This window comes from Marseilla massiliensis, from assembly GCF_016899855.1.
Lineage (GTDB): Bacteria > Bacteroidota > Bacteroidia > Bacteroidales > Bacteroidaceae > Prevotella.
The window spans coordinates 1-49,609 of the sequence record NZ_JACJJG010000016.1; the positions used below are offsets into that span (position 1 = coordinate 1).

43 protein-coding genes and 1 tRNA gene are annotated in these 49,609 nt (G+C 47.8%); 9 read left to right on the plus strand and 35 right to left on the minus strand.

Going from position 1 to position 49,609, the window contains the following annotated elements:
• Window positions 1-382 precede the first annotated feature (382 nt).
• The 5 genes from H6A34_RS04935 to holA all read right to left on the minus strand — a co-directional run bounded on the left by H6A34_RS04935 (window position 383) and on the right by holA (window position 5,950).
• The gene (locus H6A34_RS04935) at window positions 383-1,690 is read right to left on the minus strand and encodes an MFS transporter (protein WP_205103859.1); all 1,308 of its coding nucleotides are present in this window, start codon (window positions 1,688-1,690) and stop codon (window positions 383-385) included.
• Window positions 1,691-1,715: 25 nt separating this feature from the next.
• The gene (locus H6A34_RS04940) at window positions 1,716-2,573 is read right to left on the minus strand and encodes a zinc ribbon domain-containing protein (protein ID WP_205103861.1); all 858 of its coding nucleotides are present in this window, start codon (window positions 2,571-2,573) and stop codon (window positions 1,716-1,718) included.
• A 122-nt stretch (window positions 2,574-2,695) separates the two neighbouring features.
• Window positions 2,696-3,481 (minus strand): Nif3-like dinuclear metal center hexameric protein, encoded by a 786-nt coding sequence (locus H6A34_RS04945; RefSeq protein WP_205103863.1) that lies wholly within the window; start codon window positions 3,479-3,481, stop codon window positions 2,696-2,698.
• Between the two features lie 195 nt (window positions 3,482-3,676).
• Complete coding sequence (locus H6A34_RS04950; protein WP_205103909.1) at window positions 3,677-4,141, minus strand: helix-turn-helix domain-containing protein; 465 nt, start codon at window positions 4,139-4,141, stop codon at window positions 3,677-3,679.
• A 780-nt stretch (window positions 4,142-4,921) separates the two neighbouring features.
• A complete protein-coding gene (gene holA, locus H6A34_RS04955) occupies window positions 4,922-5,950 on the minus strand; it encodes a DNA polymerase III subunit delta (RefSeq protein WP_021949176.1) in 1,029 nt (342 codons plus the stop codon).
• Window positions 5,951-6,067: 117 nt separating this feature from the next.
• On the opposite strand from holA, the gene H6A34_RS04960 reads away from it, so the two are divergent.
• Window positions 6,068-6,517, plus strand: a complete 450-nt coding sequence (locus tag H6A34_RS04960) for a type I restriction enzyme HsdR N-terminal domain-containing protein (RefSeq protein ID WP_021949175.1) — start codon at window positions 6,068-6,070, stop codon at window positions 6,515-6,517.
• A gap of 204 nt (window positions 6,518-6,721) precedes the next feature.
• On the opposite strand, the gene H6A34_RS04965 is transcribed toward H6A34_RS04960, so the two are convergent.
• From H6A34_RS04965 to H6A34_RS04990, 6 genes are all read right to left on the minus strand, one after another.
• Window positions 6,722-7,438, minus strand: a complete 717-nt coding sequence (locus H6A34_RS04965) for an AlkZ-related protein (RefSeq protein ID WP_021949174.1) — start codon at window positions 7,436-7,438, stop codon at window positions 6,722-6,724.
• Window positions 7,439-7,788: 350 nt separating this feature from the next.
• A complete protein-coding gene (locus H6A34_RS04970) occupies window positions 7,789-8,604 on the minus strand; it encodes a DnaJ domain-containing protein (protein ID WP_021949173.1) in 816 nt (271 codons plus the stop codon).
• Window positions 8,605-8,847: 243 nt separating this feature from the next.
• Window positions 8,848-9,816 (minus strand): hypothetical protein, encoded by a 969-nt coding sequence (locus H6A34_RS04975; protein ID WP_205103865.1) that lies wholly within the window; start codon window positions 9,814-9,816, stop codon window positions 8,848-8,850.
• A gap of 50 nt (window positions 9,817-9,866) precedes the next feature.
• Complete coding sequence (locus tag H6A34_RS04980) at window positions 9,867-10,412, minus strand: GNAT family N-acetyltransferase (protein ID WP_420870812.1); 546 nt, start codon at window positions 10,410-10,412, stop codon at window positions 9,867-9,869.
• A 187-nt stretch (window positions 10,413-10,599) separates the two neighbouring features.
• Window positions 10,600-12,924: an outer membrane beta-barrel family protein gene (locus H6A34_RS04985; protein ID WP_205103867.1), complete on the minus strand. Its 2,325-nt coding sequence runs from the start codon at window positions 12,922-12,924 to the stop codon at window positions 10,600-10,602.
• 364 nt (window positions 12,925-13,288) lie between these two features.
• Window positions 13,289-14,152, minus strand: coding sequence for a DNA/RNA non-specific endonuclease (locus tag H6A34_RS04990; protein ID WP_205103868.1), 864 nt, complete (start codon window positions 14,150-14,152; stop codon window positions 13,289-13,291).
• Between the two features lie 602 nt (window positions 14,153-14,754).
• On the opposite strand from H6A34_RS04990, the gene H6A34_RS04995 reads away from it, so the two are divergent.
• Together H6A34_RS04995 and H6A34_RS05000 are read left to right on the plus strand one after the other, a co-directional pair.
• A complete protein-coding gene (locus H6A34_RS04995) occupies window positions 14,755-15,780 on the plus strand; it encodes an agmatine deiminase family protein (RefSeq protein ID WP_205103869.1) in 1,026 nt (341 codons plus the stop codon).
• A 204-nt stretch (window positions 15,781-15,984) separates the two neighbouring features.
• Window positions 15,985-16,866, plus strand: coding sequence for a carbon-nitrogen hydrolase (locus H6A34_RS05000; RefSeq protein WP_021949165.1), 882 nt, complete (start codon window positions 15,985-15,987; stop codon window positions 16,864-16,866).
• A gap of 39 nt (window positions 16,867-16,905) precedes the next feature.
• Here the strand turns inward: H6A34_RS05000 and H6A34_RS05005 are convergent, their stop codons facing one another.
• Complete coding sequence (locus tag H6A34_RS05005) at window positions 16,906-18,297, minus strand: aldo/keto reductase (RefSeq protein WP_205103870.1); 1,392 nt, start codon at window positions 18,295-18,297, stop codon at window positions 16,906-16,908.
• Between the two features lie 250 nt (window positions 18,298-18,547).
• Here H6A34_RS05005 and H6A34_RS05010 point away from each other — a divergent pair, with 250 nt between their 5' ends.
• From H6A34_RS05010 to H6A34_RS05015, 3 genes are read left to right on the plus strand one after another with little or no spacing between them, the layout of a single operon-like run.
• Window positions 18,548-18,922, plus strand: coding sequence for a hypothetical protein (locus tag H6A34_RS05010; RefSeq protein ID WP_239480768.1), 375 nt, complete (start codon window positions 18,548-18,550; stop codon window positions 18,920-18,922).
• Entirely contained in the window at window positions 18,832-19,041 is a 210-nt protein-coding gene (locus tag H6A34_RS14925) for a helix-turn-helix domain-containing protein (RefSeq protein WP_338088628.1), read from the plus strand. The genes H6A34_RS05010 and H6A34_RS14925 overlap by 91 nt, the downstream gene beginning before the upstream one ends.
• 23 nt (window positions 19,042-19,064) lie before the next feature.
• Window positions 19,065-19,835, plus strand: coding sequence for a ZIP family metal transporter (locus H6A34_RS05015; RefSeq protein WP_205103871.1), 771 nt, complete (start codon window positions 19,065-19,067; stop codon window positions 19,833-19,835).
• A gap of 708 nt (window positions 19,836-20,543) precedes the next feature.
• Here H6A34_RS05015 and H6A34_RS05020 read toward each other — a convergent pair.
• The 10 genes from H6A34_RS05020 to H6A34_RS05065 all read right to left on the minus strand — a co-directional run bounded on the left by H6A34_RS05020 (window position 20,544) and on the right by H6A34_RS05065 (window position 32,788).
• Entirely contained in the window at window positions 20,544-21,455 is a 912-nt protein-coding gene (locus H6A34_RS05020; RefSeq protein ID WP_205103873.1) for a cation diffusion facilitator family transporter, read from the minus strand.
• Window positions 21,456-21,524: 69 nt separating this feature from the next.
• On the minus strand, window positions 21,525-22,817 hold the full coding sequence (locus H6A34_RS05025) for an MFS transporter (protein WP_021949159.1): 1,293 nt from the start codon (window positions 22,815-22,817) through the stop codon (window positions 21,525-21,527).
• Window positions 22,818-22,820: 3 nt separating this feature from the next.
• Entirely contained in the window at window positions 22,821-26,654 is a 3,834-nt protein-coding gene (locus tag H6A34_RS05030; RefSeq protein ID WP_205103875.1) for a DUF4922 domain-containing protein, read from the minus strand.
• Window positions 26,655-26,671: 17 nt separating this feature from the next.
• A complete protein-coding gene (locus tag H6A34_RS05035) occupies window positions 26,672-27,094 on the minus strand; it encodes a GtrA family protein (protein ID WP_021949157.1) in 423 nt (140 codons plus the stop codon).
• 95 nt (window positions 27,095-27,189) lie between these two features.
• Entirely contained in the window at window positions 27,190-27,882 is a 693-nt protein-coding gene (locus tag H6A34_RS05040) for a CDP-alcohol phosphatidyltransferase family protein (protein WP_021949156.1), read from the minus strand.
• 239 nt (window positions 27,883-28,121) lie between these two features.
• Window positions 28,122-28,574 carry a DUF4252 domain-containing protein gene (locus H6A34_RS05045; RefSeq protein ID WP_205103877.1) on the minus strand — a complete coding sequence of 151 codons (453 nt, stop codon included), beginning with the start codon at window positions 28,572-28,574 and terminating at the stop codon, window positions 28,122-28,124.
• A complete protein-coding gene (locus H6A34_RS05050; protein WP_205103879.1) occupies window positions 28,571-29,101 on the minus strand; it encodes a hypothetical protein in 531 nt (176 codons plus the stop codon). Before H6A34_RS05050 ends, H6A34_RS05045 begins: the two co-directional genes overlap by 4 nt.
• Window positions 29,088-29,612, minus strand: a complete 525-nt coding sequence (locus H6A34_RS05055; protein ID WP_021949153.1) for an RNA polymerase sigma factor — start codon at window positions 29,610-29,612, stop codon at window positions 29,088-29,090. The genes H6A34_RS05050 and H6A34_RS05055 overlap by 14 nt, the downstream gene beginning before the upstream one ends.
• Window positions 29,613-29,648: 36 nt before the next feature.
• A complete protein-coding gene (locus H6A34_RS05060; protein WP_205103881.1) occupies window positions 29,649-30,125 on the minus strand; it encodes a DUF4252 domain-containing protein in 477 nt (158 codons plus the stop codon).
• Window positions 30,126-30,496: 371 nt separating this feature from the next.
• Window positions 30,497-32,788, minus strand: a complete 2,292-nt coding sequence (locus tag H6A34_RS05065; protein WP_205103883.1) for an NADP-dependent malic enzyme — start codon at window positions 32,786-32,788, stop codon at window positions 30,497-30,499.
• A gap of 164 nt (window positions 32,789-32,952) precedes the next feature.
• Here H6A34_RS05065 and H6A34_RS05070 point away from each other — a divergent pair, with 164 nt between their 5' ends.
• Window positions 32,953-33,564: a TetR/AcrR family transcriptional regulator gene (locus H6A34_RS05070; protein WP_262896351.1), complete on the plus strand. Its 612-nt coding sequence runs from the start codon at window positions 32,953-32,955 to the stop codon at window positions 33,562-33,564.
• Window positions 33,565-33,958: 394 nt separating this feature from the next.
• Here H6A34_RS05070 and H6A34_RS05075 read toward each other — a convergent pair whose 3' ends face one another.
• Window positions 33,959-36,157, minus strand: coding sequence for a RelA/SpoT family protein (locus H6A34_RS05075; protein WP_205103887.1), 2,199 nt, complete (start codon window positions 36,155-36,157; stop codon window positions 33,959-33,961).
• 325 nt (window positions 36,158-36,482) lie between these two features.
• On the opposite strand from H6A34_RS05075, the gene H6A34_RS05080 reads away from it, so the two are divergent.
• Complete coding sequence (locus tag H6A34_RS05080; RefSeq protein ID WP_205103889.1) at window positions 36,483-38,000, plus strand: DUF4301 family protein; 1,518 nt, start codon at window positions 36,483-36,485, stop codon at window positions 37,998-38,000.
• A 189-nt stretch (window positions 38,001-38,189) separates the two neighbouring features.
• Here H6A34_RS05080 and H6A34_RS05085 read toward each other — a convergent pair.
• From H6A34_RS05085 to H6A34_RS05110, 6 genes are all read right to left on the minus strand, one after another.
• Window positions 38,190-38,265, minus strand: a tRNA-His gene (locus H6A34_RS05085).
• 92 nt (window positions 38,266-38,357) lie between these two features.
• Complete coding sequence (gene secG / locus H6A34_RS05090; protein ID WP_021949147.1) at window positions 38,358-38,792, minus strand: preprotein translocase subunit SecG; 435 nt, start codon at window positions 38,790-38,792, stop codon at window positions 38,358-38,360.
• A gap of 5 nt (window positions 38,793-38,797) precedes the next feature.
• The gene (locus H6A34_RS05095; RefSeq protein ID WP_021949146.1) at window positions 38,798-39,553 is read right to left on the minus strand and encodes a hypothetical protein; all 756 of its coding nucleotides are present in this window, start codon (window positions 39,551-39,553) and stop codon (window positions 38,798-38,800) included.
• Between the two features lie 17 nt (window positions 39,554-39,570).
• The gene (locus tag H6A34_RS05100) at window positions 39,571-40,083 is read right to left on the minus strand and encodes an LptE family protein (RefSeq protein ID WP_205103913.1); all 513 of its coding nucleotides are present in this window, start codon (window positions 40,081-40,083) and stop codon (window positions 39,571-39,573) included.
• Between the two features lie 34 nt (window positions 40,084-40,117).
• The gene (locus H6A34_RS05105; RefSeq protein WP_205103891.1) at window positions 40,118-41,344 is read right to left on the minus strand and encodes a sigma-54 interaction domain-containing protein; all 1,227 of its coding nucleotides are present in this window, start codon (window positions 41,342-41,344) and stop codon (window positions 40,118-40,120) included.
• A 453-nt stretch (window positions 41,345-41,797) separates the two neighbouring features.
• Window positions 41,798-42,340: a hypothetical protein gene (locus H6A34_RS05110; RefSeq protein ID WP_205103893.1), complete on the minus strand. Its 543-nt coding sequence runs from the start codon at window positions 42,338-42,340 to the stop codon at window positions 41,798-41,800.
• Window positions 42,341-42,407: 67 nt separating this feature from the next.
• Between H6A34_RS05110 and H6A34_RS05115 the strand changes: the two genes are divergently transcribed.
• Window positions 42,408-42,587, plus strand: a complete 180-nt coding sequence (locus H6A34_RS05115; protein ID WP_205103895.1) for a hypothetical protein — start codon at window positions 42,408-42,410, stop codon at window positions 42,585-42,587.
• A gap of 498 nt (window positions 42,588-43,085) precedes the next feature.
• Here H6A34_RS05115 and H6A34_RS05120 read toward each other — a convergent pair whose 3' ends face one another.
• The 6 genes from H6A34_RS05120 to H6A34_RS05145 form a co-directional block, all read right to left on the minus strand.
• Complete coding sequence (locus H6A34_RS05120; protein WP_205103897.1) at window positions 43,086-44,096, minus strand: lysylphosphatidylglycerol synthase transmembrane domain-containing protein; 1,011 nt, start codon at window positions 44,094-44,096, stop codon at window positions 43,086-43,088.
• A gap of 98 nt (window positions 44,097-44,194) precedes the next feature.
• Complete coding sequence (gene pdxA / locus H6A34_RS05125) at window positions 44,195-45,304, minus strand: 4-hydroxythreonine-4-phosphate dehydrogenase PdxA (protein ID WP_205103899.1); 1,110 nt, start codon at window positions 45,302-45,304, stop codon at window positions 44,195-44,197.
• A 97-nt stretch (window positions 45,305-45,401) separates the two neighbouring features.
• Entirely contained in the window at window positions 45,402-46,412 is a 1,011-nt protein-coding gene (locus H6A34_RS05130; protein ID WP_205103901.1) for a DUF4837 family protein, read from the minus strand.
• On the minus strand, window positions 46,364-47,404 hold the full coding sequence (rlmN, locus tag H6A34_RS05135) for a dual-specificity RNA methyltransferase RlmN (protein WP_205103903.1): 1,041 nt from the start codon (window positions 47,402-47,404) through the stop codon (window positions 46,364-46,366). Before rlmN ends, H6A34_RS05130 begins: the two co-directional genes overlap by 49 nt.
• Window positions 47,405-47,577: 173 nt before the next feature.
• Complete coding sequence (locus H6A34_RS05140; RefSeq protein WP_205103905.1) at window positions 47,578-48,948, minus strand: FimB/Mfa2 family fimbrial subunit; 1,371 nt, start codon at window positions 48,946-48,948, stop codon at window positions 47,578-47,580.
• Between the two features lie 442 nt (window positions 48,949-49,390).
• Window positions 49,391-49,609, minus strand: a 219-nt coding sequence (locus H6A34_RS05145; RefSeq protein WP_205103907.1) for a transposase, incomplete at its 5' end; no start/stop codon positions are given.

Genomic DNA, 49,609 nt, shown 5'->3' on the forward strand with positions numbered 1-49,609 from the left:
CTTTGTTGGACTCTTTCGCATTGTTTTACACATTTTTTATTGTTCATAAATGTGTCAACTTTTGCCAGGACAAGACATACTATTAATAAATTACATCATGAAGTGAAAGATGAAAGATGTTTTTCGGAAATTATAGCGCATTAAGATCATGGCCTATACAACATTACCCGTTCATCAGCAGTCAGGCCGGATTATGGGATGTAGTAATACATACCTGATGAAGCCATTATACCATAATAAACAGAATACATGACAGAAACACAAGAGAGACATAAAAAACAATACTCCCCCGCACCCGATAAAGGCGGCGCAAGGGAGTATTACCATTACAATGAACGCAAGGCATATAACGGCCATGCGCTTTTTACGTAGCCACGATTGATCAGTCTACCGGGATATCCTTGTTTACGTTCTTGCATCCGTAAACGGCGTAGAACAGGAGATATGCCAAGGCTATAAGCGGAACAATGTATGAAATCATATATCCAGCCTTGTCGGCAATGTAGTTCTGCACGAGCGGAAGCACGCCACCGCCTACAACCATCATCATGAAAATACCTGATGCAGCGGCCGTGTACTTACCGAGTCCTTCGGTTGCGAGATTGAATATGCTCGCCCACATTACCGATGTGCAAAGTCCGCAGAGCACAAGCAGGAGAGCGCTTATAGGCACTGTAACCATGGCGAAGGACGAACCGGTGAATACGGGCATTGAAGTAGTAGTGCCCTTCGACGAGAACATTGCCGCAAGAATGAGGATTATCGCAACTGTTGAAACGGTCATCATCATTACACGGCTTGACACCTTGTCGGCAATGAAACCTGCCACAAAACGCCCGACAAGCATGAGCAGCCAATAAGTTCCGGCAACGAACCCGCCTATGGCAGCCGCATCGCCCAGCACTCCGGCGCCCTTATCGGACATGTCGGAAATATAGAAATTAAGGGTTCCGGGTATTCCTATCTCAATACCCACGTAAACAAATATACCGATAACGCCAAGAGTACAATGGCGGAAAGCCCAAGGACTATGCTCGAACACGGTATCCTGCGTTGTCTTTCCCATTTCGGGATCGGCGATAGGAGTGAACGACAGTATCAAGAAAGCGCACGCGAACACCACCATGGCTATATAAAGCACAAGATTGACGTCACTAATGGCCGTGTCCTTGGTAACCGTTCCTACAAGTGCACCCACAAGCATAGGGGTAAGCGTACCTGCAAGCGAATTGCACGTTCCGCCGATAAGGTTAAGCTGGTTGCCTCGATTGCCGCCGCCTCCTAACAGGTTAAGCATGGGGTTAACAACAGTATTGAGCATACATACGGAAAAACCGCTGATAAAAGCTCCGAGCAAATAAACCCAGAAGCCCGCTAAACCCGTCGGGAAGCCTGACAGATACTGAATAAATACGCCGATAAATCCAACGGCGATGGCGGCAAGAGCCGTTTTCTTGTAGCCGATCTTCACGAGCAACTTGCCTGCCGGTATTCCCATAAACAAGTAAGCAAGGAAGTTCATCATGTTACCCATCATGCCGAGCATGTTGCTTCCCATTAACTCAGGCTGGTTTTTCCAAATTACGCCAATCGGTGCCGCCAGGTTGGTAACGAACGCTATCATGGCGTAAAGGAACATCATCGCAATGATGGCGACAATGTTCCCATTCTGTTGTTTTGTTTGTTTCATGGTTTATTTTTAGTTTAAAAGTTTATTAAGACAATTTCTCCTCGGGTATGAAGTCATCATCCTCGTCTTTCCTTACCGTGCGTTTGCGTATTGCACGCTTACGCTTGGGCTTGTCCTCGGCCTGCTTGTCAGCCTTTACTCCCGCAAGTTCAGGGTCAATCAATATACGGCCGCAATATTCGCAAACGATGATTTTCTTGTGCATACGGATGTCAAGCTGACGCTGTGGCGGTATCTTGTTAAAACAACCTCCGCAAGCGTCACGCTGTACGTACACGATTCCAAGTCCGTTGCGTGCGTTCTTGCGTATGCGCTTGAAGCTGGTGAGCAGACGTGGCTCTATCTTTACCTCCAGTTCCTTTGCCTTTTCCTTCAGGCGCTCTTCCTCGGCGCGTGTCTCGTCCATAATCTCGTCAAGCTCATTTTTCTTTTCGTCAAGGGCTTGACGGCGGTCGGCTATCTGCTCCTCCGTAGCTTTCAGGTCGCGGTTTTTCTCCTCAACCTTGGTGTTAGCTTCACGAATCTTCTTGTTGCAAAGCTCTATTTCAAGCGTCTGGAACTCAATTTCCTTGCTCAGCGTGTCATACTCGCGGTTGTTCTTGACGTCATTTAGCTGAGTCTTATAACGCTCAACGCTGGCCTGCGCCTCGTTGATTTCAGCCTTTTTCTGCTTTACAGCGTCCTCAAACTCCTTGATGTCGTTCTTGATTTTCTCAACACGCGTAGTAAGTCCGGCAATCTCATCCTCAAGGTCTTGCACTTCAAGGGGCAACTCTCCACGGAGAGCACGCTCCTCGTCAATGGCCGACAATGTGGTTTGCAACTGGTAGAGAGTCTTCAATTTCTCCTCTACAGACAAATCTGTTGGGTCTTTCTTTGCCATAATAATTACTTTTTTAATCGGCAATACACGTTTATCAAGCCTGGATAGATACTCTATTTTATCCTCAATCAACGCCTTTTGCCTGCTTATATTTGATTATTTGTTATTTTTTGGAAGTATATTTACAGATAAATAATTGGATTGGTATTCGTCTTTGTGAGATAAGTTTTCACTCCGGGACACGCTTCTTCAATAATGGTCTTGAATATCTCGTTAGTGAACTGTTCGCTCTGGTAATGGCCGATGACGGCTATCTGTATCTCCTGTTCATGTCCGAAATACTCATGATAATGCATTTCGCCTGTGACGAAGGCGTCTGCATGCTCAGCAATGGCGTCCTCCAAAAGGAACGAGCCGGCGCCTCCACAAATGGCAACCCGCTTTATCGGGCGGCGCAACAGCTGGTTACACTCAACACACTCAACGTCAAAAACACGCTTAAGCATAAGAATGAAATCGTCAGCGGCAAGTTCTTCAGGCAATTCACCTATCACTCCGCTGCCGCACTCGATACCGTCAACCGTTTTACCGGCAAAGAAACGGCAGCCCTCAAGCTCCATTTTCTCGGCTATCTTGAAGTTAACACCGCCACGGGCATTGTCTATGTTAGTATGCATCGACACTACCGTGACATCATTTTTCAACGCCTTGGCCACCGCACGCTGCACATCATTTGAATAAGTAATGTGCTTCAGCGCACGGAATATTAACGGATGATGGCTTACAATGAGGTTACAGCCCAAAGCTACGGCCTCGTCAACCACTTTCTCCGTCACGTCAAGACACAACAAAGCCCCTGATACTTCCGCCTCCGTCAGTCCTACCTGCAAGCCGGCATTATCAAAGCTCTCTTGCAGGGGCAGAGGCGCGAAACGTTCAAGGGCTGCTACCACTTCTCTTATTTTCACGCTTTTCAGCCTTTATGTTTTATCTTTGCAAAGATAATAAATTTTTATTGGCGGTTCAAGTTCTACCACATATATTTACATTCTTTAACCTGACAAGTATCGTTTTACCTAATACAGACATCATCATGCAACCTTATAATAATATATTATGCCGCACATTCAAACAACAGAAATACATTGGAATAACGGCCAAAGTTACTTTTTTGGCACAAAAGTCTCGTATGTAAGGTCATCAAAATATACTCTTATTTCAGTAATTTGACGTTGTGGCCGCTCTACATACCTAACTTCCGGACGTATGGACGTTCCAGATTGACGGTACTGCACATTTCTTGTATCCTCGGGAGAGGATGAACCGAACAGATCGCCAACATGAGGTTCTCCCGTAGAATGAGCAGAACTTCCATGTTCGCCATTATCCGCACTAACGTCTTCCTCTGGTTGCTTATCATTAACGAACATTGAACCACGCCCGAACATCAACCAGTCTGTATTCAGATTTGGCATTTTACTCTTAATGGCTTCTACCGTATTAAGAGTCGGTTTGGTACGGTTGTTGAATATGCTGCTAAGCGATGCCGCATTGATTCCTACAAAGTTGGCAAACGTCTGTTGGCTCATGTGTTGGGCTTCCATAATCTGCCTTATTCTGTCTTTCATTTCTGTCATAATCTTATGCTTAAGCTGTATTTTGCCGTTTTTTCTAAGACTTTACAAAGGTAAATCATTTTTTTGACATACACAACAAACCTATAGAATATTTGAGAATTTAAATTTTAAATTTATATATTTACATTTGTATATTTAAATTTACGTATTCTGTAAATTTGTATTTACACAAACAAATTTAAATTTACGTCTTTAAATAAGACTTAAAGCGATTATACCGACGATTAAAGCTAATTAATTCACCGTAAATAAGTTATTTATACTAATAATAACTGAAAATGAACGTTTATGCAAAAGAAAATTGAAAAAATGGCAAATAACACTGAATTTTTATGCATAAAATGAACGTAATCCATTGAAAATGCTATAGTTACGCCGTAATTATGTGTAGTGAATAAATATGCATAAAGGTTTATTGTTTTAAATATTTTGATATACAAAGCTATATTTAAGCACAAAATAAAAACATATATAAATACTAAATTTAGATTTTAAAATAACAAATCAGTATATAGAATGTAAATATTTAAACTTCTAAAGTATATAATTTTAAATGTTAACGCATGCTAACACTAAATTTTAAGACCGTTTTCAGACCAAAATTTCGGATTTTTTTAATATTCCGAAGGCAGGGAAAGAACGCTTGAAAATACGCAAATCTGAGAGCGTCAAAAATCGCAAAAGTCCCTGATTCTTAACGGATTTACCCCTATTTTTTATGTTCCAGAAAAATAAGGAAATAGAAAAAATGAAGCCGAAAAAACGCGTTTTTCAGTGCAAAATGAAGAAAATAAGCTCTCGTAAAAGCTCCCCTATCGGCGTATTCGGGTTGTCCAACCCCTTACTTTTAGCGTCTGTTTCCCTTATTTTCGAAATTATCTGCATCACTTTTACGCCACTATACTTTTTCATGCCTGCCACATAATCCTTGGCGGCCCACCCTCCTTTTAGGTCAAGCCAGCCAGCCACACTGTCTTCCGTGCGTGGTTGTGGTGCATAATACGCGATTAGCAGATTCTGGAAATAAGTGAACAACATCGGTACAAGCATGTATGCGTTGCCGGATTTCGGATTGCTGTTAAAATAATTCAGTATTCTGTTTGCCTTCAACACGTCACGGTTCACGATGGCACTACGCAGTTCATAAGCGTTAAAGTCCTTGCTCACCCCTATTCTCGTCTCGACAATGTCGGGCGTTATACGGCGGTCGTTGTCCGACAAAGAAAGAAGCAGCTTGTCAAGCTCACCGGTCAGGCGGCTCAGGTCTGCCCCGATATGGTCGGCTATCATCTGCGCGGCCTTGTTGTCGATTGTAGCCTGGCCGTTAAGTTTAAGATAATTTTCTATGAATGACGGCAACTCATACTCGCGTTTCTTCTTGCTCTCGAAGACTACTCCCACGGCAGCCGCCTTTGGAAGTATTTTCTTGCGTCCGTCTATCGAGCCGTTCTTGTGGCACAACACAAGTACAGTAGTAGTCATAGGCTTCTCGACATACCGTTCAAGGCGTTCCCAATTCTTGATGTTCTGCGCCTCCTTGACGATTACGACCTGTCGCTCGGCCATCATGGGATAGCGGCGCGCCATGTCTACTATCTGGTTCGGCTGGACGTCAGACCCGAAAACCACCGACTGGTTAAAGTCGCGTTCCTCTGGAGCAAGGGCGTTTTTCTCTATATAGTCGGATATTTTGTCAATATAATACGACTCCTCGCCCATCAGGATATATACGGGCGCATACTTGCCTGCGTGCAAATCACGCATAATGCTCTCAAAGGTTACGGTCTTCTTGTCTGCCATATAAATATTGTTTCGGCGCACTATAAAACTAAAAAATCAGCTTTCGTCAGCGTTTTACGACAATAATGAGTAACTTTGCCGACAGCAAGCGCGCTTTCTGAATGCAAATTTAATAAAATGTATCGATTAAACCTACCACAATACGAAATAAAAATCACGAAACGGAACGGCAAGCCTTTCATCCTCGACTCGCTCAGACGAAAGTACGTAAGCCTTACTCCCGAAGAATGGGTGCGACAGCATTTCGTCCATTTCCTTATCGAACACAAGGGCTATCCGCCGTCGTTGCTCACCAACGAAGTAGAGCTTCGCGTTGGCGACAAGCGCCTGCGGTGCGACAGTGTGCTGTATAACCGCGAGGCACAACCCGTTATGATAATAGAATACAAGGCTCCGACCATTTCCCTTACGCAGCGTGTGTTCGACCAAATATCGGTCTACAACATGCTGCTCCACGTCGATTATCTCGTCATAAGCAACGGCCTGCAGCACTACTGTTGCCGCATGGACTATGAAAACAACACGTACACGTTCCTAACTGATATTCCGAATTACGGCGATTTATGATGTATTGATGAATGGGCGCAAAGCTCACGTTCATCTGTAGTTAAAGGAGTTAAAGTAGTTAACGCTCCCTACGGTCGCTGAGGAGTTAAAGACATTTACCTTGTTGGCATATACGTGGTTGACGGTTACGTGGCAATTTCAGTCTTTCATATAATCATTTATTCCATCAGGAACGCAAACCGATGGCAATAAAAGTCCTCTTTTTTACCCTATTAAATCCATTATCCGCTTCTCCGGAGCGTCAGGAAACAGCGAGCGCAAATGGCCATATATGCGCTCGAACGAGTTTTCGGGCGTTCGATTGGGGCGCATATTCCCGTATAAAGCCTCGGGAGTAGTATATCTCGCCACGCCCCAACCGTAAGGCCGTCCGTGTTTGTCTACGTTATACTCAAAGTCGGCTATCACCACGCGCAGCCCCATCATAAGCCGCGTAAGTATGGGTTCGAGCGACACTTTGCCCACTTCAGGCATATCGTCCACAGGTTCATAAGCACTCTTACGACCCCTACCCTTGACGAAACCGAGCAGCCTCCTAAGCTCCTTAACCGTAGTACTGCCCTCAGATATGATAGTCTGCAGCACAACATCGTCAAGCGCCGCAGTATCCTCATCCTTAGCGTAATGCCTCGAGCGGCGGTAGTTCAACAGGTCTGGCAGCCATTCAAGACTCACGTATCCTGCCTTTTTGTTGAACATCTTGCCGTATGCGCAGTGACCTTCACGTATCACGGGGCCCTTCCATTCCCACGGACCGTCTTCCTCATCGGAGAACCACAGCTCCGGAGCCGTCATCTCCTCTATCGAGAAACCACGTATTCCGCAACGGAAGAACGGCAAGAAGCCCAGCTCGAGCACCCGCCTTTCCATGTCCATGTCTGTATAAATCCACTTGTCAGTGTTTTCCATAAATCCATCCATAACGTGCTACTTGTCCTGCAAAAATAGCTATTTGCAAGATAAATCCAAAACAAAACAGCCGAAAAATAAGCTTTTCCAGTACATGGATATATGCCCAAAAGGACATAATAAAACGGCAATAAACGAATCTCAAAACACGGATAGAGGCACATAAAAAAGCAGAATAAAAGACCATAGATATTCATTCGCATAACAACTTGACGTTCAACATTTTATAAAAGGCCATCTTTTAGCTTTCAAAAGACGGCTAATCAGGACGCAAAAGGCGGCAAATCGCATTGCGATTTGCCGCCTTTTGCAAAACCATCGGCCATCAGGCCAAATTAAAGGGCATATCAATGGGCATGAAATCACATGCCTCTTGCCTTGTAGATACGTTCCTTTGCCTCGTTAATTTCCTGGAATTTCTTTTCCGCCGCGCGGCGTATGTCCTCGCCGAGGGCTGCCACACGGTCGGGATGATGCTTCAAGGCGAGAGCACGGTAGGCCCGACGCACCTCGTCGTCAGTGGCGTCGGGCTTAATGCCGAGCACCGCATAAGCGTCATCAAGCGTCCCGCCGCTCAGCTTGAGCATTGAATCCACCTCGCTGTCGCTCATCCCCAAGAAGCGCGCAACCTCCTTCAATGCGTCTATTTCGCCCTGGGGCACGCTGCCGTCAGCCTGCGCCAGCATTGCGAGAAAGTTCAACAGCTGCAGGCGTTGGGAGTAATCCATGTTGGCGGCTATCTGCACACAACTCTGCCTTATCGTCTCCTTAAACGCTCCGGGACGGCTTGCGTCCATGCGTTTCTGCTCGTCAAAGAGCTTCAGCAGTATCGCGTTACCCTGCTCCACGGCCGCTTCGCCGAAGTTCATGCGCAGAAAACGGCGCACAAACTCCATCTCTGAATGCATTACCTTGCCGTCAGCCTTGATGATATACGACGCCAGAACAAGCAGCGAGAACAGGAAACTGTTGCGCTGCCCCTCGTAATACTGCCTACGCCGGGCCTGCTCCCAGGCATCGTCCCCGCCCGCAAAACCGCTCGCACGACGGTCTTCATCCTTGTTTACGGCCTTCAGTCCATAATCAAATAACGCGCCAAGAGCCACTCCGGCCAGCGCTCCCAAGGCTCCACCGGACATAAATCCGAGTATACCTCCTATCCATTTTCCTGCTGACATATATCTTTATACGTTTTTTAGGTTATTGGGTTATAAGGTTTTACGGTTCCAATCGGTTATAGGTTTGCGTTTGTAGAAAGTGGCAATAGTGATAAATCCTGTTATCACTCACGGCATTTCCGGATATCAACGCATACCTAAAAACCGCATAACCGCATGACCTTAAAACCTCATACAAATTTAACGCCAAAAAGGTTGACGACAAACGATTTTCTTAATTCTTAACTCTTAATTCTTAATTTTTTATCGTTTCCACGACGCCAGGGCTTCATTTACACCATCCACAAGGAGCGGAACTTCTGCAATAAGCATTGATATTGTCTGCCTGCGGCTGCTACCGTCGCGATAATTCTTGACCTGGGTTGCATTCACAAAGTCACGTCCGTCGCCTTGTTCTACGCTGAATGTCACGTCACCGCTCAACGATTGTACCGTAAGTTCAGGCAAAAGGGGCTCTCCATTGGCCGTTTTGTCGGACACAATGGCCAATATACGGCTGAATTCGGCAAGTTCCTTTCTGTCAAAATACAACGTTTCGCGCGAATACTTACCGTCGCCAAGGCTCCGGCTGTAAGTTATCTTAAAAATCTTTTCAGCTCCATTGGTCATGAAATCAAGGAAAATCATACCCCGGAAAAGCTTTATACTGCGACTCCAATCAACTTTTACAGGATTTTGTTTAGCATTATGCCCCACTCCGTCGGCAACATCTTTCTGCCCGTCAGCCGACTGTTTCAGCCACGGCTGACCGTTCTCCAAATATTCAACGTTGTCGAAACCTGCCAAAGCACGCTCCAGATTACCTCCCTTAGAACAATATCCCACCACGATTTTCTGTGCCAATGACAGCATAAGGATATTGCGGTCGAACGCCGAACGGGCCGTAACATTATGCACGCTCGGCTCACAATGCGTAATCACAAGTAGCCTTTCTTCGAGCAAAGCGTTCTCAATGTCAGCGTCAAAACGGCTCGGCATGGCTTCGGCAAGCGCCAATATCACGGGTATCTTACGCTGAAGCAGCGTAGTGAACACCGCTCTTTCCATGGGCGACTGGTTGCCGCACATCACACAATCAGCCTCAGGCTTCAGTCCGAGCAACCACTTTCCGACGAGGTATTCAAGTCCGTCGGGCGTCTTTCTTGAACATATAAACGCCGTCTTCGTACACTGCATAAGCGCCTCGTTGCCCCTCCTGCTTAATATTTTCATGGTATGTCATAAGTTAAATAACGTAAGCCAATGCGCTTACAAAACAACTTTTATTCTCCGAAAAAAGCCTTGTCATATTCTACAGTACCGCTGACGCCCTTCAATCCGCCGGGCAGTAGCTCAACGGCCATGCAGCATTCGCCAGGCGCATCAAACGGGAATGAAATGCCGAAAATGCTTGCCGGACGGTAGCCGAACCGCGGATAATAGTCCTTATGGCCAAGCAATACTGCGGAAGTGAAGCCCAACGCGGCGGCACGTCTGTGTGCTTCGTGTATCAAGAGGCTGCCTACGCCACGGCGTTGCCACGCAGGCAATACGCAGACAGGCGCCAATCCAAGCGACACGAACGACTCTTCGGCCGACACTATGCGCACTTTTGTCATTAGAATATGCCCGATAATTTCGCCTTCATTAGTCTCGGCTACAAGCGAAAGTTGCGGCACAAAAGCCTCTGAACAGCGTAAACGGCCGACCAGACGGTGTTCATCGTGGTCGCTTTCGGCCATATCCCTGAACGCAAACTCTACTACCCTGGCCACGGCTTCATGGTCTTCGGGCCGTTCTTCCCTGACAAAATAAACTTTATCTGACATCATTTCTTCGTAATAAAACGCATTACAAAGATAGCGAAAAATAACGAACAAACGGGAAAAGAATGAATTAATTAAGAATTAAGAGTCGGGAAATTAAGAATTAAGAGTTAAGAATTAAGAAAATATGCCTTGCCGTTGTGTCTACAAAGGTATTTTTCTTAACTCTTAATTCTTAACTCTTAATTTTTTAGAACCTGCTCTTCTGGCCATCGCCGGCGCCTGTTCCCTTGTACTTGCTGCGGCCTACGTTGAACTTGTAGACCACTGTCAGGTTGATGTTACGCATTGCGGGGGTCATGTAATATGACTCGCGCATTGTGCCGTAGAACATCATCAGGTTGTTCTTCCGAGTCTTGAAGAGGTCGTCGGCATAAAGTTGTACGGTAAGTTTCTTATCGAAAAAGGCCTTGTAGAGCGACAAGTCAACGCCAAAAGAAGGCTTGCGAATGTAGACGTTCTCGTCCGCTCCGGCCGTGCGGTAGTCCATATTGACCGATATCTGGCATATTTTCGTGTCAAGGGTGTTATTGAAACGTATCGTCGCCAGGGGATTGTCGAGCGGGCTATGGCCGTGAACGTCCATCTTGAACCACTGCTTCTGTATACCCAGCATTAGCGAAGGGTGCCATATTCCGAACGCAGGACGGAGGTTGAACGAGGCGTACACTTTGTCGTAAGACTCTCCGTTAACCTGCCGGAACAAGGCAACGGCAGGGTCGTCCTTGTACGTTTCGCTGTGCTGGAGCATCGGGTCGATGACGTGAGAGTATCCCGCGCTGAACATAGCCCACTCATACGAGGCGGCAAAGTTGACGTTATGGCTCTTCGTCGGCAGCAGGAAGGGGTTTCCGCCTTCGTAAGTGTAACGGTTGTCGTAGGTTATGTTGCTGCGCAGTTGGCTGTAAGAAGGGCGGTGAATGTCGGCTGCGTAGCCCAACTGGAGGTTAAGCTTGCCGAACATAGCCGACAGCGCGAGCGAGGGAAACAGGTTGCTGTACACCTTGCTCTGCCCATCCTTGTAAACGTTATCCTCGAAATAATCAAAGTTTACGTTCTCGTAACGCAGTCCCACCTGCATGTTTACGGGACCGAACTGCCTTGCGTACTCGATAAATGCCGACGCCATGCCCTCCTCTATGCGGCTGTTGTCGTCGTCGATAATGTCTTTCGGCAGAACGGTGTACACCGTCTTTCGCTCCGAATAGGAGTATTCGCCGCCGAAAGAGAAGTTTCCGCCGAGCAGCGGAGCCGTCACAACGAGCTTGGAGGCGATAAGACTGTTGCGCCCGTCGGTCTGCGTCGTCACGTCGTTATGCTCCTCCGCCTGCCCCGTTTCACGGAAATCCTCTGACGTGTTCATCATGTTGCGGGTCTTGCTCCACATCCAGTCAGTGTTTAAGTCGATGTTCCACTGCCCTATCTTGCCCACGTAATAGGCGTTGCCCTGCACGTTGGTGGCCTGCACCGGAGCCGTATATTCGCTGCGGAGGGTTTCGGTCGTGTCGCCGTCCTGCGTGAAAACGGAGTTCATCCAGCCGCCGTTGTCGCTAAGGCGGCGGTCATATCTGGCGCTGATGCCTATCGAGTGGTTCTCGTTGAACATATAGCTTATCGCCAGTCGGCCGTTCAGCGTGCGCGACTTATACACCTGGTCTATCTCGCACAGCTGGTTATACGTCTTGTCGAGATATGTTATCAACGGTATCTGTTTCGGGTCGGGATTGGCCCAACGCGACAGTGACAGCGTGCCGTTGATGTCAAGTCCGCCGCTGCGCCACCCTAAGTTGAGACGCTCCTGACCAACAACGTAGCCGTAATCGTTAAGCTCCCCGAACAGGCGGTTGTTCACGCTGAAGCCCTCGCCCACGGCTTTCTTCGTCGTTATGCGTATCACCGAGGTCACGCTGGCGTCGTAACGTGCGCCGGGATTGGCGATAACCTCGATATCCTTGATATTGTCCGAGCCGAGGCGCTCCAGCTCGATGGCGTCGCGCATCTTGCGCCCGTTGATGTAAATATCGGGCTCCCCGCGGCCGAACACCTCTATCTTGCCGTTGCGTGCCGACACGTTTGGAATGCGGTCGAGCAGATGTTCCATCGTGCCTGCCGTCTCGAGGATGGTTCCGCTGACGCCAGTCACCATGCCCTCGCCCTTCAACCGCGTCTTGGGCAGGTTGCTCTTGACAACCACTTCGCCCAAAACCTGCTCCGCAGGGACGAGCGTCACAGTGCCGATATCGTCACGGCGGTCGGCGTAAACGGTCTTGTAGCCCACGAGCGAGAAGCGCAACAGGCGGCCCGTCTCGGGCGTTTCGAGCGTGAACGTACCGTCATCGTCGGTCATGACACCCGTTACGAACGACGAGTCGGGCAGCGAGAGGGCCACAACATTAGTGTAAGACAGCGGCTGTCCCTTGTCGTCAACCACCCGTCCGGTCACGGCCTGAGCCACAAGAGCCATAGGCACGAGCGGCAATCCGCAAGTGGCAAGAAGTCTTAAATATGCTTTCATATCCTAATGATTTATTGTTTTCTTTTTACCGTTTAGACGTAATTAACGAAGAAAATGTTACAAGATAACGTAAGGCGACGTTCGTTTTAACGTTTATTTGCACGTTAATCTTAACTCCGGAATACGCTTCACATGCTTATACCGCTGGCCCGACGACAACCATTATATCAGCAACGACACAACGAGAAGCGCCCGTCAGCAGATATACGGACGGGCGTTTAGACAACGAGGAAAGGCAAACACATAACTATCTGATAATCAGCACGGTTGCGAAAGGACGTCTTTCGGATTGTAAAAGACCGCCTTTTAGACGCTAAAAGGCCACCTTTCGCATCGCAAAAGGTGGCCTTTCATAATCCCGTCATTACCAATCGCCGATGTCGGCAGTGGCTTCAACGCGGCTCTCTACGTCGTCGGGGAGCGACGGGAAGAAGTCAATGCCCGTTATACGCTCCACTTCGTCTACGGTATTCACGTAGTCGCCTTTGGGCCTGTTGCCCTCGGCGTTCTTGTAGATAAAGCCTATAGCCTTAGGTTCTTTGCCCATACGCAGCACTACTTTGAAGAATGCTTCGGGCACGATGACCTTGTTCCGTCCTATCGTCTTGTGCTTACCTTTATATAATATAGGGCCGCACACTATGTAAAGGCCGCCGTACTTCTTTGCCCAACGGCGGCAAGCCATCTCCATCTCGTTCCAGTCGCCACGGTTTAGGTTGCCGTTCTGGGGGCACATATTGGTGAACAGGAACGACTCACGCATAGCCCTTTCACTGTATTTGTTGTCGGCTGCGGGGCACATGTGGCCTCGGTCGTAGCCCGAACCGTAATAATCAGAGTCCTCGGCACGCGGCGCGGGCACGTCCATGTCGGCCTCAAAGTCTACGCCCGAGCGCTTTGCGGGGCCCTCGGTGCGGTCGGCCGTAAGGTGCCATGCCACCCAGTTGGGCAGCTTTGTCGTCTTGTTGTACGACGCCGTGTAGCCTTCACGCCTCAGCATTTGCTCCTCCATGCCGGCAGGAGACGTCTGGCCGAGCAGCTTGTCGTCAGCCGAAGCCGTGGACGCAGCCCCGCCAGAAGGCTCTTCAGCCTGTTTGTCACTGAGCAATTCAGACACTACCGCCTTGCCAACTTCGTTGACAAGCGGCTTGTTGCGCTCCATAAAGTCGCACGAACTAAGCACGACAGCCGAACACAACGCGATAAGATAAATATTGACTCTGTTCATAATGACGGCTAAAATAACAAATCCGCAGCTTATAAACAAAAAAAATCGGACTCATTTTACAGCTTTGCCATAAAATCAGTCCGACCCTGTAGTCTTGACAATTTTCGGTTTTCAGGTTGTAAGGTTTAACCTCCTATCTCAAAAACCTCATTACCTCAAAACCTTATACGGGCATGTTTACTCGTCCGTAATTGTACATTTTAAGAACGTTCACACAATACTTGTTGAACTTCTTGCTGTCCAAAATCCTGTTAACAATCCTTTTCATAATCTTTTTACCTTTCTCTTTTTAGTTCTACATGTAGGATGCATCTTCACATCCTGTTATCCTGTTTTCGTCTTTATCTGGTGCAAAGGTAATACCATTTCAGGCTACCTTGAACGCTTTTGAGCCGAAAATTCAGTTTTAGCGCATGTATTTTGATATTCGTCAAACCAGTTGATTTAAGTCAACGGGAAAATGGCACGATGACAACTGACAGTCAGACAAACTGTCGCAAACGCGCAGAAACGATGCAAAAAACAACAATTAATTTGCTAATTAACCTTACTTATATTACCTTTGTAAAACAAATGAACACGCATAATCCATGCAAGTCACTATGAACGATACAAAATATACAATGCCGGCGGAATGGGCTTGCCAAAGCGCCATACAGCTGACGTGGCCACACCCGCGGACAGACTGGCGCGAATATCTTGACGACATCAGTGCCACTTATGTGGAAATGGCCGACGCCATTACACGCCATGAAGGCCTGATAGTTGTTACTCCCGAGCCGGAAAACGTCATGATACAACTGAAAGAAAGGCTGACAGATTGTCAGTTGAGCCGTGTAATACTGCATAAATGCGACACAAACGACACTTGGGCGCGCGACCATGGATTCATTACACTGACCAACGGAACGGAAAAACGCCTGCTCGACTTCCGTTTCAACGGATGGGGCGACAAGTTTCCAGCCGAACTTGACAATGCCATCAACCGCAGCCTATATATAAATAAGGTGGTAGACGGCGAATATGTTGACTACAACGACTTCGTGCTTGAGGGTGGCTCGATAGAGAGCGACGGCCAAGGTACAGTGTTCACCACCAGCCAATGCCTGCTTGCACCACACCGCAACCAGCCTATGACACGGCCGGAGATTGAGCAAAAGCTGAAAGATACGCTCGGAGCAGACCGTGTTTTGTGGATTGACCACGGCCACCTTGAGGGCGACGACACCGACGGCCACATCGACACTCTCGTGCGTACGACTCCCAACGACACCTTATTATATATAGGGACCGACGACACCACAGACTCACATTACGCTGAACTGAGCCTTATGGAGGCTGAACTCAAGGCGCTGCGCACTGCCGACGGCCGTCCGTACAGACTGCTCCGCCTGCCTATGCCGCGCCCGATTTACGACGGGGAAGACCGTCTGCCGGCAACGTACGCCAACTTCCTTATAATCAACGGGGCTGTAATCTACCCAACTTATGCCCAGCCTGACAATGACGCAGAGGCCGCAAGAGTAATAGCCGAGGCTTTCCCGGACAGGAAACTCATCGGGATTGACAGCCGCACAGTTATCCGCCAGCACGGCTCGCTGCACTGCTGCACAATGCAATATTTCTGAATTTAAAGAAGTTATAGGAAGTTAGAAAAGTTAAAGCCAAATGCCTCGCCAATTAAAAATATGCCAAAATTGATGGTGGGAACAGAAACTATTACGACAATATGTCCTACAATTTTTCATCATCAAGTCACAATTCAACGGGTCTATTGGCTTTAACTTTTCTAACTTCCTATAACTTCTTTAACTTCTAAAAAAGAAAAATATATGAAAACAGGAATAATTCAACAACACAACACGGCCGACCGCAACGACAACATGCAACGTCTGGCCGACGGAATAAGGGCTTTAGCCGCCGAGGGAGCTGAGCTTATCGTATTGCAGGAACTGCATAACGGACTGTATTTCTGCCAAGTTGAAAACGTTGACAACTTTGACTTGGCAGAGTCTATACCAGGTCCTTCAACCGAATATTTCGGCGCACTGGCTAAGGAACTCGGCGTAGTGATAGTCACGTCGCTGTTTGAGCGCCGCGCCGCAGGGCTTTACCACAACACGGCGGTGGTCATCGAGCGTGACGGCACGATAGCCGGAAAGTACCGTAAAATGCACATTCCGGACGACCCTGCTTATTACGAGAAGTTCTACTTCACGCCCGGCGACCTCGGATTCAAGCCTATCGACACGTCGGTGGGCCGTCTCGGCGTGCTCGTGTGCTGGGACCAGTGGTATCCGGAGGCTGCCCGACTGATGGCGCTCAGCGGCGCCGAGCTGCTTATCTACCCAACAGCCATCGGCTATGAGAGCACTGACACGGAGGCGGAACAGCAGCGCCAGCGTGAGGCGTGGACTACGGTTCAGCGTGGGCATGCCGTCGCCAACGGGCTGCCCGTTGTGGCTGTAAACCGTGTGGGGCATGAGGCCGACCCGTCGGGACATACCGGTGGCATACAGTTCTGGGGCAGCTCGTTCGTGGCCGGCCCGCAGGGCGAGATACTGTACCGCGCCTCGGCCACGGAGGAAGAGCGCCGCATTGTCGACATCGACCTAAAACGCGGTGAGCAAGTGCGCCGCTGGTGGCCTTTCCTGCGCGACCGCCGCATCGACGGATACGGCCCTATCCTGAAGAGGTTTGTAGACAGAACATAAGCGGATTATACGCCAACGTTCAGTGGACAGGCAGTGCGGTCATAATGTCTCCTGCTTGAGTTGCTCTACAAAACGGTCTATACGGTGCAACTGTTCAGGTATCTTGATAGCCTGTGGACAGTTCGGGGAGCACTGGCCGCACCCAATGCACCGTGCGGCCTGCCTCAGGCGGGGCACGCTACGGTCGTAACCCACGAGAAAAGCAAGGCGCGCACGCCTGTAACCATCATCCTGTGACGATGACGGCACGTTACGTTCGTACACACACTTATTATAATGCGTAAAGATTGCGGGGATATTGATTCCATACGGACAAGGCATGCAATACTCGCAAGCCGTACATGGCACAGCGTCATACCCGGCCATTTCAGCCGCCACTGACTCAAGTAGAGCAAGCTCTCCATCCGTACACGGGACGAGCGGCGAGAACGTCCGCAGGTTGTCTTGCAGGTTCTCCATGTACGTCATACCGCTCAACACCGTCAACACACCTGGGTGTGAACCTGCAAAACGAAACGCCCATGAGGCCACACTATCCTCAGGACGCTGCTGCTTCAGCCGCGAATTAAGGTGTTCTGGCAACGAAGCCAACCGCCCACCACGCAGAGGTTCCATTACCGTACACGGTATATTGCGCTTACGCAGTTCTCCATATAGGTACTCAGCATTGAAGTTCATGCCCGAAGCATGGCGCCAGTCGACATAATTCAGCTGTATCTGCACGAAATCCCAATGGATACGGTCATGCAACGAGAGCAGATAATCGAATACGCGCACATCACGATGGTATGAAAAACCGAGGTTGCGTATTCTCCCGGCATTGCGCTCTTCAATAAGAAAATCTATCAGGCGGTTGTTGAAAAAACGTTCCATCAGGAACGGTATGCCCGTCTCTCCGCCAACATTATGCATTAAGTAATAGTCGATATGGTCTGTCCGTAGGGCTTCCAAAGAGTGTCGGTACATATCTATCGAAGCCTCACGAAGCTCACGGCCACGCAATCCGCGCCGGGTAAGATGGTGGTTTGACATCTTGGTGGCTATATAGTACGAATTGCGCGGATGGCGACTCAGTGCAATGCCGGTGGCCTCTTCGGAGAGCCCCTGCACGTAGGGAGGCGCTGTATCAAAATAATTCACGCCATGTGCGATGGCATAATCCACAAGACGGTTTACCATTTCCTGGTCAACCACCTTGTCGGTACTGTCCGGAGCCGACATCATTGGCCAACGCATGCAGCCGTAGCCGAGCAACGATACACGCTCGCCAGTTCGTGGATTGGAACGGAACGTCATTTCGCCAATGGGCTCTTGCCGTGTGCCGCCAGGCGTATTGCTACTTGTGCAGGAGGAAAGCCCTGACGAAACCAATCCGGAGGCGCCTGCAATACCGAGGAATTCACGGCGTGTTATTGTTTTCTTCTGTTTCATAATAGCTATATGTTTTTAATATATACACATCCTTAACAGTTAAGCCGAACGCCGCTTGCAGGCTGACGGGACCGTTGCCGCCGCCGTAGCGCGCCATTACTTTCTACGCTGCAAATATACTTCACGGTATCGTGCGACACGTATCAATTCATTGCGGATTCGTACCATTTTTACGGTTTTCGTAGCTTACTGGACATGTTCTGCCCGAAAAAAAGTATATTTGCATGATAACACAAACCTTTATCTGGCAATGAGCAATATCCTTAAAATAAGAAACGCCAATGACTATGGCCGCTACGTAGGCTTGAAGGAGAGGCATCCTTCCGTCTGCGTGGTCGACTATTCCAAGGCGGAGTCAGTCAGGAGCAGTCTTAACAGCTACGACGTGTACGCGATTTTCGTGCTTGACCACATTTCGGTAGAACTGGCTTATGGCTGCGGAAAGTACGGTTTTGGTGGCGGCACGATGGTATGCGTCGGGCCGGGACAGGTCGGCGGTAAGGAAGACAACGGTAGGGCGATAGAAATAAAGGGGTGGGCGTTGCTGTTCGACCAGAACCTGCTGCGCGACGCCAATATATCGTCAGGCTGGCCAAGAACGGGCTTGCCGCAGGAGCCGACGTAACCGAGGTGGCATACAGGCTCGGCTTCGATTATCCACAGCACCTGAGCCGCATGTTCAAGAATATCACCGGCATGACTCCGGGCGAATACCGCGGCAGGTTCAGAAACAACGACTTATAACATCTTTTCCCAATACACATAATATGCTGACAACCATTCTCATTCCGTTTTTAGGCACCATCCTTGGCTCGGCCTTCGTATTCTTCATGCGTGGCGCAATGCCTTCGCTCGTACAGAAAACACTGCTCGGCTTCGCCTCTGGCGTAATGGTGGCCGCCTCGGTATGGTCGCTGCTGATACCGGGCATAGACATGTGCGCCGACATGGGGCGCATGGCCGTCGTGCCGGCGGCCGTGGGACTGCTGGCGGGCATGGCCTTCCTGCTGGCTATCGACCGCCTGACGCCTCACCTGCACATAGGCAACAGCAAGCCGGAAGGACCCCGCAGCCGCCTCTCGCGCACAGCAATGCTATCGCTGGCGGTGACAATACACAACCTGCCCGAGGGCATGAGCGTAGGCGTTGTGCTTGCCGGCGCCATGCAACAGGGCAGCGCCATCACCTCGGCGGCGGCCATGGCAATGGCCTTGGGCATAGCGATACAGAACATTCCAGAGGGCGCAATCATATCAATGCCTATGCGTGCCGAGGGCAACAGCCGCCTGCGCTCGTTCACGATGGGCGCCCTTAGCGGACTGGTAGAGCCTTTGGGCGCGCTGCTGGTAGTGGCGCTCGCCTCGGTGCTGACGCCCGCCCTGCCCTACCTGCTTGCCTTCGCGGCCGGAGCAATGCTGTATGTCGTGGTAGAGGAGCTTATCCCCGAGATGTCGGAAGGCGAGCACTCCAACATCGGCACGATAGGCTTCGCCATCGGGTTCACGCTTATGATGGTGCTCGACGTAGTGCTCTCATAACCCGCGCTGCGGCTTTTACGGTTATAAACATCAGCTTTTTGCCAAGACAATACATTTAGTTTTAAACCGGCAAGGCAAACTGTCATTACGTGCTTGACACGTAATGACAGTTTGTTTTACCGCTTATAAAAGAGAATGATGGCATTCGGCAAAATGCGGACATTCATTTTTACGATACCAATCGAAGGCTTTTCCGTATATTGCAATATGTCATGCGAAATACGGAAAAGCCTTTCATTATGTCAGCACGGAAAGTTCACGGATTCGGAGCAGTCTGGAATTGCGCTGAATTAAAATGCCATACGCACATTGCAAAACGGCTGTGCTTTTGTAAAGAATTATGTGTTAAAGAATATAGCAACGGCTTTTAGGGTTGAGAGTGATGGCTTTTCGCAATGAATATAACGGCTTTTCGCAATTAGAACAGCCGTTGCGCACAAGACAAAAAGCCGTTTTTTTACATGAAAGACAGCCTTTTTCATTGCACAAAAAGGCGTTTCCCGACATAACCACAAGCGGCACAGCGTGTTACGGTTGCACACGCAGGATTGGCGTATTCACGCCCAAATGATTTATAAAAAATTCTGAGCAAAATACAGGGCCTCATCGCTTTTCAATGTGCAAGCGGTGAGACACTTATTGTGAACAATGTGTAATCATACCTGCAAGCCGTTACACGCTGCCGGAGCGGCGGCCACACTGAGGCCATCAAGGCTCTACGTAACGGCCGTCGACCTTCAGCGGCTCGATGTGCAGGTTAATGTACGTACCCTCGCCGAAGCGCCGGCGCAATTCACGCTCTATGTCCGTGGCGCGTCGGTGGGCCTCGTACAGAGTAAGTCCGCCCGGCATACGCACGTGCATCTCTATGGAGATTATGTTGCCGATACGCCTCGTGCGCAGGTTGTGGACCCCGCTCACGCCAGGACAAGCCTCTGCCGTCTCGCGTATCTCGCGCTCAACGTCGTCCGGAAGACTCTTTTCCAGCAGTTCGTCAGAGGCCTGTTTCATCAATCCCAGCGCCGTCTTGACGATAAAGAAACTGACAATCACCGCCGCGATAGGGTCGAGCACGGTCCAACGGGGGCCAAGGAAGATGGCGCCCGAAATGCCCAGCGCGGTGCCTATGGACGAGAATGCGTCGCTGCGGTGGTGCCACGCGTTAGCCACGACGGCGCTCGAGCCCGTCTCGCGGCCAACCTTTACCGTGAAGCGGTAGCACCACTCCTTAGCCAGAATACTGACAAGCGCCGCCCAAAGGGCTATCACGCCCGGCCGCGGCAGCGCCTCGCCATGCAGTGCCGACACGATTTTCTCCGCCCCGCCATACAGTATGACAATGCCTACGGCAAGCAGCGCCAGCCCTATGAAGGCCGTTGCCAGAGTCTCATACTTGCCGTGCCCGTAGTCGTGGTCAGCGTCCTGCGGCTTATTGCTCAGCCTTACGAACACGATAACGACCACGTCGGTAACCAAATCGGACAGCGAATGCACCGCATCGGCAATCATCGCCGACGAGCGTCCGACGATTCCGAAAGCGAACTTCAGCGCCACCAACAATACGTTGACCACGCTACCCAACACCGTTACACGGTAAATTCTTTTCTCGCGAGAATACATATCCTAATGATTAAAGAGTGAGAACAAGTATGCAAAAAACTTCTTCACTCTTAACTCTTCACTCTTAACTTAATCGTTTTCCTTCTTCCCGAACTCCGGGTCAATCTTCACAAACGCCGCAACAACGAACGTCATGGCGCACAAGAGTACAACTATCACGAAGAACCAGAAGTATCCCACAAGCTCTTGCAGCCATCCGGCGACAAGGCCAGGCAACATCATCGACAACGCCATTAGTGCCGTACACAGAGCGTAGTGCGACGTCTTGTACTCGCCGCGGCTATAATAAATAAGGTACAGCATGTACGCCGTGAAGCCGAAACCATAGCCGAACTGCTCGATGAAGACGCAGGCGTTGATTATGGCGAGGCTTGAAGGCATGTCGTAACTTAAGTACACATACACCAGGTCGGGCAATGTTATCGCGCAAACCATGGGCCACAGCCATCGCTTCAGCCCGTCGCGCCCCGCCGCAATGCCACCCAATATGCCGCCAAGGGTAAGCCCCACGATACCGACAGTACCCTGAACGAAGCCATATTCCTGTGGCGACAGCCCCAGTCCGCCGTTGCTGCCGCTGTCAATAAGGAACAGCGACGAGACTTTGGCGAGAAGTCCCTCGGGCATTCGATAGCACAACATGAACAGAAAGGCCCACACCACCTCCCTCGTGGGAAACTTGGTGAAGAATGTCCTGACCGACATACACAGCCCGGCCCATATCTCACGTGCCCCGGCATTGCGCCTCTTACGGTCTGACACGGGACACGGCAGCGCAAAGCTATGCCACAACCACAGGGCGATGAACAATCCCGTAACTCCGTAGAACATAAGGCTCCACGAATAGCGTATGCTCCCGCGGAAGAACACCTGCAGGTTGCCCGCCACCATAACGAGGAATCCCTGCCCGAAAATAGTAGCCAGGCGGTAGAACGTGCTGCGTATGCCAACGAACCAAGCCTGCTTGTGCTGGTCAAGGCCTAGCATGTAGAATCCGTCGGCCGCGATATCGTGCGTGGCACTGCTGAATGCCATAAGCCAGAAGAAACACAGCGTGCCCTGCAGCCAGAAATCAGTGGGTATGGTGAAAGCTACTCCCCCGAAAGCCGCGCCGATAAGCAACTGCATGGTTATAATCCACCACCGCTTGGTCTTTATGATGTCCACGAACGGACTCCACAGCGGCTTTATCACCCACGGCAGGTACAGCCACGACGTGTAAAAAGTTATCTCAGCGTTGGTAAGGCCAAGCTGCTTGTATAACACGAGGGATATCGTCATCACCGCGACATAGGGCAGTCCCTCGGCAAAATACAGCGACGGCACCCAGCTCCACGGGCTCTTTCTCAGTTTATAATTCATAGTTTAACCATAAATTTTCCTTATCTCAGCTCCACGGTAATAGTGCAGCAGGATTTCATCGTAACCGTATCCCTGCTCGCCCATAACCGCGGCTCCTATCTGGCACAGCCCCACTCCGTGTCCCCATCCGGCACCGGTAAGGACAAAACGCGACGGAACGCCGCAGGTAACATCGTACTTATCAACCACGAAAGCGCTGCTGTAAAGATGTGTTTCGCTTAACGCACGGCGTATCTCCAACTCCTTGCCGATAACGAAAGAGCGCTTCTCGCCTACTATTTTCAGCTTGCATATACGGCCGCTACGCCCACGCTGCACAGGCACAAGGTCAACTATACGCCCGAAATCCATCTTCAGCTTATCAGCTATGAGCGCTGAAAGCTCGTCCTGCGTGTATTCCACACGCCAACGGTAGAAGTCAGACGTTTCCTGGTCGTAGTCGTTCAGGACTTGAGAGAGGACGTTTCTGTCATTCGTATTACAATATGCCGCAGGACATGAGCGTATCCACTTTTCAGCCTCGGCCTCCACCGTCAGGTCTGGAATGCCGCCATCCTTTTCGTTTACGTCGCGCAATGCAACAAGATACGGCTGTGCCTTGTCTTCCCAACAATACTGGAACTCCTCAGTAATGCCTCCGCAGCACTTGCTGAAACGTGCGTCGCATATCTCGTCGCCATACGTCAGTATCCGTCCTCTGGTCTCACGCACGGCCTGTTCAACATGTTTATTATTTGCCTTGGTTATGCCCTGGTAACGCTGACAGTGGTCGTCCGCGCAGACATCAAATATCGTATGGTCATCGCGGTCGTACCACCGAATCAGCTCGTCGTCCTTCTTGATGAACGAGAAGAAGCCGTTACCTACCCTCTCCTGCCGCTTGCGACGCTCCATTTGGGACAACAGCCAACTGCGGGAAATCACCGCATGTGCCTTGAGAAACTCAAGCGAAGACGTAGCTTTCATCTCGCTCGATATGACGCTTACGAGATAATCCTCAACAGGAAGGCAGTTGATGGCGCATACCTTGTCGGCCTCAACAACCAGCTTAAGCACGCCACGGAACGTCTGCGTTTCCTTGCGCTGCCAATGGAAATTTACTCCAATGGTCACGTCCTTAAGCGAGAATGACGCGTCAGGACTATCCGTTGAGAAAGTAAGCTCACGATAAAGATTGCCGTTCCAAAGTATTCCACCTTCAGAAAAAGCAACTTCTTGACTTCCGGAAATCACCTCGCCTTTGGCTACATAATCACCATTAAGCACAAAGCTGAGCTTCTCCGAGCTCAAAATGCCGACCTGCACCCAAGGTTCCTTCCGCTCAGGCGGTACACTTGAATGGCCAAAAGGTTCTCTCGCAGAGCGCCGTATCCGGTCTACCACATAATCCATAGAGACAACGTCAAGGGATACTTCACGCAGAATACCAGCCACCTGTTGAGGGGTAAGGTTGTCAAAATCTTCCTTCCTCGGCGTTATTACGAGCCCCGCCATGTCAATTGCGCCAGGGCTTACAAGTATATTCCCTGCCTGACTGCTGTTATCCGACAATGTCGCCGTTACCAATCTGGCGTCGCCAGCCTTGCCGTTATATCCATAATAGCAGTCCGGACGGTGTTTAGCACGAGGGAAAACAACGGTATGGCATACGCCGTTAACCATCCAGCTGACAATATTCATCATCGGCTCGGGAGCTCCATCACGCAATGGTAACGCCTCGTATACACGACGGAACAGAGCAATTCCATTATCCATATTGCGCGAACGGATGAGTATAGCCGGGCATACCCAACCATTAACGAGCGATATATCATCTCCATTATCAAGGGTACAGATATTTACAAGCTCTCTCTGAAGGCGGGGCCATGCGGCCTGCAACGGCAAACGGCCGTGCATAAAAGCCTGGAAATGCATGTGATCCGGTGCCGACGCCCCGCACTGAGGCCCGTTATAGAACACCGTTATACCAGCGAAACGCAACAACATACGGTACATTTCATGATAATTGTCCAATATCCGTTGCGGCTGATGGGCACAAATTGGCACGGTAAAATGCACCGGCATTATAGGATAAGGATTGACCAACATCTCAAACCTATCGTCAAGATGTTTTACCATTTGCTCCTCCGGCCTATTTGCCTTGCACAAAAAACACGGTCTGTGGCTGATTACATCCTTGCTTATTGAAGCCCCGGTAGACATGATTCGCGCAGGATTGAACTGCAACGTTACGTTCTGCCCGCCAATACTCACGTCACGTGTCTGTACGTCATGTAAGTCACGGTAATTGCAACGGGCAAGCTTCCACGTCTCGAGCTGCCTGTTGAAAAAGCGCATTAACGAGCCGTCACTCAAAATGAACCCCTCGCCTGCATTCATTTTCTTGCGGGCCATAAGCTCCATCGTACGCAGACGGTCTTTATATATATTGTTAGCGTTTACCTTGTCGACACTCAACGCAGCGTCGCTATTTCCTCCCCAGCGCCGGCAAAGATAAAGCTCAGTGTATATACGGCCTATCCTATACATTCGGCTGAAAGCCAATCCAAGTGCATAATCCTCGCCATAACTCGTATTAGGGAAACGTATCTGACGCAATAATGGAGTAAAGAATGCCCTCGGAGCACCAAGGCCATTTATACGCAAGGCATTGTTACATCCATTGGCGTCGGTCCATTCGGCATGGTCAATCAATCCCGGCGGGATGGTATTAAGGTCAAAGTCACACATACGGTAACTGCCTATGACCATAGCTGCACGCTGGCGGTAAAAGGCATCGACGATTGTCTGTAATGTGTCCTTGGACGAATAAAGGTCATCACTGTCTAATTGTACGGCGAAACGGCCACATCTGGTATCGTCAACAGCCACGTTCCAACAACCGCCTATACCAAGGTCTGTACGTCGCGGGATGATATGTATCAGTCTGTTGTCGTCATACGCTTCAAGAAGGGTTGTCGTATTGTCAGTCGAATGGTTGTCAACGACTATTACGTTGAACTTGAACGTTGTCTTCTGCGACAATGCGCTGTCTACCGCGTCACGTATCGTCTTCTCACGGTTACGTACAGGTATTACAACAGAAGCCTCATACTCGAAATCCTGCTCGTTGAAGTCCGGCTCAATATAATACGACGTGTCAACCAATGCATGAACAGCTTTCAAGTGTGCCGTTACGGCACGCTCCATCTCAATCTGTACATCACGGTTGGCCGGATTTACATAATCAAACTGTTTCTCGCCACTCGGCCTGTTGTCGCGTTCCTCCTCCGTGTATAGTATTTCATTTATATGAAACAGCTTTCCATGACGACTGAGATACAACCAAAGCTCATACCAACCGGCATAAAGGTAATCGTCTTCATCCGTCACGCTCATGAAGCCGTGCAACAGACTGCCACGTACCATTACAACCGAACCGAAGTCGAAATCATCCCTCAAGCTGCCTTCCTGCCAATCTATAACAGGACGCGGCTCAACCTTGCCTCCGCCTGAAGCCAGACGGTCACTGTACACCATGGCGGCATCGGTCTCCGCAGCGACACGGGCCATGCGCTGTATGGAATACTGCCCAAGACTTACGGACACATCCTTCAAAAACATCATTGCGTAATCGGCCATTACGCTTTCCGCAATGCTCTTCATTGCCGATGATGATGACAGCCTGTCAACGACGATAAACGAGCAATCATCGGGCACAGCGTTGTCCATGGCAAACTCCTGCGTTACGAGCAGATTGATATGACGTATCATGCGACTGCCGCGCAACTGCCTCAAGGTATTCTCTACTGCCTCGAAACCGGAGCACGGCAAAAAGCAATCTATTGTTCCAAACATAGTATATATTTTACGGCTTACTTCCTGACTTTTATTATTGCCTTCTTGCCGAACACTACCGCCTCGGCCATGAAATAATTGAAAAGACCCGATATGAGCAACGCCGCAAGGTTACACCATACGACACTCCACCCGAATATTTTTTCAAACAACAGCAAGAAGAGCATCTTTACCAAGAACCCTAAAGCCGACGAAACATTGAATACGGCAAAACGACGCCAAAAGTCGGCCGCGCAACGATTGTCTATCCGGCTCTTCCATATCCAGCAGTAAGAGCACAGAAAGTTGCTCATAACGGCAAATTCAAAAGATATTATCGGCGACACGACATAATCGCCCCAATACGTATCGAACACATAGGTTGAACACAGCCACAAAACCAGCGTGTCAACACCTGTTCCGAAAAGGCGGCTAACTACAAACTCTATATAGCGCAACATGGCATCACATGAAATAAAAAACGGACAATGAACAATGGAAGCCAGGACAACCGTCCACACTAAATACCATCCATTGCTTCATTCTCCGCCACTACTCACTTCTCATTATTAACTTTCAACGGGTCTTTCTCGGCAAGCACGCTGCGGTCCTTGGTAAACTGCACGAAATAAGCGACGAACAGGAACACAGCGATGGCAAAAGCGAGCACGTCGAACACCCCGAACTCATAATTGAGCAACACAAATCTGTTGTCCGCCCACGATGTGTACATGTACAGCGTATTTATAAGTATCACGACGAGACGGAACTCCGTTGGGCCGAAACTGCTGTAGGTAAGGCGGAACTCACCCTTAAGGATGGCGCCTATGTAAGTGTAGATAGACAGGGCAAGGTATCCTGCCAATACGAGTAAAGCCACGTCGAGCCGCAACATGGGCGACAACCCGGCCCCTATACACATTATACATATTGTTACGGCGTCGAGCGTATGGTCGATAAAAAAGCCGTAAACAGGCCTCTGTGTATTGCGGACACGAGCTACCGTGCCGTCAAGGCTGTCGCCAAACCAATTGACAACAAGGCCCAACGACGATATCCAAAGATAATTGACGTTGACGTTTCCCAAGACAAAACCTACGGCACAGATTACCGCACCGGCCACTCCGAGGTATGTCAACATGTCAGACGTAACCCAGCCCGGCAAACGCTGAGCCATCCAGACCAACGCTTTTTTCTCTGCCGCATTGAGTATAGACGTCTGTATTCGTTCTGAAGTTTCCTTTCCCATTGTTTGTTCTTCAACAGTTTCGTTTCAATATTTTGGCTGCAAAGTTACATCTTTATTACGAAATTCATACATTTCGTCACATCTTTTGTAGCTATTTAACGGTTGACCGATTACGGATTGAAACATACAACGGAGCTGAACGGCTGGCTAAGGCAGGGATACAACAACGGCTTACGAGAGTCTGAGGTATAGCGTCAGACTCCCGTAAGCCATATTTCCGTCACATACGCACACGGATGTCAGTTGTCGATAACTTTCTTGATGTCCTGTAACGTCAGGCTACCTGTAAGCACTACAACGCTTACCTCTTCGTCGCCGACATTCAGCAAGACGTACTGCCGAAAGTCTTTCAACAAGGTTTTCATGTATATTCCAGAGTGTTCACCGTCTCCCGTGACGTCCATCAGCTTCTTGTACTTGTTGTTACGTATGATCTGCAGGCAACCTTCACGCAGAGTTTTCGCCGCCTTACGGTTCTCTGAATTAAGTATCTGGATGTTGGTAAGCTTGTCGGACACGACCCCGAAATCATAGTCTCCACTGCTCTTGCCGGACATCATGCCGAGCAAGTCCTTCGAGATATAAACGGAGCTTATGCCTTTCGTGCCGGCGAACTTGTCGATAAACGACTCCTGAGCCGATACTCCTGCTGAGCAGACAGCCATCAGCAAAATCAATATTATGTGTTTCATTTTGTAGGTATTTTAGTCATTTCCAAACATTTGTCCATTCTCTCGCCTATCTCCTTAGTCTCACGGCCTGCCGCCTCCATGCTGTTAAGACCTTTGTTGAGCGTCATCGAAAACTTCAATATGGCCTCCTGCGCCTGAGCCAAGGCTATCCTGTCATCCACGGACGGCGTATGCATATTGTCAACACGATTGAGCAGGCCGAATCCAAGCGACGCAACGAACAGCACGCTTGCGGCTATTCCTGCAACAATCTTCAGCCTCCTGCGCAAAGGGACAACGGCACTACGGCCTGCGCCATCGGCCTCGGCAAGACGGTCAACCATATCCTCAAGACGTTCTTCAAAGCCGTAAGGCACACCGGAAGTGTCATTGCTTCCGTGCAGGTGGACGAAGAACAGGCGCTCTTCAGCCATATCGTCCGGCACGTCACCGCTTGCGAACAACCGCGCGAGCTCGCTTTCCTCCTCTTCCGAGGTTTGACCGTCATAATACTTCGCCAGAAGTTTCCTTATTCTACTTGTTTCCATAATTCCTTATTGCATTGAATTGTTCACGTAATGTTTTCCTTGCACGGCTCAGCGTAACGCGTATGTTTGCCATGCTCAGCCCCGTGGCATACGATATTTCGTCATAGCCTGCCCCGTTGACGTCGCGCATTACAACCAATTCGCGCTGCTGTTCAGGCAAGGCCGCTATGCAACGGCGCATTATGTCGGCCAGGTTGCGGTTCTCGATATCGCCTACCACATCATTGCGCGACGGAATCTGCGCCGGCAACTCATGGCTGAAGCTCATCCCTGAGCCACGCCCACGCAACCTGTCATTATATACATTCTTTGTCACCACAACGCAATACGCCTCATCGTTGACATCGGACGGCAACCTGTCGCGACGTGTCCAAAGCTTCGTGTACACGTCCTGCACGATATCCTCGGCCTCCTGCATGTCACCAGACAGGGAGAGTGCCACGCCGTACAACTTGCGACTTAGCGGTAGAAACCTTCGCTTGAACTCTTCACCCGTCATGGCTACCTGCATGTAACACGTTTATTTTACCTAAAACCTACCGCCGTATCAATTTATGTTGATTGTCTTCTCGTTGACAATCTTGCCCAGATCCTCAGGCTTGAGGTTTCCACTGAGCTTGATAAACACGCCGTCGCCACCGTTGGAGACTATGATAAGAAGTTCCTTTATAATGTCGTTGTCCTTCTTACCGAGTATTTTCACACGGCTTTCGTTGTCAAACACTGAGGCTATCTGCTCATAACTATTGTCCGCCTGAAGACCGGCCACCTTGTCATTAAACAACTTCATCTTGTCGCTTGGCACGCCATCAAGTACTAGGACCGTACCCTCGTCGACAGAATCAAAAAACTCCTTGGGAATGTCGTCATTACCCTTAAACTGCTGCTTCAGCATTTCCTTATCGAAAGAAATCACCTGAGCGTTGGTAGCAGCCTTGATTTCGTTGATTACTTCGTCAGCAGTCTTGGCGAATCCGGCAGTGCAGAACACCGCCATTGCGATAAACATTAATAACTTTTTCATAATAATCTTGCTTTAATTTATTGTTTATATTATTTTACCTTGTCTTTATACTGTAAACGTAAAACGCCAAAAGTTTGTTACAGAAAAAAGCGGGAAAAACCACATCAACCGCAAATATTTTTTCAAAAGACGGCAAAACGCATTCCGAAAGGCCGTCTCTTGCAGTGCGGTTGACCCTCTTTTACACGATAAAAGACGGCCTTTTGCATTTACACCGAATTCACGTTAACATGGCAAACATGCAGAACTCATCGAGAATACAGAAAATTTCTATTAACAACTGCGGCATTTCACGCACCAACAGATACAAAAAAAGTCCGCGATAAGCGTAACACTATATCGCGGACCCTTATCGGCCAGTCATTCACTGATTATACTTTTTTCTCCTTTATCTTCTGTACGTACGCGTCGATTACGGCTACAGCCGTGATATTCACCACGTCGCGAACCGAGCACTCAAAGTCTGTAAAGTGGACAGGCTTGTTGAGCCCCATCTGTATCGGGCCGATAATCTCGGTGTCGGGGTCAATTGCCTGCAACAGTTTGTAGGCATTGTTGGCGCTGCTAAGATTGGGGAACACCAGCGTGTTTACATCCTTGCCTTTCAGACGAGAGAAAGGATACTTGGAATCGCGCAGGTTATTGTTCAACGCGAAGTTAACCTGCATCTCTCCGTCTATTGCCAAGTCGGGATAACGGCGCTGCATTTCCTCCACCGCGGCATGTACCTGAGCCGGGCTTCCGCCGTCATCGGTACCGAAATTAGAATAACTTATCATAGCGATATGCGGCTCGTCGTTGAAGAACCTTACCGTATTGGCGCTAAGACGGGCAATATCCACAAGCACGTCCTTGTCAGGATGGCGGTTGATTAGCGTATCGGCAAGATAAAGCACGCCTTTCTTCGTGTTCAGGATGTGCATGGTTCCGAAGTGGCTGTACTCCTGTTGTATGCCTATAACCTCCTTAGCCACCTTGATGGTATTGGAATATTTGGTGTAAAGACCGGTGATGAATGCGTCTGCCTCGCCAGTCTCGACCATCATCATGCCGAAATAGTTGCGCTCGAACATCTTGTCGTTGGCCTCCTGGAAGGTGTATCCCTGGCGCTGGCGCTTATCCGCAAGTATTCTGGCATAACGCTCACGCCTGTCGTTCTGGTTGTCATGACGCAGGTTTATTATCTCAATACCGTCAAGGCTGAGGTCGAGTTCCTTGGCCAATTTAGCGATACGCTCGTCGTTACCGAGCAGTATAGGATGGCAGATTCCCTCGTTCTTTGCCTGTACGGCAGCCTTGAGCATTGTAGGATGTATACCTTCGGCGAATACCACACGCTGCGGATGCTTACGTGCCGTGTCGTACAGCTTCTGGGTAAGTTTGCTTTCCTGCCCCAGCAACTCACGCAGATGGTTCTTGTATTCATCCCAATCCGTAATATTCGTGCGGGCTACACCGCTGTCAATAGCAGCCTTGGCCACAGCAGCCGAGACCTCCGTTATAAGACGTGGATCGACTGGTTTCGGAATGAAATACAATGGTCCGAAGGTAAGGTTGTTGACTTGGTATGCATCATTCACCACGTCCGGCACGGGCAACTTTGCCAAGTCGGCAATAGCATTTACTGCAGCCATCTTCATCTCCTCGTTGATGGCCCTTGCGTGTACGTCAAGCGCACCGCGGAAAATATACGGGAAACCTATTACGTTGTTGATTTGGTTTGGATAGTCAGAACGCCCTGTGCTCATGATTACGTCAGGACGGCTGGCCATTGCGTCTTCGTATGATATTTCCGGAACAGGATTTGCCAGGGCAAACACGATAGGCTTGTCGGCCATCGAGCGTACCATGTCCTGAGTAAGCACATTACCTTTTGACAAGCCGACAAACACGTCCGCGCCCTTCACGGCCTCTTCAAGCGTATGCACGTCACGACGGTCGGTGGCGAACATCCGCTTCTGCTCCGTAAGGTTGGCACGATCGCTCGTAATGACCCCCTTCGAGTCAAGCATTAGGATGTTCTCTTTTCTTGCGCCGAGCGCCATATAAAGCTTTGTGCATGAAATTGCCGCGGCGCCTGCGCCGTTTACCACAATCTTCACCTGCGCAATATCCTTGCCGGCTACTTCAAGGGCGTTTTTCAGTCCGGCCGCCGATATGATAGCCGTACCGTGCTGGTCATCATGCATTACGGGAATGTCAAGAGTCTTCTTAAGCCTCTCTTCAATGTAGAAACATTCTGGAGCCTTGATATCTTCAAGGTTTATTCCGCCGAAAGTAGGCGCTATTCGCTCTACGGCCTCGCAGAATTTCTCGGGATCTTTCTCGTCAACCTCAATGTCAAATACGTCTATACCTCCATAAATCTTGAACAACAGGCCCTTTCCTTCCATTACCGGCTTGCCGCTCATCGCCCCTATGTCGCCAAGTCCGAGCACTGCGGTGCCGTTGCTTATCACTGCCACAAGGTTACCCTTATCGGTGTACTTATAGGCGTCATTGGGAGTCTTCTGTATCTCCAGACACGGGAAAGCGACGCCTGGCGAATATGCAAGACTAAGGTCTGTTTGGGTAGAATAAGGTTTAGTTGGTTTAACTTCAATCTTACCTGGTTTGCCGCTACTGTGATACTCCAGCGCGGCTTCTTTAGTGATGTTTACCATAATTATCGTGTTATCATGTTCTAACGTGTGAAAAATGCAAGATTTCATATCGTAACGAAATCTCTTGCAAATGTAATAAAAATATATGAAGCCAAATAGTTTTTTACGGAAATAAATTATTAACTTTGCAAATAAAATTTAATCTTATGCGTAAAACGAACAATATGACAGCTTATCGCGAAAGTTTGAGACATAAAATTCTCGATACGGCAATGTCTTTCTTCAAAAAGAAAGGAATAAAGGCAGTGCGCATGGACGACATATCCACCGAGCTGGGCATATCGAAGCGCACTCTTTACGAGATTTACAGCAACAAGGAGGACCTCCTCTTTGAGTGTCTGCGTAACGAGAACGAGATTATGACTAAACGGCTTGCCGATTATGCCATGACAGCTGAAAACGAGATGGCCGTAATAGCGTATTTCATAAAGATAAAGCTGAAAGACCTTGGAACAATCAATCCATTGTTTTTTACAGAGATGGAAAAATACGAACGGATTGTACGCTTCTTCAAGGAGAATAATGAAAAACAATCGGCGCGCTCGCAGGAATTCATGGAAAAGGGCATTGAACACGGATTTTTCCGCGGCGACCTGAATTACGACATTATAAATAAAATGGGCGATGCCGCAATGAATTTCGTGATGCAAACGCGCCTGTATGAAAAATACAGGCTGAACGAGATTTTCCATACGTTTATCATCGTATTTCTGCGTGGGTGCTGTACGGAAAAAGGACTTGTGTATCTCGACAAGTTCATTTCATCGGGAAACTGATATCTTACCGTGAATCTTGTGTAAGAAAAAAGTCCGGCAAGTCTCTGTCATCTGTCAGCCGAGCATGTACCTTACTGAGAACAAGGCTGTTACAGCCTGACGGACATCAGTCTGACTGTCAATGCGATGTTGGCAAGAGTGACCGTCACACATGTCTGGCCGTTCCGCAAGCCATTGTCATGACACGCCGGCGGAATGTCTGTCATCATCTAAATTGCTGTAAACCAGAATGTTTCGGACCGGACTGACGGCTGACAGAGAAATACAAAAAGACATTTACATGGTTTCAACCGGCCGTTAACCGACTGACGATTTGCCGTCTTTTGGAGGGCGGAATGCCGTCTTTTACGTTATAAAAGACGGCATTCCGCTATTACTTTTTCAAGAAATACTGTTATACCCTTATGATTTGCTTGACGCCTTTGACGTTGCGTAGCTTCTTGATAAGCTGCTCAAGTCTTGAAGTGTCTTCGACATTTACTACAAGATTTCCCCTGAACAGGCCGTCATTACTGTCGATGTTGATACTACGCATCATTATTTTCTCCTCCTTTGAAATAATGCTTGTAATATTATTGACAATACCTATATCGTCGTTACCGATTATCCGCAAGGTCGTAGAATACTGCGAACTGCCCTTTCCACTCCATTTTGCCTTGACTATACGATAACCGAAACGCTTACGCAACTCCGGAGCATTAGGACAATCTTTCCGATGAATCTTTATTCCACCACTCACAGTAACAAAACCGAATACGTCGTCACCATAAATTGGATGACAACATTTTGCCAACGTATAATCCACCCCTTTCAGGTTTTTGTCTATGACGAGCACGTCATCACTGGCATACGTAAGCTCCTCGTTAGGGTTGTCAAAGTTGAATTCTTCTGCGCTGCGCGCCGGCACCTGCACAGACATATTGCCTTCATGGCGCTGCAATTCCTGATAAGTCTCTATCGCCTGGTTCAAGTCTACACTGCCATCAGCCAAATGGCGGTAAAAGTCATTGGCTTCCTTGAAGCCCATCTTTTTTATCAAATGCGATATTACACTTTCATCAAATTCTATTTTACGGTTCTTCAAACGCCGCTCCAACATCTCTTTCGCGTAAGCCCCGTCTTTGATAACCTGCTCTTTCAGGGCCATACGAACCTTGGCCTTGGCACGGCTTGTCTTAACAATATTCAACCATTCCTGTTTCGGCCGTTGTGTGGCAGACGTCATTATTTCAACCTGGTCGCCATTATTCAACACGTGCCTGAACGTTACCACCTTATTATTTATACGGGCGCCGGTACATCTGTTGCCGATGTTTGAGTGAATGCGATAGGCAAAGTCAAGCACGGTTGCTCCCTTGGGAAATTTCATCAAGTCACCTTTCGGAGTGAAAACAAAGACCTCGTCTTCATACAAATCCATCTTGAACTGGTCTATAACCTGCATGTCGTCCTTGTTTTCAAGGGCAGTGCGGATACTGTTCAGCCACTCGTCGAGACCACTCTCTCCCTTAATGCCCTTATAACGCCAATGCGCGGCAAGTCCCCTTTCGGCTATTTCATCCATACGTTCCGTACGGATCTGCACTTCCACCCATTTGTTTTCAGGCCCTAAAACAGTTATGTGCAAACTTTCATACCCATTTGACTTTGGCACACTAAGCCAATCACGCAGGCGCTTCGGGTTGGGTTGGTACATGTTGGTAATTATAGCGAACACTTGCCAACATTGCACTTTTTCCTCTTCAAGCGGAGAGTCAAGAATTATCCTAATGGCAAACAAATCATAGATGCCCTCAAAGCCGCACTGCTGCTTCTTCATCTTCTGCCAAATACTATGGATACTCTTCGTACGTCCCTTCATGTGGAATTTGAAGCCGACTTCTCTCAACTTCTTGTCAATCGGCGCTATAAAGCGTTCGATATATGCGTCACGGCTCTTCTTGGTCGCATTGAGTTTATCCTTGATCATGTAATATGCGTCATGTTCAAGGTATTTAAGGCTAAGGTCTTCAAGCTCACTCTTAAGCTTATACAAGCCTAACTTATGCGCAAGAGGGGCGTACAGATAGCTTGCTTCTTCGCTGACCTTCGTCTTTGCATCAACATTCTCAACGTCACGGATCTGCCTCATCAGGTTTACGCGGTCGGCTATCATGATTAATATGACGCGCATATCCTCGGCAAAGGAAAGCAGAAGATTACGGAAATTCTCACTCTCGATAACAGGACTTTTTGTATACAACTCCTGGATTTTACACAAACCATGTATTATCTTGGCTACATTGTCTCCGAATATCTCCCTTATCCCTTCACTATCCTTGGCATCTGCATTTGTACCGGCATAAAGGAGTATAGCCAAGACACCGTCACGTTTTAAGCCTATCTCCTCTACAGCGATTTGGGCAGTCTGCAAGCTCAGCAATATCGGATTCAGCCCAAATACATTGCGGCTTACGTTATTGCCTCTCAACTCATTTTTTATGTATTTAAACAATTTGCCCTCATCACCTTCTTTCAGCAATGAGCCGATACTTGCACGTAACTTACGAACAAGGCTTAAAATTTCCCGTTTTTCATCGTTAGTGAATATCATCCGCTTCTTTTTTTAATTAACCTGCCAAGATTCCTGGTTGCGACAATGTCCGTTTATTGACGGACATGCACTTTCAGTCGGCTTCTTGCCAACTGATATGCAAACTTACATATTTTTTCCGAAAAACACCAGTTTCGCATTACGTAATTTATAATTTGTAAGTTTTATTGCATAAAGTAATAACTTTTTAATGCGACAGAACACCTGTTTTTAATTAAAAAGCATTATATTTGCAAGGAAAACAGAACCAAAGCTAAATTTATGCCAAGGAAGTTCACGCTCCTTAAAAATAAAAATCATTAACCTAAATAAAAACACAGCACTTATGTTATCACAAGAAGACTTAAAACAGATTGCCGCCAAAGGCATTACTGAATCACAGGTTGAAACCCAACTTGAAGAATTCAAGCACGGTTTTCCTTTCCTTAAATTAGAGGCTGCCGCCGGTATCGGTCACGGCATTATAGCTCCTACAGACGAAGAGCGGGCAGAATATATCAAGGCATGGAACGATTATAAAGCTCAAGGAAAAAAAATAGTAAAATTCGTTCCTGCCAGCGGAGCCGCAAGCCGTATGTTCAAAAACATGTTCGCCTTCCTGAACGCAGACTACAATGAACCTCAGACTGACTTCGAAAAGAAGTATTTTGACAATATTGAGAAATTCGCCTTCATTGACGAGCTTAACGCCGCATGCGTTAAAAACGAAGGAAAAGATGTTGCAGCCCTCATCGCTGACGGCAATTATAAGGCTGTAGTAGCAAACATGCTTGAAGAAAAAGGCCTCAACTATGGCCAACTACCCAAAGGACTGCTGCTGTTCCACAAGTACCCGGAAGGTCCACGCACACCACTTGAGGAACACCTCGTAGAAGGAGCGCTCTACGCAGCTTCAAACGGAGAGTCACATATCCACTTCACAGTAAGCCATGAACACAAAGCTTTGTTCGAAAAAAAGGTTAACGATAAATGCCGCATTTATGCAGACAAGTACGGAATTAAATACGATGTCACTTTCTCCGAACAAAAACCAAGCACTGACACAATAGCAGCAAATCCTGACAATACGCCGTTCCGTAACGAAGACGGCTCACTTTTGTTCCGCCCGGGCGGTCACGGAGCACTTATACAAAACCTCAACGACATTGACGCCGACGTGGTATTCATAAAGAACATTGACAATGTTGTACCAGATCGCCTTAAGGACGACACGGTAACATACAAACAGCTGATAGCCGGAATACTCGTAACGCTCCAGGCAAAAGCCTTTGAATACCTGCGTCTGCTTGATACTGGCGAATACACCCACGAACAACTTGAAGAAATAATACGTTTCGTACAGCGTGACTTATGCTGCCGCAAGAACGACATAAAACAACTTGAAGACGCCGATCTTGTAATATACCTGCACGAAAAACTTGACCGTCCGATGCGTGTATGCGGTGTAGTAAAAAACGTAGGCGAACCTGGCGGTGGTCCATTCCTAACCTATAACCAAGACGGAACGGTTAGTCTGCAAATTCTTGAAAGCAGTCAAATCGACAAGAGTAATGACGAATACATGAAGATGTTTACCGAAGGAACACACTTTAATCCCGTAGATCTTGTTTGTGCAGTAAAAGACTACAAAGGCAATCGTTTCAATCTGCCGGACTATGTTGATAAGACAACCGGCTTCATCAGCAGCAAGAGCAAGAACGGACGTGAGTTGAAGGCACTCGAACTACCAGGATTATGGAATGGCGCGATGAGCAATTGGAGCACAATATTCGTTGAAGTTCCATTATCAACATTCAACCCAGTAAAGACAGTCAACGATCTGCTCCGTGAGCAACATCAGTAAGATTTATGTAAAATAACATATTGACAGGCGTCATCACTTAAAAAGTGGTGACGCCTGTTTCCATATACCGGAGTATTTTCAAGGGACAGTAGATATTCAGTACGAAAACAGAAATCTATAATATAATTCCAAATAAAAAGACGGAAGCTAAGTTCTTGTAAACCAAAAACTTAGCCTTCGTCTTCCCTTGGGTGGAGGGTGGGGCTCGAACCCACGACATTCAGAACCACAATCTGACGCTCTAACCAACTGAACTACATCCACCGTGTTAGATTGCTTTGAGTTTCAAAGCGAGTGCAAAGGTACGGGATTTATTTGAATTAGCCAAATAAATCCCGTATTTTTTTCATTTTTCCTTTAATTTGCGGGTGTTTTGGGTGCTTGCGGAGCTGTCGGAGCAGCATTACCCTCTGTCTGTTGCGTCGCAGGAGCAGCGTTTTCAGCAGCCTTACCTTGTTGTGCCGGAGCTGCTTGCTTAGTCTGGCTTGCACCAAATCCGGGCAGATTATTCGGATTTGTCTGCTGCTGTTCAGTTGCGTTACGCTCTATTACACTCTCGGAGTCGGTTGCCTTTGGAGCAACATAAGAGCACAATACGCTCAATACTACCATAGCTACGGCAAGTCCCCATGTCGTCTTCTCGATGACGTCGGTAGTCTTACGAACTCCCATGATTTGGTTGGATGAAGAAAAGTTTGACGCCAGTCCTCCACCCTTAGATTCCTGGATGAGCACTATACCTATCATAAGCAGTGCCGCCAGTACGATTAAGATTACAAATAATGTGTACATTTCGTTTATTTATATTTATTATTTATTATCAGTTTTTCCAAAAAGCGGATTTGGTCTGCAAAGTAAACATTTTTTTTTGGATAATTCAAATTTAAACGCTTAATAATTTCCAAAGCCTTTGAATATCGTCCTTGACGTATATATATTTGAGCCAATGTCTCCGTAAAATAGTTCTCGTCACCTTCTTTCTTGTCATTGCTCTCAAACTCGGGCGTATATTCCGGCTCGTCCTTAAGTTCTATACGACCACCGTCATTGTTGATGAAGTTGTCTATGAGATCTTGTCCACGCATAGCCGGTCGTTCGGTATCTTGGTCCGCTTCGTCATCACCTTCGGTCTCAAGCAGGTACGATACGTAATCTATGGCCGCATCTGCTGGAGTCGGCTTTCTCTTCTTCTTTCCCTGGTTTACGGAATTCTCGCTATCAGCGGGTATCGAGTCAAGGAATTTGTCTATGAGCGATATCGTACGGTTACCGTCGTCTTTACGGCGTGGTTCTTCCGCCTTTGGCTTATCGGCAGCTCGTAGTTTGTAGTGGGCGGCCTCAACAAGATTGAACACCACCTCACGGTCTGTGACATAAACGGCCGAACGCCGCAATTCCTCATCGAATGTCGGGTCGTGCAACAGATAAAGGTTTTGCAGGAGCAACAGCCTTGCCGTCTGATAATACGGGTACAAGGCAAGAAGCGAACGCAGGTCGTACAGCGTCTCCTTGTCCATCAGCTCAGGGTGTTTTATGAGTTGCTCCAAATCCATTTAAGTATATCTGTATTTTACCAGTTTGCAACCGTTGCGTTGAATATCTGGTCGGTTATGTCCTCAACCATTTCGGTCACGAGCTGTTCCTGCACGGATGTAAACGACTGGGTTGTCTCGAATGTAGACGTAGCCGTAAACTGTCGCTCAAAATCCTCATTGTGGTTGGCGTTATTGGTAAACCTTACGTTGACCGTCATTGACAGTTCCGCCTGTGCAGAAGTACCCTCGGCGGTAACGGCCTTGTTGCGCTGCGAGTACTGGGTTATCTCGCCTTCTATCTTAAGGTCGCCGTTACGCTTCACCTGTATCAGGCGTGTATGATTGGCGAAGATGTCCTTCAGCTGGTTGTTGAATATGCTCCCCATCGGCGCCCACACATAACTTGAGCGTATCGGGAAATCAGCTATTTCAATGGTCTTCGTCTTTGAATAGTCGATACTTGCGCCATTAAAACTGTATTTAACGCTGCATGACACCAATGCTACTGCCATGACGGCAAACATCACCACCCTGTGCAGGCGTGACATAACGTGAATATTTATCCTGTCGTGCGATATTTTCTTATTTTTCAAGTCCATATTGCTTTATCCTTCTGTAAAGGGTGCGGTCGGATATGCCGAGTTCCTTGGCCGCCTTCTTGCGGTTTCCGCCGTTGCGTTCGAGCGCTTTCTCTACCATCTGCCGGCCGAGGTCTTCAAGGTTAAGGCTCTCTGGCTCGGATATTTCCTCGGCAACGGCATCCTGTACAACCGATGTTGGCCTTTGTGGCGCCGCTACTCCTGGTTCGTGGTTGGATATTATTGACGGCAGATTAGTCTCGCTATCCGTTACGGCCACGCTGCGCGATGAATTGAGCTGCTTTCTCAGGCTGTTCATCTCGCCGCGCAAATCGTTGACGTTGCGACGGAGTTCATACAATATCTTGTACAAAATCTCACGCTCACTCTCGAACGAGTGGCTTCCTCCTTGCGCCATCGTTGTTAGCTGCATGCTCTCGGCGTCTTCCGGAATAAACTTATGTATGTCGTCGCCGTCTATTACCCTGTTCTCACTCAGCACGGACATCTGTTCGGTAATGTTCTTCAACTGGCGTACGTTGCCAGGCCACTTATATTTCAACATTACGGCCTTGGCTTCGTCTGTAAGCGTTATTTTCGGCAAATGATACTTCTCTGCCATCTGCATGACGAACAGACGGAACAGTAAAATGATGTCCTCACCACGATCACGCAGTGGCGGAATCTGTATTGGTATGGTGTTAAGGCGATAATACAAGTCCTCACGGAAGCGGCCTTCGCTTACGGCCTTGCGCATGTTCACGTTCGTGGCTGCTACGATACGCACGTCGGTCTTCATTATCTTCTGGCCACCCACACGGATATACTCGCCCGTCTCAAGCACACGCAGCAGACGTGCCTGTGTGGCAAGTGGCAGTTCGCCCACCTCATCAAGGAATATAGTACCCTTGTCGGCAACGCCGAAATAACCTTCACTCTCGCCTATAGCGCCTGTAAACGAGCCTTTCTCATGACCGAACAGCTCGCTGTCAATCGTACCTTCGGGTATCGAACCGCAGTTAATAGCAAAATACTTCTCCCTGCGCCGCGGCGAGTTGTCGTGGATTATGCGAGGGATGATTTCCTTTCCCACGCCGCTCTCACCGACAATCAGCACGGACAAGTCAGTCGGCGCAACCTGTAGGGCTACGTCAATAGCACGGTTCAAACCGGAGCTGTTGCCCACGATATTGTACCGCTGTTTTACCTTCTGCAGTTCAGTAGTGTTCATTTAGCTGACAAAGTTACACATTTTATTTCTAATTCTGCCACTTGCCATATGAAAATTGTATTTTGTTAAAAGAAAAGCAAGTATAACATAACACCCAAACACTTCCGTATTTTTGTTAGAATGTGTAAAAATACGACGTAATGTGTACAATAAATGTAGGTGACAACAATTATTGCCACCTACAAAAAGACATTTTTTATAAAGTCTTCATTTTGATTATTATATATCAATAATCATCATTATCGTCATTACTTTTTCAATGAGTTCATGAATTGCCGTGACAAAAACAACGGCATTATCAACCATACTGAAATGAAATGGAGAAAAGGTGGCAATGGCCTAAAGCCAGTTTTTACCCTTGACAAATAGGTCATTGCAATTGATTTTGGAAGGCAGTACAGGTATATTAGGCCTATTATAATCCACAAGATTTTCATACATGTCTTCTGATTCTTATTTCATGCTTTCAATCACTTTACTCATTGCCGCCCTGAAATTGGCTTGCTGTCCTGATGAAGGGAACGGTATTCTCTCGTTGCACACATTGTAGCCAGCCTTTTTCAGGTCTTTGTAGAGGTAGTCAAACACTGTCACCTTAATTAATACTATAACGGTATTGGCCCGGTCTATGGCGTCCTCTTTCTCTATCTTGTCTAAGAATCGCCTTTTCAGATCACACCTTGCATACGTGTCATAGCAGCCATCTTCTGTCAGAGGAACGTCACTCAAGTCCATCAGGTATATGCCGGCGTCTTTCATCGTTTGCAGGATTTTTACCTTGTTGCTACGAATGAAGGCCACGTTGTCGGTTTTGCACAGGACTTTAGACAATTCAACAAAAAGGAAGTCTTTATCTTTAACGTCTTCATAATAGAAGAAACGGTCTAACGACGAAGGCGGTGCTTCCGCTACAAGGAGCAGGTTTACGTGCTCGGGTTTGTACTTTTGCCGTGCTTCGTTAATTCTTTCGGCAATGTTTTCAATGTCTGTCTTCATGATTGTTTAGTTTTTACGCCTCCCATAAGGCTCCGATTAAGGTTGGCAGGGTTAATAAACGGAAAGTGTGGAGCCTGTTGCTTACTATCCCGTGGAGGCTCTGGTAAAACCCTTGGACGTAATAAACAACAACCCCACACCTGTATATTCCCATACGGCACACAGCCGCATGGAAATAACAAGTGATGAGCGTTGCCGCATAATCCCCGTCCAAGTTGAAATGTACCAGATTTCCACGAGAGGATAAAAGCGTAACACTTTCACCAATATGTCTGCCCGACACGTCGGGCTTATGGTTGCAAATATACGTAAATTTTTCCATAATGACAAATTATGGGGTTGTATTTATACCGAAGTTTTATACGGCCCGCTAACTCATTGATTGTCAGCGAGCTTCTTGTTTACGGCCTTTCGGCAGGTGAAACGTGGCCTTTTGCTGGACGAAAAGCCACAAACGGCACTGCAATATGCCGCAAACTGTCATGGGGAGCTCCCAAGCAGCCCAACATGGTTCTTTCTATTTGTCTGTTCATAGTCGGATTGTTGTTTCCTGTGCAAAAATATCGATGCACAGCGACAATACATGTCGCCGAAAAAATTATTTTCTTTTCACGCGATATTTTCTGTCTGTAGGCCGACAATACACATTCAAAAACAGCAATACCGTCGATAACCGTAAACAAAAAGGAACCAACCAACAGGACCGCTTGTGGTTGGCTCCTTTCCCTAAAAGTTTACTTCCGCCTCAATCTGTCGAAAGCTTACCGCCGTGCCGTTTCTCGATATTAATCATCAACAGGCCGATGGCAGTCCAGACAAGCTCGCGTACGCGCACTATCAGCGCCACGAAAATGCCCGCTCCGGCGGAAAGGGCAAGCCCGGCAGTAGACATGATAAAGCCGCCTTCACGCCCGCCAAGCTGCAACGGGAGGAAAAACAACAGATTGGCGAACAGGCTCGTGAATGCAAGTATCAATATACATTGCGTAAACGTGACATCAATTCCCGGCAGGACGAAAAGGATGAACATTATTTCAAGTGCCGAACAAACGCGGCAAGCCAGTTCAAGCAGCACCGCCGAGACAAACGTCTTGGGGTTCTGGTTATGCAAGGCGGCTATCTGGCGATCAATAGTGTCAAGTTGCTCTTTGTGCTTGTCGATAAAACCGCGCGCCCAACGTTTCAGCCCTGGTATGTGGCGAACAAAGTTCATAAGCCTCACCGCCATGCCCTTGCGGTATCCTTTAAGGAAAAACCACACGCCAAGGGCACAAAACGCTCCGGCTGAGGCAAGAATCAAGTCTATGGCAAAGTTAAGCCGCTCGGTAATAAGATATATCAAAATGGAGAGCAGCCAAAAGATAAAGTGGCTGAAAATATGCGTCATTGCATATAGAATGACTGACGACGAGGCGCGTTCCGTACCGATTTTTGGCGACAATGCCATTATTCGGTAAGGTTCTCCGCCCATCAATCCGCAGGGAGTGGTGTAGTTCAGGGCGAAACCCGACACTGTAATCTTATACAACCAGAAAAAATTGACCTTACTCTTGCCATCAGTCCCGCTCCTGATTATAATGTACCATGTGGCCGTATTGAAAATATAAAGAAAGGCCCATAAGGCAATAACGGCAAAAAACCAATAGCCTGCGCTCTTCAGGCCGCTCCATACCTCACGGTAGTCAAGCTGGGTAAGCATTATGGCAAGCACCACAATACCAAACAAGAAGAAGATGTTTTGGTACTTCTTTTTCATGGCATTCAAATTAATCAAAAGCCAAAAAGTAAGAATCAAGAAAAATGCGCAAGCCGCAAGAACATATTTTCCCAATCCTTACTTTTTCAACTTATAGCTTATATATTCTCCTTTTGTTTCGCTTTAGGTATGTTGAACCTTGTCTTCTCACTGTCGTCACGCTTCTCGTGGTACAGTTTCTCCAACGGATGTGCCAACGGAGCGTCGTACTCAACACGATTGCGGAAAACGTCAAGCGCAACATAAACGGCATTGCGGAAAGAACTCTCGCTCGCCATGTTCTTTCCGGCAATTTCGTATGCCGTACCATGATCGGGCGAAGTACGCACAATGGGCAACCCCGCGGTAAAGTTTACACCGTCTCCACCGTCAAGAGCCTTGAAAGGCGCAAGTCCTTGGTCATGATACATGGCCAGCACACCGTCGAATGAATCGTAACTGCCTCTACCGAAAAAGCCGTCGGCAGCAAATGGGCCAAAGGCATATATTCCTTTTTCTGAAAGTTCCTTGATGGCCGGAGCGATGATGTCCTGTTCCTCCTGGCCCAGAAGCCCGTCATCACCGGCATGAGGGTTGAGGGCCAGCACGGCAATACGCGGATTGGATATACGGAAATCGCGCTTTAGCGACTGGTTGAAAACAGTAGCTTTTTCAATTATAAGCTCCTTTGTTATCGCTTCTGGAACATTTTTTAAGGGTAAATGTGTTGTCACCAATGCGACACGCATCATATCATTAAGCAATATCATAAGCGACTTGTTGCCATCCCCAACCCTTTCTTCAAGGTATTCAGTATGGCCACAGAAATCAAAGCCGTCGCCATGAATGTTGTTTTTATTGATTGGCGCGGTAACAAGAACATCAAACAAACCATTCTTATAGTCTTCCATAGCACGGTCCAACGCCTTCAACGAAGCAACTCCTGCATCCTTTGAAGGCTGGCCAAGGTCAACCTTTACCTCTTCATCAAACGTAGTAAGGAGATTCAGCTTGCCGCTATGAGCCTCAGCGGCAGAACTTATTATCGTAAAATTGGCCTGTATGCCAAGCGCATTACGATGATACGCGGCGACTTTTGGCGAACCATATATAATGGGGATGCACATATCAAGCATGGCTGGTTCGGCAAACGTCTTGAATATAACCTCATAACCTACGCCATTGGTGTCGCCGTGAGTGATGGCGACACGTATTTTTCTGTTTTCCATATCTGATTATTTTGTAATTAAAATTGTCGTGACCGTCGGCACATAAGACTTTTATGCTTTATACCGCCGAACTTGGTCCGTGTCATATTTAACATGTTCATTTACTTAGCTTCAATGTATATAGCGACGCTTCCAACTGCCTTAGCAGGTTACGTTTCTTCATCCCTGGGGCATAAACAAACCCCTCGGCAACTATAATCCTGCGCCGTGAAGAATCTACGATGGAATGAGACACGAACGGTCCGCCCATTGCATCACCTTCCATCTCCCACAACCCCCGTGTTATCATCACCGTACGCCCATGTTCCACGGCTGTTCCGCTCTTGACAGTCAACGCCGATGTGCGCATATAGCTGCCGGGCCGTTCGCCTTGTATGTTTTCCTTCATAACACTATCGCGCACATACAACGCCCTTTGTGCCGAAAGTTCCACTCCAGGATACGAGTACACACAGATGTTCTGCATTCCGCCTGGTGCGTTGTCCGAAACCCATATAAAGCTATTGCCACGCTTAAAGGCCTTCATGTCGGCCGGTACCTTTAACGCACATCCGAACATCGAGTCAACCATTGCCCCGGCATTTGCATTGCTGCCCGCCGTAAGTAACGACATGCTGGCATTAAGCTCAAAGCGCCCAAGCAGGTTGACAAGCCCATTCGCCATATCTGGCAGCACCGTCTGCAATTCATTACATGATGGAGTATTAATGTACACAACCACCTGTGGCCTCGCCCACACATTCTTCTCGTACCTGATTCCCGTCATGGTGAATAGACCTGAATCAACATTCACGATAATGATACTTCGTGCCAACTTTGCAACCTGGTTGAAATGTATGCTGTCGGTCAACGACACGTCAAACAAGGGTTCAGGTTGGGGCAAACCGTCAACATCCCGTGAAAGAATGCTGTTAATCATTCCTGAAGCGTTGCCGTCTCCTGTTGAAAGCACGAGGACTTCATACGGACGCCCACCACTTTTGGGCAGCATCGAACCATGCCCGTCTCCACACGAACAAAGCATTACCGCCATTACGGCAACACATGCCGCCAAAAACTTCATAGGCTGCCGCCGGCCTCCTTCCTGGCCGTACTCAACAAACCACATGCCGCATAAATGTCTTGCCCGCGGCTGGCCCTTATAGTCGTGAATATGCCATGTCCAGTAAGATAATCTCGTAAAGCCTCCATTCGCTTGTCATCAGCTCCATGCAGGTCTACTCCAGGTATCTGGTGGAAACGTATTAAATTGATACGGCAGTCAAGACCGTTCAACAGCTTCACTATTTCACGTGCATGCATGGGTGAATCGTTTAAACCTCCGAACACGATATACTCAAACGACAATCGGCGCTGATGGCTGAAATCGTAATTACGCAACATGTCAACAACTTCGGTTATCGGCATAGCCTTCTCGGCAGGCATAAGCATGGCGCGCTGCTCATGTATTGGCGAATGCAGGCTTATTGCCAAATGGCAGTCGCTTTCCTCTATAAAGCGGCACAACTTGTTCTTGACACCCACACTGCTAACTGTTATTCGTTTAGGGCTCCATGCGTATCCCCAATCCGACGTCAATGCCTCAGTAGCCCGCAAAACATTGTCGAGATTATCCATCGGCTCACCCTGGCCCATAAATACAATATTGGTCAAGGTGTCACGTTCTGGCACTGAATATATCTGATTTAAGATATCACTGACAGTCAGGTTTCCTTCAAAACCCTGTTTTCCTGTTTGACAGAACAGACAGTTCATCTTGCACCCAACTTGTGATGACACACACAGCGTGGCCCTGTCGTTATCAGGTATATACACCGTCTCGACAAATTTACCGCTCATCGTCGGGAACAGGTACTTTACCGTTCCGTCCTTCGACTTTTGAACATCAACAGGCGGCATACATCCTATCGTGTATAAGCCTTTCAGCTTTTCTCGGTTCGCTTTCGATATATCGGTCATGTCATCGACAGAACGTACATGCCTTACGTAAAGCCATTTAGCCATTTGCCCACCCGTAAATGCAGGCATACCAAGCTGCTTGGCAACATCCTTAAGTTCTGCAAGCGACAAGCCCAATAAAGGGATCAAGTTGGCAACCATTATTATCTCGTTAGTATTTAATTTGCAAACTTACTAAATTTTTTTCACTTAATACCTATAACCTCTGAAAATTGCCTTTATTTGAACTTAAGACTGAAAATAAATTACAAAACAAAACGGCTGCCTTCAACTATTATTCAGTAAAGACAGCCGTTAATTTTTATTTAATTTCTTTAATTGGAATATGATTTTGTAGTAAATGCACGAACTATAAACGAAGCCTTACCGCTTGTCGGCCCTGCTTCTTGCTTTGATTGTGGATTATATGAAGAAATAATATTATCTTGGGTTTGGAAATAATAACAATATGAACCGTATACTAACATGTCCATTGCACTATTACCCAACTCTTTTCGAATTGCAATTATATTCTCTCCTATCGTATTTAAATTTTCAGCAATATATTCCATTTCCTCCATTGTCGGCAATCTCCATCCTGTAATATCATCAACTGCCAATTCAGAAATAGCTTCATTTACAGCCTGTCGCATTGACTCTTGATCGCCATCCGTAAATTCTAAAGCATTTTTCGACTTTGCTGACATAAACGTAACAACAGTTTCAGATCCGACATTTTCCGACTTCAAAACATAACATCCATTATATAATGTTCCGACTGTGGGTATATCACTTGTTTCAACATCACCACTATCATCAGTCTCCCCAGACTCCATGCCACCGAAATCGAACACGATTTCCTCATCTTCAGCCCACTCAACACCTGATATTGAGCCTGTCATCTCGATTCCGTCACCGGTAAATGTGCCGGTAATAAAAACCTTATGATTTGCCTTCAGCTCTCTATCGCATGTATATGAATAGCTCACAGTTTCACCATTTATTGTAAACGTCACCTCTACCGTTGGCCGTCCAACTGCCTCCAACAAATATACGCCATCTGTATTCTTCCAGGTCGAATCGTCTACATCTTCGGTCAACTCAATCTCACTTGCTCCATTTTCACCAGAATAACTACCGTCAAGCAATAAATTCGCTTTTAGCGGATGAATACTTACCGAAACATTGCTTACGCTTGCAGGCACATTATTTATCGTAACAGACTCTATCAACATCACCTTTCTCTCAAGCGCCAAAGTCAAAGTATTCGTTCCTCCGTATTCCAATGTTACAGTATTGTTCGCCGTCATCAAATCACCATGCTTCTGTCCATCTTTCAACGTCAATACAGTTTCCTTAGTCGCGGTTTCTTGTGTCGGAAGTTCATACGAGTCAGCAGAAGCTCCAGCCACGGCACAAACTTCATACATACCCTCCGGTAACTTCAATGATAACTCATCATCCGCAGACGAAAGCGTCGAAACCGCCACACATTCATTGCTTTCGTCAAATACGTATATATTTATAGGATAACTGATTATACTTTCCGTTCCACCTTCAGTACCGTCATTCGCCGCCGCCCTTGTACGCACAATCAACGTACTGTTAGCCTCTTTATTTTCAACAACTTCATCCTCATTGAACTTTTCGCAAGAAGAAAAAACTGACACTGCCATTAAAAGCAGCAGAATAATGATTTGTTTCATGATATTAGTTTTTAATAATTTTCGCAAATATACGTAAAAATCTCTTACGATCATAAATTCATCCTTGAAATATTCATCATCATTTATGTTTTTTAACACAAAAAATAAGCAATACTATAAAAACTCACATTATCATTAGAAAATTGTATATAATAACTTGTCGTTATAAGGTACATCAAACCAAAGACAGACCTGACTTTAAAAAAAGTGTTCGGTGAACATCCAAGCTTCATCAGCTTCCTCAATGTACTGCTGCCGTTTGACAAGTCCGACGAGGAAGCAACAGGGTTGAATAACTCAGCCCGAAACTTGTGCCATAAAATTCGCTACGCAAGGACAGCATCATAGACGTGAGCAGCCGCAACAAGGCAGGGTGACAATTTATCGTGAAGATACAGATGCTCAGTCAAAGATAACTTAACGTGAGTTCGGTATAATAATCTTATGCAATAAGCCTGCTTTTATCAATGATGTCAATATTGAGTGACGGTTTCTTAGGAAGCAGGTTGTATGCGATAAGCCCTGCAATCAGGTTGGAAGCAAAACCGTCAATGCTGCGGTGCCTGGTATGCTCAATGTAGCAGACGTTTTTGAGTTCGTCGTTGACGGTTTCAATGAGCGCCCTTTTCCGCAGCAGGATTTTGTCGTGCAGGTCCATGAG

Coding starts and splice junctions, on each gene's coding strand:
- H6A34_RS04935 (WP_205103859.1), bottom strand. CDS start 1,690: ATGAAACAAACAAAACAACAGAATGGGAACATTGTCGCCATCATTGCG.
- H6A34_RS04940 (WP_205103861.1), bottom strand. CDS start 2,573: ATGGCAAAGAAAGACCCAACAGATTTGTCTGTAGAGGAGAAATTGAAG.
- H6A34_RS04950 (WP_205103909.1), bottom strand. CDS start 4,141: ATGAAAGACAGAATAAGGCAGATTATGGAAGCCCAACACATGAGCCAA.
- holA (WP_021949176.1), bottom strand. CDS start 5,950: ATGGCAGACAAGAAGACCGTAACCTTTGAGAGCATTATGCGTGATTTG.
- H6A34_RS04960 (WP_021949175.1), top strand. CDS start 6,068: ATGTATCGATTAAACCTACCACAATACGAAATAAAAATCACGAAACGG.
- H6A34_RS04965 (WP_021949174.1), bottom strand. CDS start 7,438: ATGGATGGATTTATGGAAAACACTGACAAGTGGATTTATACAGACATG.
- H6A34_RS04970 (WP_021949173.1), bottom strand. CDS start 8,604: ATGTCAGCAGGAAAATGGATAGGAGGTATACTCGGATTTATGTCCGGT.
- H6A34_RS04975 (WP_205103865.1), bottom strand. CDS start 9,816: ATGAAAATATTAAGCAGGAGGGGCAACGAGGCGCTTATGCAGTGTACG.
- H6A34_RS04980 (WP_420870812.1), bottom strand. CDS start 10,412: ATGTCAGATAAAGTTTATTTTGTCAGGGAAGAACGGCCCGAAGACCAT.
- H6A34_RS04985 (WP_205103867.1), bottom strand. CDS start 12,924: ATGAAAGCATATTTAAGACTTCTTGCCACTTGCGGATTGCCGCTCGTG.
- H6A34_RS04990 (WP_205103868.1), bottom strand. CDS start 14,152: ATGAACAGAGTCAATATTTATCTTATCGCGTTGTGTTCGGCTGTCGTG.
- H6A34_RS04995 (WP_205103869.1), top strand. CDS start 14,755: ATGAACGATACAAAATATACAATGCCGGCGGAATGGGCTTGCCAAAGC.
- H6A34_RS05000 (WP_021949165.1), top strand. CDS start 15,985: ATGAAAACAGGAATAATTCAACAACACAACACGGCCGACCGCAACGAC.
- H6A34_RS05005 (WP_205103870.1), bottom strand. CDS start 18,297: ATGAAACAGAAGAAAACAATAACACGCCGTGAATTCCTCGGTATTGCA.
- H6A34_RS05010 (WP_239480768.1), top strand. CDS start 18,548: ATGAGCAATATCCTTAAAATAAGAAACGCCAATGACTATGGCCGCTAC.
- H6A34_RS05015 (WP_205103871.1), top strand. CDS start 19,065: ATGCTGACAACCATTCTCATTCCGTTTTTAGGCACCATCCTTGGCTCG.
- H6A34_RS05020 (WP_205103873.1), bottom strand. CDS start 21,455: ATGTATTCTCGCGAGAAAAGAATTTACCGTGTAACGGTGTTGGGTAGC.
- H6A34_RS05025 (WP_021949159.1), bottom strand. CDS start 22,817: ATGAATTATAAACTGAGAAAGAGCCCGTGGAGCTGGGTGCCGTCGCTG.
- H6A34_RS05030 (WP_205103875.1), bottom strand. CDS start 26,654: ATGTTTGGAACAATAGATTGCTTTTTGCCGTGCTCCGGTTTCGAGGCA.
- H6A34_RS05035 (WP_021949157.1), bottom strand. CDS start 27,094: ATGTTGCGCTATATAGAGTTTGTAGTTAGCCGCCTTTTCGGAACAGGT.
- H6A34_RS05040 (WP_021949156.1), bottom strand. CDS start 27,882: ATGGGAAAGGAAACTTCAGAACGAATACAGACGTCTATACTCAATGCG.
- H6A34_RS05045 (WP_205103877.1), bottom strand. CDS start 28,574: ATGAAACACATAATATTGATTTTGCTGATGGCTGTCTGCTCAGCAGGA.
- H6A34_RS05050 (WP_205103879.1), bottom strand. CDS start 29,101: ATGGAAACAAGTAGAATAAGGAAACTTCTGGCGAAGTATTATGACGGT.
- H6A34_RS05055 (WP_021949153.1), bottom strand. CDS start 29,612: ATGCAGGTAGCCATGACGGGTGAAGAGTTCAAGCGAAGGTTTCTACCG.
- H6A34_RS05060 (WP_205103881.1), bottom strand. CDS start 30,125: ATGAAAAAGTTATTAATGTTTATCGCAATGGCGGTGTTCTGCACTGCC.
- H6A34_RS05065 (WP_205103883.1), bottom strand. CDS start 32,788: ATGGTAAACATCACTAAAGAAGCCGCGCTGGAGTATCACAGTAGCGGC.
- H6A34_RS05070 (WP_262896351.1), top strand. CDS start 32,953: ATGACAGCTTATCGCGAAAGTTTGAGACATAAAATTCTCGATACGGCA.
- H6A34_RS05075 (WP_205103887.1), bottom strand. CDS start 36,157: ATGATATTCACTAACGATGAAAAACGGGAAATTTTAAGCCTTGTTCGT.
- H6A34_RS05080 (WP_205103889.1), top strand. CDS start 36,483: ATGTTATCACAAGAAGACTTAAAACAGATTGCCGCCAAAGGCATTACT.
- secG (WP_021949147.1), bottom strand. CDS start 38,792: ATGTACACATTATTTGTAATCTTAATCGTACTGGCGGCACTGCTTATG.
- H6A34_RS05095 (WP_021949146.1), bottom strand. CDS start 39,553: ATGGATTTGGAGCAACTCATAAAACACCCTGAGCTGATGGACAAGGAG.
- H6A34_RS05100 (WP_205103913.1), bottom strand. CDS start 40,083: ATGTCACGCCTGCACAGGGTGGTGATGTTTGCCGTCATGGCAGTAGCA.
- H6A34_RS05105 (WP_205103891.1), bottom strand. CDS start 41,344: ATGAACACTACTGAACTGCAGAAGGTAAAACAGCGGTACAATATCGTG.
- H6A34_RS05110 (WP_205103893.1), bottom strand. CDS start 42,340: ATGAAGACAGACATTGAAAACATTGCCGAAAGAATTAACGAAGCACGG.
- H6A34_RS05120 (WP_205103897.1), bottom strand. CDS start 44,096: ATGAAAAAGAAGTACCAAAACATCTTCTTCTTGTTTGGTATTGTGGTG.
- pdxA (WP_205103899.1), bottom strand. CDS start 45,304: ATGGAAAACAGAAAAATACGTGTCGCCATCACTCACGGCGACACCAAT.
- H6A34_RS05130 (WP_205103901.1), bottom strand. CDS start 46,412: ATGTGGTTTGTTGAGTACGGCCAGGAAGGAGGCCGGCGGCAGCCTATG.
- rlmN (WP_205103903.1), bottom strand. CDS start 47,404: ATGGTTGCCAACTTGATCCCTTTATTGGGCTTGTCGCTTGCAGAACTT.
- H6A34_RS05140 (WP_205103905.1), bottom strand. CDS start 48,948: ATGAAACAAATCATTATTCTGCTGCTTTTAATGGCAGTGTCAGTTTTT.